Raw genomic sequence first — 56564 nt, forward strand, 5'->3', positions numbered from 1 at the left:
CGGTAGAGGTGGGTGGTCCTACCGAAAAATCCCTGCCGCGCATGTTCTTCCTCGAAGGTGCCCTCGGGCAGGTCCACGTGGGCCTGGCGCGTGTGGCGGCCCTTGCGGAGGGGGAACAGCGGCGTGGTTCTCTTGTCGGACATGGGGCACCTCGGGTTCGCGCTTTCGAATCATAGAGTGTCTCATTTCGGCCGTTCACTTTGCTTCGGCTATTCGCCTTGCATGAAGGGATACCGGTAGTCGGTGGCGGGGACAAAAGATTGGCGAGTCGAGCGCAGCGAGAGGACAGGACTAGATGTCCTGTCCGTGCGAGCCGATCGAGACCGGCCCTTGGTCACACTGCAAATCATGTCATTCGCCCTGCATGAAGGGATAGCGATAGTCAGTCGCCGGAACGAAGGATTGGCGAGTCGAGCGCAGCGAGAGGACAGGACTAGATGTCCTGTCCGTGCGAGCCGATCGAGACCGGCCCTTGGTCACACTGCAAATCATGTCATTCGCCCTGCATGAAGGGATAGCGATAGTCAGTCGCCGGAACGAAGGTCTCCTTAATTGTCCGCGGGCTGATCCAGCGCACGAGATTCAGGATGGACCCGGCCTTGTCGTTGGTGCCGGAGGCGCGGGCGCCGCCGAAGGGCTGCTGGCCCACCACCGCGCCGGTGGGCTTGTCGTTGATATAGAAATTCCCGGCGGCGTTGCGGAGCAGGTCCATGGCCTGCTGCACGGCTTTGCGGTCCTGGCTGAAGACCGCGCCGGTGAGGGCGTAGGCGCTGGTCTGATCCACGGTGTGCAGGATCTCCGTCCAGTGGTGCTCGTCGTAGACATGCACCGTGAGCACGGGGCCGAACAGCTCATCGCGCATGGTTGCGTACTTCGGATCCTTGGCCACGATCACCGTGGGCCGCACGAAGTAGCCGATCGAGTCATCGCACTGGCCACCCACCAGGATGCTGGCGTCGCTGGAGGCTTTCGCTGCTTCGATGGCGTCCTTTTGCGTCTGGAAAGAGCCCGCGTCGATGACCGCGCCCATGAAATTGGAGAAGTCGCCCACGTCGCCCATCTTGATGCTTTCCACCTGGGCCGCGAGCTGGTCCTTCACCTTGGGCCAGAGGTTGGAGGGAATGTACACGCGGCTGGCGGCGCTGCACTTCTGCCCCTGGTATTCGAAAGCCCCGCGCACGATGGCGGTCACCAGCGCCTGGGGATCGGCGCTGGGATGGGCCAGGATGAAATCCTTGCCGCCGGTCTCGCCCACCAGCCGGGGATAGGCGCGGTACTTGGCGATGTTGGCGCCGATGGACTTCCACATCCCGTGGAACACGGAGGTGGAGCCCGTGAAGTGGATGCCCGCCAGGTGGCTGTCCGCGAGGACAGGATCGCCGATCGACCGGCCCGATCCGTAGACCAGGTTGATGACGCCGTCCGGCAGGCCCGCGGCCTTCAGCAGTTCCATGAGGAAGTGAGCGCTGTAGACGGCCGTGGAGGCGGGCTTCCAGATGACCGTGTTGCCGCAGAGCGCCGGCGCCGTGGGGAGATTGCCCGCGATGGAGGTGAAGTTGAAGGGCGTGACTGCGAACACGAAGCCTTCGAGGGGCCGGTGCTCCAGGCGGTTCCACATGCCCGCTTGAGAATCTGGCTGTTCCTTCAGGAGCTGCTGGTAGAAGGCCACGTTGAAGCGGAAGAAATCGACCAGCTCGCAGGCCGAATCGATCTCGGCCTGATGGCAGGTCTTGCTCTGGCCCAGCATGGTGGCGGCGTTGATGGTGTCGCGCCAGGGCCCCGCCAGCAGGTCCGCGGCCTTGAGGAAGACCGCCGCGCGGGCGTCCCAGGGCATCGCCGCCCATTCCTTGTGGGCGTGCATGGCCCCGTGGATGGCGAGTTTCACTTCCTCGGCCCCGCCCATGTGGTAGTCGCCGAGCACGTGCTGATGGTCGTGCGGCACCACTGCCTTCCCCTTTTTTTCCGAATGGATGTGGTGGCCGTTGATGACCATCGGGATATCCAGTTTCCCGGAGCCCATCTCCTTCAGTTTGGCCTTCAGGCCCGCCCGCTCTGGTGTTCCCGGCGCGTAGGTCTTCACGGGCTCATTGATGGGAGTGGGGACTTTGAAGATGCCGAGGGACATGGGGGCTCCAGAAAACGATCATTGTAGGGCGGGCGGAGTGTGATCTAAGCCATGAGCTATGAGCGATCAGCTATGAGCCATGAGCCATGAGCTATGAGCTATGAGGGTCGAGCCGACAGCCACCGGGCCGGTTCAATGGTGGCATCGGGGCGCGGGAAAAACAAAATCGGCGCCCCCGGGGGCGCCGATTCTCAAAGTTCGTGGCTCGAAGCCGAATTACATCTGATCCTTCAGGCCTTTGGCGACCTTGAAGACGACCTTGCGGCCGGCGGGAATGCTGATCTTTTCGCCGGTCTTGGGGTTGCGGCCCATCTTGGGCTTGGTGTCGCGCACTTCGAAGGTGCCCAGGCCGAAAAGGTTCACGCGGTTGCCGGAGAGCAGCACCGCCACGACATCGTCGCGCAGGCTGTCGATGACGGCTTTGGCCTTGGCTTTGGTGAGGTCGTGGCTCTCGGCCAGCTTGGCGGCGAGCTCGGCGATGCCTGCGGTATCCGGCTTGGTGGTGGTTTTGGTCATGGATGCTCCTTGAAAAAGGTCCGAGAAAGCCTGGGGAATTCCACCCCCTGGGCTCCAGGAATGGGTCAGGAATCGGCCACGCTGATCCGTTCGCGGATCGGCGGCCGGGTGATGGATGGATCTACTCGGCCTGGGCGGCCACTTCCAGGTTCAGCTTGGCGATGACGCCCTGGTAGAGACGGATCTCGACCACGTAGGCGCCCACTTCCTTGATCTGCGGCACCACGATGGTGTGGCGGTCCACGATGAAGCCCTTGGTCTTGAGCTGGTCGGCCACTTCGGCGTTGGTGACGCTGCCGAAGAGGTGGCCGGTGGCGCCGGCCTTCTTGGCGAAGGAGAGGCTGATGGCGCTGAGCTTCTCGGCCAGAGTCTGGGCATCGGCCAGTTCCTTGGCGCGGAGCTTCTGGGCGCGCTCTTTTTCAAGCTCGATCTGGCGCTTGTTGCCCGCGGTCACGGGCAGGGCCAGCTTGCGGGGGAGGAGGAAGTTGCGGGCGTAGCCGTCCTTCACGGTCACCACGTCGCCGCGCTGGCCGAGCTTCGCCACGTTGTCGATCAAGAGGATTTCCATTGCTGCTCCAGGATGGATGGCCAGCGCGTTGTGCGTTGTTCCCGCTTGGTTAGGTAGGAGACCAGGCTCCGACCAGGATGGCTGCCCCGGGTAGGCCCGTTCCAGGTGGAAACCCGGTCCGGGTGGGGAGCCTCCGTTCCCGCGATGGGTTGAGGCCGTTCAAACGAAGCGCTTAGTCTATCCTGATCCTGTCCGATGCCCAAGCAGGAATCCTGGGGAGTCCAATGGCCGAGTTCACCGAACGCCGCGACAACCGCCGCATCGCGCTGGGACCGGGGCATACGATCCGGTTCCGGGTCGGCGGGCGCATCTTCAAGGACATCCGCATCACGAACATCAGCGGGAGCGGCCTTTTCGCCACCGTGGACCGGGGCGAGGCCGGACTCTTCGAGAAGGGCGTGCTGCTCGAGGACCTGGTGCTGGACCATCCCCTCCTCCCCAAGGGCCACATCCGCGCCCAGGTGGTCTATACGCTGGGGCAGGCTCCCGAGACTCCCGCCATGGCCTTTGTGGGCATGGGCATGCATTTTCTCGAGATGCCCAAGAAAACCCAGGAAGACCTGAACAATTTCGTCGCGGCGGCCATGGGCGAGGCGTAGGCGGCCGCACGTCTCAAGTCTCAAGTCTCAAGTCTCAAGTCCCAAGTCGGAAGCGAGCTATTTTCTTCCGAAGAATCCGAGGATGGCGGTGGCCACGTCTTCGAGCATGGCTTCGTTCATCTCGGGGTAGACCGGGATGCTGAGCACTTCCGCGGCGGCCGCTTCGCTTTCGGGGAATTGACTCTTCTTGTAGCCCAGATCCTCGAAGCAGGGCTGTTCGTGCAAGCAGATGGGATAGTAGATGGCGCTGCCGATGCCAAGCGCTTTCAGGTGGGCTTGCAGGGCATCGCGCCTGCCGCCGGGCACGCGGAGCGTGAACTGGTTGTAGATGTGGCGGCCGTCGGGCACCACTTCCTGGGGCATCCGGGCCTCATCGGGCGCCAGGTCCTTCATCCGGCGGTGGTACCAGGCGGCATGCTTGCGGCGGCCCTCGTGCCAGCCCTCGAGCATCTCCAGCTTGGCCCGGAGGACCAGCGCCTGCACCTCGTCCAGGCGGCCGTTCATGCCCACTTCGTGATGGACGTAGACGGGCTCCATGCCGTGGACCCGGAGGCGGCGGACGCGGGCATGCAGGGCTTCATCGTCGCGGATGACCGTCAGGCCCGCATCGCCGAAGGCGCCGAGGTTCTTGGTCGGGTAGAAGCTGAAGGCGGTCATCTCGCCGAATTGTCCGGCGTTCAGGCCCCAGCCTTTGGCGCCCATGCTCTGGCAGGCATCCTCGATGACGGGGATGCCGAACTGGGCCGCGGCTTCGCAGATGGCGGGCATATCCGCCAACTGGCCGAAGAGGTGCACCGGGAGGATGGCCTTGGTACGGGGCGTGATGGCCGCTTCCACGAGCGCGCCCGTGGTGTTGAAGCTCTGGGGATCCAGGTCCACGAACACCGGCTTGGCGCCCAGCCTCGACACCACGCCCGCCGTGGCGAAAAAGGTGAAGGTGGGCATGATGACCTCGTCGCCGGCCTTCACGCCCAGGGCCATGAGCGCCACCAGCAGGGCGTCCGTGCCGCTGCTCATGCCCACGCCGAACTTGGCCCCCGCGTAGGCCGCGATCTCGGCTTCCAGGCCCTTCACGTTATCGCCCAGGATGAAGCTGGAGCGGTCGATGAGCCCGCCGATGCCGTCAAGGATCTTCTGCTTCACGGCCTGGTTCTGGATGGAGAGATCAAGCATCGGGACGGACATGGGAGCCTCCAAAATCTGGAACCGCGAATGGCGCGAATGATCGCTAATTAATAAAACAAATGAAGTTTTTATTCGTGTTCATTCGCGTCATTCGCGGTTCCAAGCTGTTCAGTCTGGGGCCGCATCAATGGGAAAAGGATCACATCCCGGATGCTCGCGGCGTTGGTCATGAGCATGGCCATGCGGTCGATGCCGACGCCCAGGCCGCCGGTGGGCGGGAAGCCGTGCTCCAGGGCGTTGACGAAGTCCAGGTCCAGCATCATGGCTTCGTCGTTGCCGCTTTCGCGCTCGCCCATCTGGGACATGAACCGGCCCAACTGGTCCACGGGATCGTTCAATTCTGAATAGGCGTTCGCCAGCTCCATGCCGCCGATGAACAGCTCGAAGCGGTCCACGAACATGTCGTTGCCTGCGAGCGTCTTGGTGAGCGGGCTCAGTTCGATGGGGTAGTCGATGATGAAGGTGGGCTGGATGAGCTGTTTCTCGGCGTGGTGCTCGAAGAGTTCGCCCAGGAGGAGGCCGGGGCTTTTCTTGTCGACGTCGTCGAAATGGGCCTCCTTGGCGAGGTACACGATGTCCTCGGCGCGCTCCAGGCGCTCCCGGTCGATGGCTCCGTATTCGGCGATGGCGTCCTTGAGGCTGAGGCGGCGGAACGGCGTCGCATAGCTGATGGTGGCGTCGCCGAAGGGACGGTCCAGGCCGCCGCAAAGGGCCGCCATTTCCGCGAAGAGGTTCTCCGTGAGCACCATCACGTCGCGCAGGTCCTCGCCCGCCGCGTAGGATTCCATCATCGTGAATTCCGGATTGTGCCGGGCGCTCAGGCCTTCATTGCGGAAGTTGCGGTTGATCTCGTAGACCTTGCGGAAGCCGCCGACGATGAGGCGCTTCAGGTAGAGCTCCGGCGCGATGCGCAGGTAGAGCGGCATGTCCAGGGCGTTGTGGTGGGTGATGAAGGGCCGGGCCGTGGCGCCGCCGGGGATGGGCTGCATCATGGGGGTTTCCACTTCCAGGAAGCCCTGCTGCTCCATGTAGCGGCGGACTCCCGCGAGGATCTTCGAGCGGAGCACGAAGGTCTGGATCACCTCGGGATTGCTGACCAGGTCGAGGTAGCGCTGGCGGTAGCGGAGCTCCTTGTCCTGCAACCCGTGCCACTTCTCCGGCAGCGGGAGCAGCGCCTTGGAAAGGAATTGCACGCGCGAGGCCCGCACCGTGAGTTCGCCGGTCTTGGTGCGCATGAGCGTGCCGGTGACGCTGATGAAGTCGCCCATGTCCAGCAGGCGCACCACCTCCCAGTCGGTTTCGCTGAGGGCGTCCTTCCGCATGTAGATCTGGAGTTTCTGGCCGCCCTCGCTGATGTTCAGGAAGGCGGTCTTGCCGCTGTCGCGGTAGGCCATGATGCGGCCCATCACCGACACCGTGCGCGGCTGTTCCTCCAGGGCGGGGCCGTCGTGGTTCCCGTAGGCCTCGATGACCTCGCCGATGCCATGGCTCCGCTCCGCCTTCCGCGGCCACACGTCCAGGCCCAGGGCCTTGAGCTTCCCGAGCTTTTCGAGGCGGACCTCGCGGTATTGATTGGGGTTCATTGGATCTCCAGACCTGGATCTGCCAGTTTAGCGCGATGGAACGATGGGTCTGAGGGGGGATTCTGGGTTGAGAGTTGAGAGTTGAGAGTCGAGGAGTCGAGGAGTTAAAAAGTTAAAAAGTTAAATAAAGTTAAAAGGCCGAGGGGCTTCTTGACTTTTCGACTTTTCAACTTTTTAACATTCGACTGATTAAAACCGGTAGCCCGCGAACAGCGTGAGATCCGGAGCGAAATAGCTGCCGGCCTCCTCGCTCAGGCCGAACCGCCAGTGCGGAAGCCGCTTGTGGCTCACGGTCCAGTGCTGCTGCATGCCGTCCTTGTCCACCCGGACCAGGTCCAGGTGATAGGGGTTCTCGATGTAGCCGACGCTCAGTTCCACGCCCAGGCCGCCGAAGAAACCCTCGCCCTCGCCCTGGTACCCGCCGCCCAGCCAGGCCCGGGTGAAAGAGCGCTGCGTGAGCACCGCCTTGAAGGGGCTGTCCTTGGGGAGGCCGAAGAACACGCGCTCGGCCTGGGTGAAGGCGTGCCAGCGCCCGGAGCGCTTCCAGAGCGCGCCGCCCACGAGTCCATCCGCGCTGCCGGTGCCGGTCAGGTTCTCGCGCTTGCCCGTGGGCAATTGCACCGAGAAGCCGAAGCGTCCGCCGGCGTCCCTGGTCCCGAAGGGCCTCACCCAGGCGAGGTCAGGTTCCATGAACACTGTGCCGGGATCCTCCAGGTCCACGACCACCACGCCATCCCGCTCCATCCGGTAGTGGAACTGGTATTTCGGGGCGAGGTTGCGGCCGCCCTGGGGGATGCTGAGCGCGTCGTGATAGCTGGTGAAGGCCTGGTCCGCGATGCCGCCGGAGCGGGCCACGGCGCGCAGGCGCAGGTTGATGAACCCGCCCCAGAGCGGCGCCGCCAGATCCGCCGTGAGCTGCCACTCCTCGCCATCCAGGATCGCGTGGGTCCGGGAATCGCCGCTGACGGCGCGGTCCGGGCGGAGGAACTGAGATGTGGCTTCCAGGGATAGATGGTTCCGCCCCTCCGGCAGCGGGTCCGGAAAGATCTCCATCCAGGCCACGCGGTTGGGCCTCGGCGTCGGCGCCCCGCCTGGGTCCTGGGCGGCGAGCGTTCCGCACAGAATCGCTGCCGCCGCCAGGCGGCCCGCAGGCTTCACCGGATCTCCTGGACCAGCACGATGCCCAGGTTTTCACCTGCCAATGGTTCCGCCAACAAGGAGCGGCCTGCCACGACGAGGCGGACCGGCTCCGCCGCACGGTTTTCGGCATCCGGCGGGGCGATGGATTTCCACGCGGTTTCGGCGTCGGCGTCCCCGCCCCAGATCTTGCGGCCGCCCTCGGCGAGGCCCGCCTCCAGCCAGCCCGGCGTGGGTTCCACCACCAGGCCCGTGGCCCGGTCGGCAAAGGCCGCGATGGATTTCAGTTTCCGGAAGCCCGCGCGGTAGCGGCCCATGCTGAAGGCCGCATCCTTCTGGAAAGCCGCCAGTTCATCCTCCGCCCTGATCTTGCCGCGCCACAGGCGGTGCGCCAGGATCGCCGTGAAGAAAAGGGCCGCCAGGATCGCCAGCAAACCCGCATCGGGAGTCCGGGAAAGCGCGGGTACTTGAGCCAGTGTGATGGTGGTCACGTTTGGGTGCTCCCATGGAAGGCTTAAAGTGTAGCAAAACCGCGGGCTGGAACGCCCCATGCCGCCCCCGGGGAACAGCCGAACCTTGGCCCCCGCATGGGCCGCGCGATAGACTTACAGGCTTCAAAAAAACGGGAGGGACCATGACCAAATTGATTGAAAAACTTCGAGAGAAGATCGAAGCCCAACGACCTCATACGGCGGCCCTCGTCAAGGAGCATGGCGATGTGGTCATCGACCACGTGACCATCAGCCAGGTCGTGGGCGGCGCGCGCGACGTGAAATGCCTGGTGTCGGACATCTCCTACCTGGATCCTCTGGAAGGGATCCGGCTGCGCGGCAAGAACATTCCGGAGACTTTCGCGGCTCTGCCCAAGGCGCCGGGCGACGAATATCCGTCGGTGGAATCCTTCTGGTATTTCCTGCTGACCGGCGAGGCTCCGGACGCCGAGGCCGTCGCGGAAATCAAGGCGGACTTCAAGTACCGCGCCAAGGTCCCGGCCTATGTCTTCGACGTGCTGCGGGCCCTGCCCAAGGACACGCATCCCATGGTGATGCTCTCCACGGCCGTGCTTTCCATGCAGCGCGAGAGCAAGTTCACGCACTTCTACCACCATGGCTTCAAGAAGGACCGCGCCTGGGAGTACATGTACGAAGACGCCACGGACATCATCGCCAAGCTGCCTGAAATCGCGGCCTTCATCTACCGCCACAAGTACAAGGGCGGCGACATCATCGGCCCCGACACCAAGCTGGATTTCGGCGGGAATTTCGCGCACATGATGGGCTTCCCCAAGCCCTACGACGACGTGGCGCGCATGTACTTCATCATCCACTCGGACCACGAAGTCGGAAACGTCAGCGCCCACACCACGCACCTGGTGGGCAGCGCCTTGAGCGACGCCTACTACGCATTCTCCGCCGGGCTCAACGGCCTGGCGGGACCGCTCCACGGCCTGGCCAACCAGGAGGTCCTGGAATGGGTCCTGAAGTTCCAGGAAAAGCTCCATGGCGCCGAACCCACGGAGGAAAACGTCCGCGTGGCGCTTTGGGACACGCTCAACGAAGGCCATGTCATTCCGGGCTACGGGCACGCGGTGCTGCGCCGCACGGATCCGCGCTACGAGGCCCAGCTGCAGTTCGCGCAGAAGCACATGCCGGACGATGCGGTGTTCAAGCTGGTGCAGATGATCTACATCGTGGCGCCGAAGGTCCTCACCGAGCAGGGCAAGACCAAGAACCCATGGCCGAACGTGGACGCTGCCAGCGGCATGATCCAGTACCACTACGGCCTGCGCGAGTATGACTTCTACACCGTGCTCTTCGGCGTGGGCCGCGCCCTCGGCGTGCTGGCGAACCTGACCTGGGACCGGGCCCTCGGCTACGCCCTGGAACGCCCGAAGTCGGTCACCACCGCGATGCTCGAGAAGTGGGCCGTGGATGCGACCGTAAAGGCATAGCGCCAACGAAGCAGTTCCGGGACCGGGCCATGGCGGGAAAAGCCTTCCGCCATGGCCCGGACTTTCTCAGGCCGGATAGCGGGCGGCCAATGTTTTTTTCACACAAGAACTTGATCCATTCCCGGTCTGGCGGATACTCGGGTGAAACCTCGAGGTCCCCATGTCCAAGATCTTCCGGCCCGGATGGGCCCTGCCCTTCCTGTTGGCGGCCTCGACCGCTGCCGCCCAGTCCGTCACCTCGCCCTTCGCGATCATCGCGGAACAGTCCCGGACCGCCATCTCCATCCAGGGAACCGGGGCCCGGGCCGTGGGGCTGGGGGGAGCTTTCATCGCCCTGGCGGACGATGCCAGCGCGGTGTCCTTCAATCCCGCGGGCCTGGCCCAGCTGCTCTCTCCGGAATTCAGCCTGGTGGCGGAATCCCTTCAACGGGAGCAGAGCTTTTCCCGCTTCAAGTCCGGGGAGCAGGATTTCGACGATTCCTCCTTGAAAGACTCGGCTTTCCACCCGCTTTTCTTTTCGGCGACCATGCCCTTCAAGCGAAGCGGGCGGAACGTGGCGGTGACCTTTTCCTTCCAGCGCCTGGTGGATTTCGACTTCAACTCGGACCGCAACCTGACCTTCCGCAGCGCGGTTCCGGGCAGCACGGTGCGGCGCCTCACGAATAGCGTGGATCAGAAGGGCTCCATCGACGTCTACAGCCTCGCGGTGGGCGCCGAACTGACGCCCAGGCTCCTGGCGGGGGCCTCCATCAACCTGCTGCGGGGGCAATGGTCCTTCGACAGCCGCCAATCCCTTGGGGATTCCGAGTCGGTCTTCGACATCATCCAGGACAATAAATTCCGTGGCGTGAACCTGAACGCCGGCCTGTTGTGGCGCTCGAAGCATGTGAACCTGGGCCTCACCTACCGGTCGGGGTTCCGCGCCGAATACATCTTCAGCGGCCGGTACACGGCCCTGGACGACCAGGGCGGAACCCTGGTCCAGCCAGCCCAGGATGGCCTGCTGGACCTGAACTGGCCCGAGACCATCGGCTTCGGCCTGGCGTACAAACCCTCGGACCGCCTGACGTTCACTTACGACTCCGTGAAGACCCGCTGGTCTGGCGCGACCTTCCGGGGCAGTTTCACCACCCACCACCCCACGGATGGAGATGTGAAGGATTTGTCCCTGGACGGAGCCAATTTCTTCGATTTCCTGACGACCTCCCGGACCGCGGACACCACGGATCGCAGGGGCGGCCTGGAATGGATCGCCTTCCTGGGCGATTCGGTGGTCATCCCCGTGCGCATCGGCCTTTTCCAGGAGCCCCAGCCTTCGGTGGACCGCGGGACCGGCCAGCAGCGGGTGCTGAAGGGGCTCACCTTCGGATTCGGACTGAAGTACCGGTCCGTGACCCTGGACCTCGCCTTCAAGGATGCCAAAGCGGAGAATGACGCCTCCAAGGTGGTGCTCCTCGGCGGCGGCACGCCGATCCTTGCCTCGGGGCACGAAGTCCTGCGCGAGCGGCGCCTGTACCTGACCGCCATCTTCCAACTCAGCTCCGCGCGGGCCCAGAAGGCCGTGCAACGGTTCTTCGTGGGAAACTGAACCGATCATGCCCTTGCGAACCCACAGACTCCGCAGCCTCGCCCTGACCCTCTGCCTTCCGGCCCTGGCCCAGGACGGAGGAACCTTCCACGAGGCCTATGCGGATGGCGCGGCGGCCCTGGCCCGTGGGGACTCTGGCGCAGCCGTGCGCCTCTTCCAGCGGGCAATCGCGCTGGAACCGAGGCCCGGGAACAAGGTGAAAACCTACGGCTTGAATTTCATCACCTACCATCCTTACCTGCGCCTGGCCGAAAGCGCCCTGGCTGCCGGGAACCTCGAGCTTGCGGCGAAGGCCCTGGCAGACTCCTCCCGCTTCGGCGTGGAACCCGGCGCGGCGCGGGCCGCCCTGCAGCATCGCCTGGACCAGCTCCGGGCCGCGGCAAAACCGCCGGAACCCCGGCTGGACGCGAAACCGGAACCCAAGCCCGACACCACCAAATCCGGACCGCTAAAAATTGTGGAAGCGCAGAAGCCCGAGCCGCTCCATCCGCCTTCCCTCCGCGAGGCTGGCACCGAGGCGGCGCGGGTGGCCAAGGCGGAACCCAGGAAGGACCTGGAGTCGAAGAAGGCCGCCACCAGCCCCCCGGAGCCGGGCGGGCTGAAACCTGCGGCCGTGACCCCGCCGCCTCCTGCGACTGCGCAGCCCTCCGTGTCCCAGGGCGTTTCCACGCCGGCGGAGGCCGCACCCGCTCCTGCGCCTGGACCGATCCGGACCCCATTCCCCTGGTCCATCGCCCTTGGCCTCGCGGGCCTGGGAGCCTTGGGCCTGGGGGCGGCCGCCTGGAGCCGGCGCAGACCCAAGCCCGGAGCCCGCGCCAACCAGGTGACCAAAGGCAGCAATCCCTACCGTGTGGACCTGGAAGCCAATACTTCAGGCCAGGACGATGCCACGCTCCGCAGCAATCGTCCCGTCGGGACGCCCGAGCCCACGAACCGGCACGTGGGACCCTACGTGATCCTCAAGACCCTCGGCCGCGGCGGCTGCGCGACCACCTTTCTCGCGGTGCACGAGCGGGACGGCACGGAAGTGGCCGTCAAGATCCCCCACCCTCACATCATTCTCGACCATGATTTCCTCGCGCGGTTCCGCCGCGAAGCCGAACTGGGCACGGTGCTGGAGCATCCCCGCATCGTGCGCATCCTCGATCCGGGGCCCAAGGACGGAGACCCCTGGATCGCCATGAGCCTGGTGCGCGGGACCACGCTGGAAGGCTATCTGGCGCAGCACAAGGGACCGATGCCCATCGCCGAGACCGCGCATATCGCCGCGGACGTGGCAGAGGCCATCGCGTTCGCCCATAGCAAGGGCGTGGTCCACCGGGACCTCAAACCCGCCAACATCATGCTTGGCGAAAATGGCGCCATCGTCATGGATTTCGGCATCGCGCGCTTGACGGATTCCTCCATGACGGCCACGGCGGTCTTCATCGGCACGCCCAACTACGCCGCGCCCGAGGCCATCGTGAATCCGCGGGTGGGCCCGCCGGCGGACCGCTACGCCCTCGGGATCATCCTGTTCGAACTCCTGACGGGCTCGGTGCCCTTCACGGGCGAGACGGGCTTCCAGGTGCTGGACCTCCATCGCTCCGCGCCCCTGCCGGACATCCGGGCGTTGCGGCCCGAGGCCCCGCCCAGCCTACTGAGGCTCGTGGAGCGGCTCTGCGCCAAAAGGCCCGAAGACCGCCCGGAAGATGGCGAAGTGCTCCACATCCTCACGGAGCTGAAAGCGCGGTTCCCTCTGGAAACGGGGCCGGGCTGAGCTGCCGGAGAATGACCCAGCCCTATAGGATCCGCTTAGCGGCCTCCACCACATGCTCGGCGGTGATTCCGAATTTCTCGAAAAGCGTCTCCGCCGGGGCCGAGGCGCCGAAGCGGTCCAGGCCGATGCAGGCGCCGCCATCGCCGGTGAAGCGGTGCCAGCCGAAGGTGACCCCGGCCTCGATGGAGACGCGCGCCTTGATGGCCGGGGGGATCACAGCATCGCGGTAGGCGGTGTCCTGGGCGTTGAAGACCTCCCAGCAGGGCAGGCTCACCACGCGGGCCGGAATGCCGGTGGATTCAAGGATGGCGCGGGCTTCGAGGGCCACAGGAACTTCGGAACCCGTGGCCAGCAGGAGCACTTTCGGCGTCGCGCTGGCCTCTTCCAGGATGTAGCCGCCCTTTGAAGCTCCGGCGGTTTTCGCCGCATCCAGCACGGGGAGGTTCTGGCGGGTGAGGGCGAAGGCGCTGGGGCCGTCGGTGCGCCGCATGGCGTGCTTCCATGCTTCGGCCGTTTCATTGGCGTCGGCGGGACGCCACATGTGGAGGCCCGGGATCATGCGCAGGCTCATGGTCTGTTCGATGGGCTGATGGGTGGGGCCGTCCTCGCCCACGCCGATGCTGTCGTGGGTCCAGACGTAGGCCACGGGCTGCTTCATCAGGGCGGCCAGGCGCACGGAGGGACGCATGTAGTCGCTGAAGATCAGGAAAGTCGCACCGAAGGGCCTCAAGCCCCCGTGCAGGCTCAGGCCGTTCAAGGCCGCGCCCATGGCGTGTTCGCGCACCCCGAAATGGAGGTTTCGTCCCGCGACTTTCCGGGAGTAGCTGGCGGCGCCCTTGATGACCGTCTTGTTGGAAGAGCCCAGATCCGCGGATCCGCCCAGGAAGTTTGGAACCCCCTGCGCCAGGGCGTTGATGATCTTGCCCGAGGCATCCCGGGTGGCCATTTTTTCACCCGCCGTGAAGACCGGCAGCTGGGCCTCCCAGCCGCTGTCCAACTCCCCCTTCATCCAGCGTTCGTAGTCGTCGGCCAATTTCGGGTGGGCCTCGCGGTAGGCCTTGAAGCGGGCATTCCACTCGAACTCGAACAGCGCGCCCCGTTCCAGGCACACTTCCCATCTTTCGCGGGCCTCGTCCGGGACCACGAAGGAGGCGCCGGGATCAAAGCCCATGATCGTTTTCGTGGCGGCGATTTCGTCTTTGCCGAGCGGCGCGCCGTGGGCGTCGTGGTGGTTCTGCTTGTTGGGGGCGGGGTAGCCGATGATGGTGCGCGTGATGATGAGGGTGGGCTTGCCGCAGGGTTCGTGGGTGGCTTCGTGGAGCGTGGATTCCAGGCCGTTGAGGTCCTCGCCGGTGAGCACGTTCAACACGCGCCAGCCGTAGGCCTCGAAACGCTTGCCCACATCCTCGGAGAAAGCCAGATCCGTATCGCCCTCGATGGTGATGTGGTTGTCGTCGTAGAGGCAGACGAGCTTTTCGAGCCCCAGGTGTCCGGCGAGGCTGGCCGCTTCCTGGCCCACCCCTTCCATCACGTCGCCGTCGCTCACGATGGCGTAGGTGCGGTGGTTCACCACCTCGTGGCCCGGCCGGTTGAAGTGGTCCGCCAGCCAGCGCTCCGCCATGGCCATGCCCAGCGCGTTGCCGATGCCTTGGCCCAGGGGGCCGGTGGTGGTCTCCACGCCGACCGTGTGGCCGAATTCCGGGTGGCCGGGCGTCTTCGAATCCCATTGCCGGAAATTCTTCAATTCATCCAGGGACAGATCGTAGCCCGTGAGGTGCAGCAGACCGTAGAGCAGCATCGACGCATGGCCGCAGGACAGCACGAAACGGTCGCGGTCGAGCCAGGCGGGATTCTTGGGGTTGTGCCGCAGGAACTTGGTCCACAGCACGTAGCCCATGGGCGCGAGTGCCATCGGCGTGCCCGGATGCCCCGAATTGGCGGCCTGCACCGCGTCCATGGCGAGGCCCCGGAGGGTGTTGATGGCGAGTCTGTCGGCGGTGGCGGGCATGGAGGCGTCCTCAGATTAGAAAAGGAAATGGGATCCACAGATTTCACAGATTCCACAGATTAATAACAAATTGGGTCACATCCGAATTTGAGCCGGGGGCGGTTTTCCGCTTGCTGAAGGTTTTTTAAAATCTGTGGAATCTGTGGAATCTGTGGAATCTGCGGATAAAAAGCATCATTTTCTGTGGATCATGCTGGCCTTCACGAAGGCCGTGAACAGCGGATGCGGCGCCAGGGGCTTGCTCTTGAATTCGGGATGGAACTGGCAGGCCAGGAAGTAGGGATGATCGGGGATTTCAACGATCTCCACGAAGGTCCCATCCGGGCTCAGGCCCGTGAAGGCCATGCCTTTGTCTTCGAGCGGCTTGCGGAATTCGGCCTGGTTGAATTCATAGCGGTGGCGGTGGCGCTCGCTGATCTCCGCAGCGCCATAGGCGCGCTCCGCGAAGCTGCCCGGCTCCAGGTTGCAGGCGTAGGCGCCCAGCCGCATGGTGCCGCCCAGTTCCTCCACATCGATCAACTCGCGGAGCTTGAAGATGATCTTGTGCCGCGGCTTGTCGTCGAACTCGGTGCTGTCGGCGCCTTCCAGGCCCACGACGTCGCGCGCGAACTCGATGGAAGCCATCTGCATCCCGAGGCAGATCCCGAAGAAGGGGACTTTCCGCTCCCGGGCGTAGCGGATGGCCTCGATCATGCCGCGGGTGCCGCGGATGCCGAAGCCGCCGGGCACGAGCACGCCGTTGCAGTCCTTGAGGACCGAATCGGGATCCCCGGCCTCCAGCTCCTCGGCCTCCACCCACTGCAGATCCACCTGGGTCTCCAGTCCGTAGCCCGCGTGGTGGAGGGCTTCCGTCAGGCTCTTGTAGCTCTCCTTGAATTCCACGTACTTGCCCACCACCGCGATGCGCACGCTGCCCTTCGGATTGCGGATGCGGTGCAGCAGGTTGTTCCAGGCGGCCAGGTCCGGCGCCTCGTCCGGCAGGCCGAGCAGATACGCGACCTTGGCATCGAGGCCTTCCTCGTGGAGGTTCAAGGGCACTTCGTAGATGCTGGTGGCGTCCTTCCCGCTGAACACCGCGTCCGGCGTCACGGAGCAGAAGAGGGCGATCTTGTCCTTCAGCTCCCGGGGAATCTCCTGCTCCGCGCGGCAGAGCAGCACGTCTGGCTGGATGCCAAGCGCCCGCAGCTCCTTCACGCTGTGCTGGGTGGGTTTCGACTTCAATTCGCCCGCGGCCCTGATGAAAGGCACGTAGGTCAGGTGCATGTTGATGGCGTTGGCCTTCATGTTGGCGTCGAGGCCCGCCTCGAGCTTCCATTGGCGGATGGCTTCCAGGAAGGGCTGGCTCTCGATGTCGCCCACGGTGCCGCCGATCTCCACCAGCACCACATCCACGTCCTTGGCGACCTTCCTCATGGTGGCCTTGATCTCGTCCGTGATGTGCGGGATCACCTGCACGGTCTTGCCCAGGTAGTCGCCGCGGCGCTCCTTCTGGATCACGGTGTTGTAGATCCGGCCGGTGGTGATGGTGTGGTTCCGCGTGGCGGGGACCGATGTGAAGCGTTCGTAGTGGCCCAGATCCAGATCGGTCTCCGCGCCGTCATCGGTGACGAAGACTTCGCCATGCTGGAAGGGCGACATGGTGCCCGGGTCCACGTTCAGGTAGGGATCCATCTTCATGAGCGTGACTTTCAGGCCCCTTGCCTCCAGCAGCGCTCCGAGGGAAGCCGCGGCGATGCCCTTGCCCAGGGACGACAGCACGCCGCCCGTGACAAAAATGAATTTCGCCGGAACCGGCCCGAGGTCCTTGGTTGTGAATGCGTTCACATTTCCTCCGGAGCTTCGATGCCGATCAGGAACAGTCCCTGGCGCAGCGCCCTCGCGGTGGCCACACACAGTGCCAGCCTCGCCTCGCGGACCTCGGGCGCATTGTCAGCGGCGAGGATGGGGCAGTTGGTGTAGAAGCCGGAGAAGGACCGGGCGATGGCGAGCAATTGCCGTGCGATGGACGTGGCCATGAGCTGTTCGCGGGCCACCCGGATGGCGGAGGGCAGGCCCGCCAGTTCGAAGAGCAGGTTCTGGGCTTCGGGCGTTTCCAGGCCCTGCAGACCGCTTGGAACCTCGCAAGGTGGGAACGGGACCATCGCGGTTTCGCGGCTGTCGTGGGGACCCGGCGAAGCCAAGGCGGACCAGCCGCCTCCCGCCTTCCGCAGCACCGACATGATGCGGGCGTGGGCGTACTGGACGTAGGGCCCGGTGTCGCCGTCCAGCGCGATCACGCGGTTCCATTCGAAGGTGACGGGCTTGATGCGGTCGTTCATGGCATCGAAAAAGATCACCGCGCCCATGCCCAGCATTTCAGCCACGGCGGCCTTGCCGGGCAGGTCCGGATTCTTTTCATCGATGATGGCGGCCACGCGCTCAGCGGCTTCGTTCAGGACGTCCTCCAGGAAGATGACGTTGCCCTTCCGCGTGCTCATCTTGCCTTCGGGCAGCCGGACCAGGCCGAAGGGCGTGTGGGTGAGGCGGCCCTTGAACCACGGATCCAGTTTTTCCATGCAGGCGAAGATCTGCTTCATGTGCAGGATCTGCTCGCCGCCGATGACGTAGATGCAGCGGTCGAAGGCGTAGGCCTCTTTGCGGTAGGTGACCTGCGCGAGGTCGCGGGACGCATAGATGCTCGCGCCATCGCCTTTCTGGACGACCATGGGGGTTTCGATGCCCACGTCCGAAAGGTCCACGATCTTCGCGCCACCCTCGCCTTCTTTCAGCAGGCCCCGGTCCGTGAGCCGCTGCAGCACAGCGCCCAGCATGGGTTCGTAGAAGGCTTCGCCCTGTTCCAGCGTGTCGAAGCCCACGCCCAGGCGGTCGTAGATGCGCTGGAATTCGGCCAGGGAGATGTCCCGGAACCACTTCCACAACCGGCGGGCTTCCTGGCTCCCTTCTTCCAGTTCGCGGAACCATCGCCGCGCCTCATCCCGCATCTCTGGATTTTCTTTTTCTTCATCGTGGAACCGCACGTAGAGCTGGAACAGCCGGAACAAAGGCGTGCGGCGCTTCTCGGGAATTTCGGCCGCCCAGCCGAAGTCCTGCGTAAGGTCTGGATTATCCTTTTCCGCCCAGGCCTTGTAGGCCGCCAGCAGCGTTCCGAACTGCGTGCCCCAGTCCCCCAGGTGGTTGAGCCTCACCACGTCATAGCCCAGGAAGCGGTGCACCTGGGCCAATCCATGGCCGATCATGGTGGACCGCAGGTGGCCGATGGTGAACAGCTTGGCGATGTTCGGGGAGCTGTACTCCACGATGATCTTCTGGCCATTCTTCTCGCCGGCGCCGTAGGGCGTGCCGCTGAGCAGGCCGCCGAGGACTTCCTTGGCCCTGGCCTGGGGGTGGAGCGACAGGTTCAGGTAGGGCCCGGCGGCGACCAGCCTGGCGCCCTCGATGCCGAGGTCGATCTGGCCCGCCAACTCCGCAGCGATCTGGTTCGGGCTCTTGCCGGAGGCCTTCGCGGCGCGGAAGCACGGAAAGGCGATATCGCCCAGCTCCCCGCTCTTCGGGCGTTCGAGGGCGATGTCCTGGCCGGGCAAGCGCTCCGCCAGGGCATGCTCAAAGACTTTCCGGATTCGATCCATTGCCGCCCACCCTCAATTCCTGAGTCTGGAGCCTATGGGCCTCCTCCAGTTTCTCGAAGCGGGGGCATCTTGGGAAGGGGATTTTCGGCCATGAGCCTGGAGTCATGAGCTTTGAGCTTTTTTATGCGCGACTTTGGCGCGATCCGCTTTTCGCTCGCGGTTCATGGCTTTTTTCCCTTGATCCAAACCCCCTCTGCGATAAGATAGTCATTCGCGCTTCCGGAGTTTTCGCTCCCTGGAGCAGGAGATTGAGCATGTCCGACCACAAATCCGCCGCCAAAAAAGCCCGCCGCGACGTGGAGGCCCGCCTCCGCAACCGTGGCAACCGCTCGCTCATGAAGACCGAGGTCAAGAAATTCCTCAGCGTGCTGGCCACCGGCAAGAAGGCCGATGCCGCCGCCGCGCTGCCGGTCATGCTGGGCATCGTGGACCGCGCCGCCAAGAAGGGCGTCATCCACAAGAACGCCGCCGACCGGACCAAGAGCCGCCTCACCCTTAAAGTGAACGCCCTGGCGTAACGGCTAAATCAATTCACCCTCAAGGACCCGCAGCGCTGGGTCCTTTTTTTTATGTTCTTTCGGCCTGACTCCGCATCTTGGGATCAAGCCCAGGCCTCGGGGATTCGGATGGGGCCTTGGGGCACACGGCTCCAATGGAATTCCGCCAACAATTCCGCGGCGCTGCGGGGCTCCGGTTCTTCCAGGCACCCTAGGCTCCAGCCCAGCCAGCCGATGATTTCACCGGCGCCGATGCCGCGTTGCCGAAGGGCCTCCACCCCCAGCGCCCCGGCGCGTTTGCCCAGGCGGGACCCGTCGGGCGCCATCACCAGGCCCAGATGGGCGTAGGCCGGACGGGGAAGCGAGAGAGCCTCCTGCAACCGGATCTGCGTGGCCGTGACCGGGCGCAGATCAAGTCCCCGCACAATCTCCGTGACCCCTTGGGCGCCGTCGTCCACCACCACCGCCAGGTGATACGCGAACCGGCCATCGCGGCGGAAGAGCAGGGGATCGCCCGTGAGGGCCGAGGGATCATCGCGCTGGGGTCCCAGGGCCGAGTCCAGCCATTCCAGATCTCCATCCGGCAGACGCAAACGCAGGGCGGCTTCAATGCCCTCCCATGGGCGATGGCGGCAGCGGTTCGGGTAGGGCCGCAACCCGTCCTCGCCATGGGGCGCCGAGGCCAGCATCTGGAGGTCCTTGCGGGTGCAGCGGCACGGATAAAGGCGACCCAGTCCATGCAAGTCGTCGAGGGCCGCGCGATAGGCAGCGCTGCGATCCGATTGCCAGGCCACGGGCTCATCGCTTTCCATTCCCATCGCTGCGAGATCACGCAGCTGCTGCTGTCCAAATTCGCGGCGGCACCGCGGCCCGTCCACGTCCTCCATGCGGACGATCCAGCGCCCGCCCTGGGATTTGGCCGAGAGCCAGGAGGCCAGCGCCGTGCGCAGGTTCCCCAGGTGGAGGACTCCAGTGGGCGAAGGCGCGAAGCGGCCGGTGGTCATAACCTCCAGGATACGGGAGCCTCAGGGAACGGTCCGCACCACCGGCGGATGCTGGGTCACCGCGGCCTGGATGAGCGGGGCGAGCTGCAGCTTCAGGTTCTCGCTGGGCAGGAAGGAGAGCGCCGCATCGGGCTGCTGGCACATGATGATGGCCGCCCAGTTCTGGCCATTGCCGACTTCGATCCACGGCGCCCAGCCGAACTTGCCGGTGCTGCTCACGCGCTGGATGGGATTGGCGGTGGAAGGCGCGGCGCCATTCTGCGTCTCCACCCAGTTTCCAAACCCGTAGTGATTGGTGCGCTGGAGCAGCGCGTAGGGCGTGTAGGCGATGGTGGTTGCGGGGCCGAAAGCATCCAGGCGCCGCTGGTTCGCCAGGTCTTCGCTCATCAGGCGCGCGCTGCCGTCCAGGCCCTTCCGCAACTGCATCATGAGGAAGCGCGTGTACTCCAAGCCCGTGCAGGCCAGGCTTCCCGCAGGGTTGGGATTGGCGCCGCCGCCATAGGTGCTCAACGAAGACCAGCCCAAGGGCACGCGCAGATTCTCATCGAAAAGTTGGCGCCAGCTCTTGCCCGTGGCCACTTCCGCCATGCGCGCCGCGATGCGCAGGTGGGTGCTGCCGTAATAAAACGTGGAACCCGGGGCGGTGGCCACGGAGCGCTGATCCTCGTAGATGCGCGTCACCGCTTCATCCAGCGTGATGGTGGCGGATTCCGAAGACAGCACCTCGCTGTTGATGCCGCTGGTGAAGCTCAGCAAATGGCGGAGCCTGATCTCCCCCATGTTGCCGCTCCAGGGCTGGCCATCGCGGTCTTTCAAAATGTCCTTGGCCTTGGTATCCAGGCTCAGGACGCCCTTGTCCACGAGCTGCAGCAGCACCGTGCCCGACACCATCTTGGAGGCCGATGCCACGGCGGTGTAGGTCTGGTTTCCAAATGCGCCGAAGGTTTTCGAATAGACCACGCCATCGGTCGTCAGCACTTCCACCGTGAGCCCCGCCGGGGCAGCAGGGAGATTGGCCATGGCCGGAGCGCCGGGGAATTGGGATTGCGCTCCCTGGATGGCAGCGGTTACGGAGGACCAGGGGTCTGCTGCAGGTCCGCCGCCGCTGGGGCCGCCACCTGTGGAGCCGCCCCCACAGGCGAGGCCAAGGGCGACGAGCAGTGGGAGTAGGCTGCGGGGCATGAGGACTCCGGGGGATTCTACCTCGGACCCAGGAATCGCATTGAGGTTGAATCAACGCCTGCAAGTTCGCAGATGCCAGGAATCGCTCATTTTCGCTCAACGATTCGACGGTTTTCGCTGCGAGGCGGTCCCCATGAAGCATGCCTGCATTTCAACCAGGCCACTGGTGGTTCGTGATCTGCGCTCGCCGATATCCCCCAGCTCCAGCAAAGCATCCACATCAGCCCAGTTGTAGGCCATCCCCCGCAGAGCGTCCATCCGAATCCGCTCGAGTTCTCTTCCAGTCTCGCCCCATCGGCGGACTAGATCCCGCTGCTCCTCGCGCGTCGGGCCCGTCATGGATGCTCCTCAAGAAGGCGCTTCGCCCGATCCAGGATATCAGGCGCTTCTTTCAGTTCGCACAGGTCTGCAAGATGCTGGAGGATGTATTCCGCATCAAGGCCGGCATTGCGGACCAGTATGCTTTCGGCATCCACCCAGTCGCGCGGCCGCGAGGCGAAGGCCTTCATGATGAAGAGATCCTCTGCCGTGCAGCAAGGCAGGAAGAGCCCTGGCGCGAATTCCACCACCTTCGCGCGCCGGATCATGTCGGCCTCGAAGGGCAATGCGCCCAAGGAAATATCCACATCCTTCCCATTCGACGCGCGGACCAGCAACACGCGGCGGGCCATGGCGAATGCGTGTCCGTCTGGAATCCGAGATTCGAAACGGTCCAGAATCGCAGCCACATAGCTTTCTTCTTCCCCCCACCTGGCCAACACGGTCATGTCCGCGTCCAGTGTCGTGCGGGGCTCGCCCCAGCGCTGCACAGCCAGTCCGCCGATGATGCAGAACTCCCAACAGCGGGAGGCCATGAACTCCGAAATTTCTTTCGCCGCTTCAAACAGGCCGTTCATCGTTCCTCGCTCTTTGCTTTGCGGCCCGATTGGACCTTGCTGGCGCCGTTGATCACGAGTTGAATTCTCTTCGATCAGAGGTCTTTGTAAGCATCAGCCGCCCCGGTATTGATCTTCACCGGGGTTGGCATTCTGAGCAGTGATAAATAATCCAACCTGATTATCCCCCAACCTCAGCCAGTCGTTTTTCAAGATCAAAAGTTCATCCACAGATTCCACAGATGACACAGATTTACAAGTGCCGTCGGCCCGGAAGGAGTCATCATCCCCCTTCTGCTCCGCATGGGCCAACCGGTTTTCAGGGCGGCGGCGGACTCGCGCCTTTGGTGCGGAAGCGCCGCCGCCCTGAAAACCCGCCCGACGAAGTCGCGCGGCCCCGGCCAAGCCGGGGCGGCCCATGCTACTTGCCGGGAGCGGGCTTCATTTCTCCACGATCCGCGTTATTCAATCTGTGTAATCGGTGGAATCTGTGGATTCAAAGTCCTTTTCTCGCATTGTCGTCAAACCATTCCAAGCTGAGGTTCGGGGATAGCCAGGGAATCCAAATTAGACGCCCTACTTCTTCGGCGTACCGCAAGGATAGGTCCCCTTATCATCCCGCTCCGGCATCCCCACCGTGGTCCCGCGCTTGGCGACATCCCTCGCGGTGGTGGGCGTGCCGCTGAGGCGGCCGCGGGTGGCATACTGGTCCCGGAGGCTCTGCATCAGCTCTTCGCGGCGCTCGGCCAGGCGTTTGAGCGGGCGCGGCTCCGTGCGGGTCAGGATGTAGGCGGTGAGCAGGGGCAGGGCGATGGTGGAATCGGTGTAGCAAACCACGGCGTCGGGCAATTGGTCAGGATCGATCTTGCCCCAGGAGACGGCTTCGGCGGGCGTGGCGCCGCTGAGGCCGCCGGTGTCGGGGCGCGCGTCGGTGATCTGCAGGAAGTAGTCGTGGCCGCGCTCGTCGATGCCCAGGACTTCCTGGATCTGGGGCTCGGTCTGGAGGATGAAATTCTTGGGGCTGCCGCCGCCGAGGATCCACACGGCGCTCTTGCCGCCGTTGAGCTTGGCATCCAATACGATGGAGGCCGTCTCGTTCACGTCGGCGTTCACGTCGAACATGAGCTGATTGCCCTCCAGCGCCACCGCCGCCACGTTCATGCCGATGCTCGAGTCGCCGGGGCTGGACGTGTAGATGGGCACGCCGCACTGGTAGGCCGCGGACAGCACCGACAGGGTGCCGAGCCCCAGGGCCCGTTCGCGCTCATGCAGCGCCTTGCCGACATGGTAGTGGAATTCCGCGGTGCTCATGGCCTTCTGGAAATGCGGCGCGCGGATCAGTTCGCGGTAGAACGCATCGGTGTCCAGCAGCACCGTGTAGTCGAACAGGATGTCGTAGATGCGCACCACGCCTTCATCCCGCAGCACGATGTCGCTGGTGAAGGGATCGCCGCGATGCAAAGCGAGGTCCAGCGCGAAATGCGTGTCGTGGTAGAGATTCGCGCCGGTGGAGATCATCCAGTCGATGACGCCGGCCTGGATGAGTGGAATGAGACAGGAACCGCCGAGGCCCGCGGGTGTCAGGGCCCCCGTGAGCGTCACGCCCAGCGTCACATTCGGTTGCAGGATCTTCCGGGTCAGCAGGCGGGCGGCCTCGCCCATGCGCCCGCCGTTGTAGGCGAGAAATGTTTCGTCGATGAGATCCGCCGCGCTGATGCCCTTGCGGATGCCGACCGGCGCGATGCGTTGGCCATTCAAGTACTGGCTGGGTCCTTCGTGCTCGTGCGCGTCTTCAGGCATGGGATTCTCCGGGTTTTCATTCTGACAGCGGAGGCGTTCTCTAAAATATGGATCAGCTCAGAAAATCAGGAATGCGGGTTGGATCAACATTCAAGAACCACGCGGAGGATAGCGGAGGGAAGCGGAGGAACTAATGCCAATACCGAGTCTGGAGGTTTGCGGCCCTTCACTTGAAGCACGGGTCACCCTCAAAACCATTCAGTCCATGAGGGAATTTGTTTTCCTCCGCTACCCTCCGCCCCTCCGCTACCCTCCGCGTGGTATGCATTTTTCTTTTTTTCAAAAAGGAAACGCCCCGAGGTAGGGGCGCTTCGTGAGGGGACGTTGGAAGGATACGTTGGAGGGGATTCAAAAGCGGGAGTCCCCACTCGGGGGGCTGGTTTCTTTAGGTGGGGTGAGAAGTGGCGGGAAGCCCCGAAGGGCACCTCAACACCAAGGATACGCCGAGCGGCGTGGAAGTTCCAGGCAACTCACTTCGCGATGGGCAATTCGAACAGCTTGGGATCCATCACCGCCGGGGCCCAGTGGTCGAAGTGCAGTTCGGCTTTTGCGCCTCTGGGCTCCACCAGATCCATCCGCACGAGCACCGAAGCGCCCCGCTGCGCCTGAGGCGCGGCGAACAGCGCGGTCTTGGCGAGTTTTCCGCTGGGAAGGAAGAACTCGGCCTTGAGCGGCCGCGCCCCGCTCCTGGCCACCCAGAGGCTCGCGGTGCGGAAACTGGTGGAAGGCCGTTTGGCCGCCAGCGACAAGCGCCAGCAGGGCGTCCCATCGAGCGCATCCTCCGCTTTCTCCTTCACCGAATAGTCCTCGGCGAAGCGCGTCCGGGCGATGTCTCCGCCGGCCGCTGGACCCAGCAGCCGTTGTTGCGGCGTGACCTTGATGGGCCGTTTGGTGCCCGGAAGCAGCAGCCACATGGCATCGCCCAGGACCAGCACCGCGCGGCCCTTTTCTTTTTCGGAAAGCCCCTCCACCCGGGCGTCGCCGTTCTCCCGGGCGCTGACCTTCCAGCGCTGGGAGGCCTTGGCGCTCTTCAGTTCGATCTCGACGGTGAAGGAGGGCCAGGGATGGCGCAGCCGGTCCACCTGGGCGAGCAGTTCATCGTTGCTTTGGGCCATCAGCGGCGCGCAGCACAACAGGAGGGGAAGCATCCGCATCAGGCGCGGCCGTAGTTGTCTTGCAGGCGCTCGATGTCGGCTTCGTCGAAGGTGCCCAGGCTGATCTCCAGCACACGGACGGCATGCGCCGTAGACGCGTCGCAGCTCAGGCGATGGGTGCTGCCGGTGGGCAGCCAGAGCTCCTGGCCGACGGCCGGCCGCAGCGTTTCGCCATCCAGTTCCACCACCACGCCGTCGTCCAGGGCCACCCACAGCTCCCCGCGATGGGCGTGCCGCTGCAGGCTCAGGCGCTGCCCTGGAGAGCAGGTGAGGATCTTCACCGTGCAGGGCGTGTTCAACACGAACTGGTCGAAGGAGCCCCAGGGCTTGTCAACGTGGAGTGAGGTCGGCTTATCCATGGTCCTACACCTTACCTTCATGACGGCCAGTTCGGGCTCCCGCGGCTCCGCCGACCACCCCCCGATCGCACTGTCCACTGGACAGTGCTCCCGTTCGCGCTTTGCGCTCACGGAGGGGGCCCCGTCCCCAAGGTTTGTCAACGTGGAGTGAGGTCGGCTTATCCATAGCCATCAAGCCTAACCCAGGTTCAGCGTCACGTCCTGCCAGGGCACTTCATAGGGGACCACGTTGTGCTCGATGCCCTTGAGGGCGACCGGAGCCATTTTGATGAGCGACCCGGTGCCGATGATCTCCGCGGTGCGGGGCCCCACCACGATCTGTCCGGCCTTGGCGACGCTGCTTTCCAGGCGCGAGGCCAGGTTCACCGTGGAGCCCATCACCGTGTAGTCCATGCGCTTTTCGCAGCCGATGTCCCCCGCGAAGGCCTCGCCGCTGTTGATGCCGATGCGCATCATGAGCTCGGGATAGCCGTCGGGCCGGTTGTCATTCAGGAATTTCAGTGCTTCCTGCATGGCGACGGCCGCCTCCAGGGCCAGCCGCGCATGGTTGGGTTCGGGCTGGGGAGCGCCGAAGAAGGCCATGATGGCGTCGCCGATGTACTTGTCCAGGGTCCCCCCGCGGGCGAATATCTGCTCGGTCATGGCTTCGAAGGTGCGGTTCAGGATGTTGGCGAGCTTGAGCGGCTCCATGCCTTCGCTCATGCGGGTGAAGCCGCTGATGTCGGCGAAGAGCACCGTGATCTCGCTGCGCTGGGCTTGGAGGGCCGGAGATTCGAGGTTCTGGCTCGACTTGAGGATCTGGCCCACCACCGCCGGGGAGTGGTAGCGCTCCAGGCGTTGGCGGAACCGCGTTTCGCGCTCGCGCTGGATGCCCACGGCGGCGAAGTTGGCCATGGCCGAGAGCAGGTGCTCGTCCTCTCGCCGGAAGCCGCCCTTGCTGAGCGACGATTCCAGGTACACCACGCCCAGCGACTGGTCGTCCACGATGAGCGGCGCGCACAGGGCCGACGTGATGCCGTGGATCTTGATGCTGTCGCCGGCGGCGAAGCGGGGATCGATGCGCGCGTCCGTGGTGAGGATCGTCACCCGGTCCTTCATGGCCGTTCGGGCGATGGTCCGGCTGATGGGGGAGCTGTTGGCGCCGGGCTTCTCTTCCCAGACGTATTCGGGCAGCAATTCGCCGTCCTGTCCGCCCAGGAGGATGAATCCCCGCTGGCAGGGGATCTGGGCCGTCACGAGGCTCATCACGGATTCCAGCAATTCTGCGAGATCCGAGGCCCGGAGCAGAGTCCCGGCCATGGAGGCCAGGCGCTGGAACAGGGAGGCCGCGCTGGTGGTGTTCTGGTCCGCCTGGTGCTGGGCCAGCATTTTTTCCAGGGACGCGTGGGGCACCATGATGGAGCCCGAAGCATCAAAGGCCCGGTCCTCCAGGGAGATGCCGGAACGGACGCTTTTGGGGGCGGTGAGGGCGTTGAGCGCATTCACCGCGTAGGAGCCGGTTCCGGTGGGACCAAACTTGGCGCTGGTGATGGGCGCGGGATCCCCATCCCCCACCCACTGGACGGGCACTTCGCCCATCAGGATGAGGTCCCCCTGCTTGAAGGGCGTGGGACTGTTCACCTGGACGCCATTCACGGTGGTTCCGTTCAAGGAACGCAGATCCATCACGTGGGGCTTGCCGTCCAGCAGGAAAAACCTGGAATGCACGCGGCTCACGGCGGTGGCCATGATGCGGATGGTGGCCGCGTCGCCACGGCCGATGGTGACCCCCTCCTCGGTCAGATTGACCGGGTGCCGGACACCCTCCACCATCAGCGTGAGTTTCATGAACCTGCCCAGAAAACTGGTCCAAAGAGTAGCACAGCGGGGCCAAGAGCCTGCTGAATGCGGCGAATTTCCAAAAGGAGAATAGGCATTTCCACGATAAGCTGGATGGTTCGGCCGGAGCCATGCATGCGCACCTTGTCCACCACAGTGGGATTCATGTCCCTGGGCTGTCCCAAGAACCTCGTGGATAGCGAGGTCATGCTGGGGCATCTGCGGCTCAAGGGTTATAGGATCACCAGCGAGATGGAGAAAGCCGACGTCCTGGTGGTGAACACCTGCGGATTCATCGACACCGCGAAGAAGGAAAGCGTGGACGCCATTCTGGAAGCCGCGGGGATGAAGAAGACCGGGGCCTGCAAAAAGCTCATCGTGGCGGGCTGCCTGGTGGAACGCTACCGAGATGAACTACTGGCCGACATCCCCGAAATCGACGCCTGCCTGGGCACTCGCGACATCGAGCAGATCGCCGAGATCATCGGCGCCGGGGACCAGGTTTTCGAACCCGAGCAGAATCCCAACTACTTGTACGACGAGCACAGCCCCCGGCTGCTCACCACGCCCAAAGCCACGGCCTATCTGAAGATCAGCGAAGGCTGCGACCACACCTGCGCTTTTTGCATCATCCCGAAATTACGGGGCGGCCAGCGCAGCCGCAGCATCGAAAGCGTGGTGGCCGAGGCCCGGAATCTCGTGGCCCAGGGCATCCTGGAAATCAGCCTCGTGGCCCAGGACACTACGGATTACGGGCGGGATTTCGGCGATCCCGACGGCCTTGAAAAACTCATCCGGGCCCTGGGTGGAGTCGAGGGCCTGCGCTGGTTCCGCATCCACTACGCCTACCCGAACCGCCTCACCGAAGGCGTCATGCGCGCCATCGCAGAAACCAGAAATTGCGCCAAGTACCTGGACATGCCTTTGCAGCATGCGGATCCCAAAGTGTTGAAGGAAATGGCCCGGGGCGGGAGCCGCACGAGCTTCCTGAAACTGCTTGCGAAGTTCCGTTCCATCTGCCCGGAGATTTCCATCCGGTCCAATTTCATCGTGGGCTTCCCCAGCGAAACCGAAGCGGCCTTCGAGGAATTGCGGGCCTTCATTCAGGAAGCGCAGTTCGACCATGTGGGGGTCTTCACCTACTCGCCTGAGGAAGGCACGCCCGCCTTCGCCCTCGGCGATCCGATCCCCAAGCGGACCAAGGCCAGCCGCAAGCGAAAACTCATGGAATTGCAGCAGAAGATCGCCCGGGCCAAGAACCAGGCCCGGGAAGGCCAGGTCATTGAAGTGATCGTCGAGGGTCTCCACGAAGAGACCGAATTGATCCTCAAAGGCCGCCACCAGGGCCAGGCCCCCGAAGTGGACGGCAACGTCCTCATCGTCGGCGGGGAACCCGTCATTGGAAGCATCCAGAAAGTCCGCATCACAAAAGGCCATGCTTATGACTTGATCGGCGAAGTGGTGGAGGGCGGCATCGAAGAGGCCGTAAAAGCGTTCGAATCCGGCGTGTTGGCTTCCCGCTGAATCGGTGCCGAGTCCCGTTACACTTCACAGATGCTGGAACTGAGGGACATTACCCGCGCCTATGAACTGGGCGGAGAAAAGGCCGGCGCCTTCGGCGTCAGTTTCAGCGTTCCGGCGGGATGCCTCGCGGTGTTGGCGGGGCCTTCGGGCAGCGGCAAGACCACGCTCCTGCAACTGGCCGGATTGCTGGACGAGCCCGATGCAGGCGAGGTTTTCCTGGAAGGCCAGCCCGTCTCAAGGCTTCCCGAAAAAGCCCGCTGCGAACTGCGCCTCCGGCGCTTGGGTTTCGTGTTTCAGGCATTCAACCTGGTGCCCGTGCTTTCGGCCCTGGAGAACGTGATGCTGCCGCTCCAATTGCAGGGCAGGAAGCCTGAAGACGCCCATCATCTTGCGGCCGAAGCCCTTGACCGTGTGGGCCTTTCCGATCGCCTGGGGCATCGCCCGGGCCAGCTCAGCGGGGGCCAGCAGCAGCGGGTGGCCATCGCCCGGGCCCTGGCGCCGGGCCCGGTCCTGGTCCTTGCGGACGAGCCCACGGCCAGCCTGGATCACGCCCACGGCGGGCCGCTCATGGACCTCATGGCGCAGCAGTGCCGCGAGTCCGGGGTGAGTTTTCTCGTGGCCAGCCATGATCCCTCGGTGATCAGCCGCGCCGATCTAGTATTCCGGCTGGCCGACGGCCAACTTGTGGCCACGGAGCAGGCGCCGGTGATCGCATGATATTGGCCCGCCTGGCTCTTCGCAATGTGCTGCGGAACCGCCGCCGCACGGTGCTGACGCTGCTGGTGGTCATCGCCGGGTTTATGGCTTTGAGCCTTGCGGGTGGCTTCATGGCGCAGACCTTCGACGGTCTCAGCCAGGCCGCCATCCGGGGCGGCATCGGGCACATCCAGTTATTGCATCCCCAGGCATTGGAGAGTGATGAGGGCCAGAGCCTCGAATTCGCCATCCCCGATGGCGAAGCGCTGGCATCGCGGCTTCGCAAGGATCCAGCCATCGCCGAAGTGCTGCCGCGCATCCAGTTCATGGGGCTGCTCAGCAATGGTCCCAAGAGCGTCGCCTTCCTGGGCGCCGGCGTGGATCCGGTCCGCGAGCCGCAGTTCATGGCGGTGCTGGAAAGCTTGAAAGATGGGGCCAAAGCCAATGGTGGAGCCGGTTCACGCTGGCTTTCCGGCGCGCCGGGCAGTCGCGACGTGATCCTGGGCGTAGGCCTAGCGAAGAGCCTCGGCGCGACCGTGGGAAGTTCGCTCACCCTCATGTCCACCAACAAGGATGGCGGGCTCAACGCGCTGGATGTGGAGGTCGTGGGGCTCCAGGACCTGGGCTTGCGGGAACTGAACGAGCGGGTGCTGACCGTGAGCCTGGATACGGCGTCCTCCCTGGTGGATGCGGGCCCGGCGCGGTCGCGGCTCTCCATCCTGTTGAAGCGTCCCGAAAACACATCCAAGGAATTGCCGCGCATCCAGAGCCTCGCGGGCCAGGATGCGCGAGCGCTCCCCTGGTTCGAGCTGGCCAGCTTCTACAAGCAGGTGAAGCTGCTCTACATCGCCATCTTCGGATTCATGGGCCTGGTGCTGTTCCTGGTCGTGCTGCTGGCCACCGCCAATACGCTGCTGATGTCCGTGATGGAGCGCGTCCGGGAATTCGGGACCCTGAGGGCCATGGGCCTGCAGGCGCCGCAGCTCACCGCGCTGCTGCAATGGGAGGGCGCCCTGCTGGGCCTTTGTGGCAGCGGCCTGGGTCTGCTGCTGACCTTGATCTTCCGCCTCGCGGTCAATGCGCTGCACTTGCAGATGCCGGCTCCGCCGGGCACCAGCCACGGCTATGAACTGAACATCCATCTCGTGCCGATGGTCTACCTGTGCGTGTTCATCGGCCTGCAACTGACCCTGCAGTTCAGCGCGCTGTTTCCGGGGCTCAAGGCCGCGAAACTGCGGATCGTGGAGGCGCTGCGGCATGTCTGAGTCTCAAGTCCCAAGTCCCAAGCCCCAAGGTGCGGGTTCCAGCGCGGCATCCTACCTAGCGCCCCGCTGGGCCTGGTGGGTGGCCACGGGATTCGGGAGCGGATATCTGAAGCCCGCGCCCGGGACCTGGGGCAGCCTGGCGGCTCTGGCGGCCTGGTGGCTCCTTCTCCAGCTTGTGGGTTTCAGGATGATCGAGCAATGGGCCTCGCTGCACGGACGCCTCACGATTCCGATGGCCCTTGCGCTTGGGATGGCGCTCCTGGGCATCACGGCCTCGGACCGGGTGGTGCGGGAAACGGGGTTGAAGGACCCGGGCTTCATCGTCGCGGATGAATGGGCGGGGATGTGGATCGCGCTGATGCCGATCCTATGGCATGCCGGTTCCCTGCATCCCGGGTGGGGGCTGCTTCGCGTCGTGGCGCCCTTCGCGCTCTTCCGGCTTTTCGATATCTGGAAACCCTGGCCCTGCCATCAACTTCAGGTGTTGCCTGGGGGCACCGGCGTGGTGATCGATGACGTGGCCGCAGGCATCTACGCCGCCGCAGGAACCTACCTGTTGGATGGCTGGCTCGTCCTGCATCTGCCGGTTCTGCGGATCGCCCCATAGGACCTTTCTTGCATGATCGAGGGCCGTTCGCGGAAACTGCAGGGGTCCATGATCGGCGAGTGAACGCGGAGTCCCATGAAAGTCAGCATCATCACGCCCACGTTCGAACGGGAGCATTTCGCTGAAAAGCTTTACGGCTGCTTCGCGGCCCAGTCTTTCCCCGACAAGGAGCTGCTGGTGCTGGACGACAGCCCGGAGCCCTCGCCTTTCTTCACGAACTGCGGCGATCCCCGGGTCCGCTACTGGCATCAACAGACGCGCATGGCCAACGGGCAGAAACGGAACATCCTCGCGGGCCGGGCCACCGGCGAGGTGATCGCCCACTTCGATGACGACGACTACTACGCCCCCCCATACATCGAGACGATGGTCCAGCTTTTGGCGGGGCACGACCTCATCAGCCTCAGCGGGTGGTACCTCTACAGCCTGAAGCACCGGTTCTTCGGCTACTGGGACAAGGCCAATCCACAGCAGGAGCACTACGAATTGAGCCCCGAGGGGCTGCGCCATTTGATGTTCAAGGGAGTCACGCCCGAAACGGTGTTCGCCCACGTGCTCGGCTACGGGTTCACCTATGTCTACCGGAAGCAGGCCTGGGAGGGCGTTTCCTTCGACGACGCCCACCACGGTTCGGACTTCCGCTTCGCGCAGGCGCTGTTGGCGCAGGGGCGGGACATCGCCACCTTCCAGGACCAGCAGGCCCTGGTGCTGCACACGATCAGCACCAACAACGTGTCCGCTGTGTTTCCGCAATACCAGTTGCCGGATTTCCTGCTGCCGATGATCTTCGGCGAGGGCATCCGGCGCTACCTGGACGTGAAGCTGCCGGGCGAGCAGGATCAGCCTTGATCTTCTTCGCGTTGGAAAGTCAAAGAAGCCACGAAAGGGACAGGAACAGGACAGGAAATTCTTTCCTGGTTATCCCCCAATCTCGGCGGAGGAAGCGTGCCCGCGAAGGGCCGCGAAGCCGCTGCGCTCTGGCGAAGGGCCGCGAAAAGTTAATTCAACCCGGGATCGCTTCGCGGGGGCGCGCAGCGCCCGCGGGCCCCTGGGCCCGCGAATTCAGGCGGCCCGGCGCGGATCACACCTTGGTGCGAGCCCGTCGCCGGGCCGCCTGAATTCCATCCGCGAGGCTGGCCCATGATGAGTCTCCTGGTCGCCAAAGCGCTGGTGTGGCAAAAGAGATTTCGCGGCCCTTCCTTCACCCCTTCTCGGTATCGGCCTAGCTAGTACCCGTGGCCGGCAGCTATTCGCGGCCCTTCGTGGGATGCCTTTTCAGCCTGAGGCTCGTGGGTAATCAGGATGCTTTATTCGTGCCCTTCGCGGCTGCATTTACTGACTGTATCGCCTAGCCCGCGGTTTGCTCCAGCAGCTCGCGCCAGACGCGGGGTTCGCTCAGGTGCCCGTTGGCGTCGAAGGTGCGGCTTTCGATCATGTATCTATACCCCTGCTCGGTGAGGAAGAGCTGGCGGTTCCGGGCGAATTCCTGCTCGGTGGTGTCCTTGGAAATCAGGGAGTAGAAGTAGCTGAGGTTGCGGTCCCCCTTGGGCCGGAGGATGCGGCCCAGGCGCTGCGCTTCTTCCTGCCGTGAGCCGAAGGTCCCGCTGATCTGGATGGCCACGGAGGCGTCGGGCAGATCGATGGCGAAATTGGCCACCTTGCTGACGATGAGCACCCGCAGCTCGCCATTCCGGAATTTGCGGAACAGTTCTTCCCGTTCCTTTTCGGGCGTCGCGCCGGTGAGCACGGGGCCATTGAGACGCTTGCCGAGGACGCGGAGCTGATCCAGGTACTGCCCGATGATGAGCACAGACTCCGTGGGATGGCCCTTCAGCAATTCATCCACCACCATGAACTTCAAGCTGCTTTCCGAGGCGATGCGGAACCGCTGCCGTTGGTCCGCCACGGCGTATTCCATGCGCTCGTCCGTGAGCAGCGGAATGCGGATCTCCAGGCAGTGGGCCGTGGCGATGAAGCCATCCTTTTCGAGCAGTTTCCAGGGCACGTCCACGCGCTTGGGGCCGATGAGGGAGAAGACGTCCTCTTCCTTCCCGTCCTCGCGCACCAGCGTGGCCGTGAGCCCCAGGCGCCGCTTGGCCTGCAATTCCGCCACGGCGCGGAACACCGGAGCCGGGAGCATGTGCACTTCGTCGTAGATCACCAGGCCCCAGTTGGCGGCCTCGAAGAGCTTGAAATGCTCGAAGGGAGCCTCCTTGCTGCGCCGGTAGGTGAGGATCTGATAGGTGGCGATGGTGACGGGCTTGATCTCCTTCGTATCGCCGGTGTAGAGCCCCACCTGGTCCTCGGTGAGCGTGGTCTTGTCCAGCAGCTCCTGTTTCCACTGCTTCACGGCCGTGACGTTGGTGGTCAACACCAGCGTGTGGGTCTGCAATTTGGACATGCAGCCGATGCCGATGACGGTCTTGCCCGCGCCGCAGGGCAGCACCAGCACTCCCGCGCCGCCTTCGGGCCCGCCGCCCGCGTGGAAGACGTCCATGGCGGCCTTCTGGTAGGCCCGCAAGCCGAAGGGCTTGCCATTCTGCCGAAGCGTTTCCGCAAGCTGGAAGGGCAGGGGATCGCCGGGCTTGTAGCCCGCCATGTCCTGCACCGGATGGCCCAGGCGGATGAGTTGCAGCTTGACCTCGCCGCGCATGCCCTCGTGCAGGAAGACGCCGGTTTCATCGGGATAGGGTTCCGCCAGCATCCCTTGCAGCGATTTCTGGTTTTCGAGCTCCCAGAACAGGCTGCGGTCCTCCATTTCCAGGGCCAGGCGATCACCTTTTTTCACCAGCTTCAGCTTGCCGTAGCGCGTGCCGTGGTCCTCGATTTCCTGCAGCAGGTTCTGCGGCACCGGATACTTGGACCAGATGTTCAGCGTCGTGAGCATCTCCTCGCACGTCACGCCCGAAGCTGAGGCATTCCAGAGAGAAAGCGGCGTGATGCGGTAGGTGTGGATGTGTTCGGGGCTCTTCACCAGTTCCGCGAAGCGCGCCAGCTCATCGCGCACCTGCTCGAAGGCAGGGTGGGCGACCTCCAGGAGCAGGGTCCGGTCGCTTTGGACGATCAATGGATTGTCTGGGCGGTGCGCGATCACGGAGCCTCGGATGCTCAGGTTGGCTAAACCTTTGACAATAGACGCCATGGAAGGCCCGGTCAATGTTGGATTCCGGGTGTGGACCGGTATCTTCCCGCTCTGGGGAGAAAGTCGCCCCCGGCAGGCAAAAAGGATCCCCAGTTAAGAAACTGTCAGGCCAATTGATTTCCAGGAACGATCTATACTTAGGTCACCGGCGAGGCGTTGGCGCCTTGCGGTGCACACCTCGATCATGGAGTCCCAGATGTCCTTCCTCGCCCCCAAGAGGCTTTCTGTCGCCACTTTGTCATGGGTCCTCATCGGATCCCTGATGGCGGCCGGCCCTGCTTCGCTCCTGTCCAACGCGCAAGCGGAAGAGCAGGTCTCGGCAGCGCCCCAGAAGGAAAAAGCCCCTCCCCCGAAAGCCCTGCGGAAGATGGTGCGCGAGGAGCAGGAAAGGGAAGGCCTCGACCGCCCCGATCTCCGCCGCGATGCCAATCTGATGTGGTTCGGCGGCGCGCCGAGCCCCGCTGAGCTGGACGCGCGGAACGCCTTGGCCGCGCAGGAAGTCGCGCGCTGGGCCCACCAGATTCCCGGCGCGCCGCTGGGGCCCCACGCCCTGCCGCTGCCCCCGAATTCGGTCTCCTGGACCAACATCGGGCCCTTCACCCAGAACAGCAACGGCGGCTACGGCACCGACAACGTGGACGTGGACAGCGGCCGGCCCATGGCCGTCCTGACCCACCCCACCAACGCCCAGATCATCTACCTCGCCACCAGCGGCGGCGGCATCTTCAAATGCACCAATGCAGATCACACCCTGGGAGCCACCGCCTGGGTCTGGACCGCCGTGACCGATGGCCTGCCCGCCACGAGCACCACCGGCAACGTGTCCGCCGGGGCCCTGGGCATGGGCATCGCGGACGGCACCGGCAACACCATCTACGCGGGCATGGGCGATTCCTTCGATGCGGAAGGCCGGGGCTTCTACAAGAGCACCAACGGCGGCGGCAGTTGGACCGCCGCTACGGGCATCGGCAGCCAGACCCGCTCCCACGCGATCCTGGTCCTCCCCCAGGCGGCCTATCCCGGCGCCACGGGCGATGTCATCTATTGGGCCACCAATAATGGCTTGAAGCGTTCCGTCGATGGCGGCGCCACCTTCACCAACGCGGCCACCGTCGGTAGCGGGGATGCCTGGTCCGTCGCAGCCTTCGGCAGCTCCACCCAGAACCTGGTCTGCTCCATCCAAGGCGGTCCCGGCACGGGCATCTATTATTCCTCCAATGCGGGCCAGACCTGGACGCTGGCCGGTATCACCGGCGCCAGCCCCGCGGCGCGCATCACCTTGGCGACGACCGCCGCGAGCGCCACCAAGGGCTATGGCATCTACGAGGACGGCAGCGGCAACATCGCCAAGGGCGTCCTTCATTCTGAGGACAGCGGCCACAATTGGGCGTGGCAGGCCGGCACCAACCTATTCACCGTGAGCGGCGACGGTGGCCAGGGCTTCTACAACCACATGGTGACCGTCGATCCGGCCAATGCCAACACAGTCTTTATGGCGGCCAACCTGGCGATGTATCGCTCCACGGACAGCGGGGCGAATTGGACCCAACTGACCCATTGGTACGGTGGAAATGCTGGGAGTGAACGGCCCTTCGCCCACGCGGATTTCCACGGCGCCTTCTGGTCCAAGACCGGGACACCCACGCTCTTCGTCGTCAACGACGGCGGCCTGACGATCCTGCGGGATCCCTTCAGGGCATCCGTACCCACTGTAAGCCTGGACACGACCTTTGTGGACACCCGCCGCAACTACGGCCTGTCCACCCACCTGATCTACAACATCGGCTCCACCATCTCCACCGCCCATGCGGACGACAAGTACCGCGTCATCGCCGGTTTGCAAGACAATGGGACCCGCGTCCGCGTCGGCTCCGGCCCAGGCCTGAACACCAGCGGGATTTTCGATGAACCCATCGGCGGCGACGGTTTCGGCTGCAACGTCAATGCCACGGACGGCAACCTGATGATGGGCACCCTGTACTATGCCCACGTGCAAAGAAGCACCAACGGTGGCCTGAGCTTTACGACCACTGACAACCAGAACGACACGGGCGTGTTCTACAGCAAGGTGGCCCCAGGCCGGGCGGATGCCACGGGCAACACCATGTACACCTTCACCAGCTCCACCGTGAGGAGGACCACCAATTACGGCGCGACCGCCTGGAGCGCGCTGTCCACGAGCCCCGGCACTGGCATCCGGAACATCAACACCGCCACCACGGATCCCCTGGTCCTCGGCGTCACCCGGAATGCCGGCGCCGTCGACATCACGACCGATGGCGGTTCCACCTGGACGCACTACACCTCGGGCAACTTCCCTAACAACCTGGTCAACACCTTCAACTACATCTGGTTCGACACCACCAACGCTTCCACGGTCTACGTGGCGAGCGCGGGCGCGGGCATCACCAGCAACCACCTGTGGAAGAAGGTCGGCGCGGGCGCCTGGACCGCCATCGATGCGGGCGGCTTCCCGACGGGAATCCCGATCCATGTCATCCAGAACGATCCCTTGAACGGGAACACCCTGCTGGCTGGCACGGATTTCGGCGTCTACCGCTCCACCGACGGCGGCGCCACCTGGTCCCGCTACGGCCAAGGCATGCCCCTGATGGCGGTGCGCGATCTCTATATCGCTCCGGACAGCTCCTTCGTCCGCGCGGGCACGTTTGGCCGCGGCATCTGGGAACTGGTGTCCGGCGCGGCCTTGAATGTGGCGATCACCGCTCCCGCCTCCTCGGTGACGCTCGTGAAGAGCGCCACCCAGAACTACACCGCCAATGTGACGAATTTCGTCAGCAACACGGGCGTGAACTGGACTGTCGCGGCCGGCGGCGGCGCTTTCCTCCCCACCAGCACCACCAATGCCTCGCCGACGACGGTCTTCACCGCCGGCACCACGGCCAACACCTTCCTGATCACCGCCACCGCCGCGGAGGATGGCACCAATGCCACCTTCGCCACGCAGAACGTCACCGTGGTGGATCCCACCTCTGTGAACGTGGTGGTCAGCCCGTCGGCTCCAACCGTCGTTTCCGGCGCCACCCAGGTCTTCACGGCCGCGGTCACGCCCATCACCAATACGGCGGTGACCTGGAGCATCAGCGGTGTGGGCAGCATCAATCCCGCGACCGGCCTCTACACGGCTCCCGCCGCGCCGCCCGCCACCGCCCAGTCGGTGACCGTCACCGCCACCAGCACGGCCGCGCCCACGCGCACCGGCACGGCCACCGTGACCGTTCCTGTGCTCACCATCGGTGTGACCCCCACGCCGGTGAACGTGCCCATGAGCACCCAGCAGCAATTCACCGCCACCGTGACGGGTTCCACCAACACCTCGGTCACCTGGTCCGTGTTCAGCGGCGGCGGCAGCGTGAACGCCTCAGGCCTCTATACGGCTCCGGGCGCCACCGGCAGCGCCGTGGTCCGCGCCACCAGCGTTGCGGATCCCACCAAGTTCGCCGATGCGGCCGTGACCATCGTGACCCTTCCCATCGTCGTGGGCATCGCCCCCGCCTCAGTATCGGTCACCACCAGCGAAACCCAACAGTTCACGGCTACCGTGACGAATTTCCTCAGCACCTCGGCGGTCACTTGGTCCGTGGTTGAAGGCGCGGGCGGCTCCGTGAGCGGCACCGGCCTGTACACCGCCCCCAGCGGCACCGGGACCTTCCATGTCAAGGCCACCAGCGTGGAGGACACTTCCAAGTCCGCCACCGCCACCGTGACCGTGCAGAACCCGGTCACCATGACCATCACGCCCACCGTGGCCTATATCCAGCCTGGCGGCAGCGCCACCTTCACGGGACATCCTTCCGTCGGCGGCACCAACTACAGCGTGGTGGGCGGCGCCGCGAACGGAACCATCACCTCCGGCGGCGTCTATACGGCACCGGCCACCCAGGGCGATTACCAGGTCAAGGCCCAGGCCCAGGCCGATAACAGCAAGTTCGCCCTCGCCAATGTGTTTGTGCGTCCCCTCGTGGTCACCATCGATCCCACCGCGGCCACGGTCCAGATCAATACCACCCAGCAGTTCACCGCGAACGTGACCGGCAACCCGAACACCGCGGTCAATTGGGTCGTGTTCGAGGGCGCTGCCGGCGGCTCCGTGGATGGCACGGGCCTCTACACCGCCCCGGCCACTCCGGGCACCTACCATGTCCAGGCCATCAGCGTTGTAGACAGCTCCAAGGTCGGTCTCGCGACCGTGACGGTGACCACCGGCGCCGCGATCACGGTGAGCGTGGCTCCTGCAGCCGTGACCGTTTCACCTCTCGGGAACCAGACCTTCACGGCCACCGTCACCGGCGGGCCGAGCGGCGTCACCTGGAGCGTTGAAGAGGCCGGCGGCGGCAGCATCAACGCCGGCGGAGCCTATACGGCTCCCGCGGCCCTGGGCGTGTACCACGTCCGCGCCACCAGCAATACCGATCCCAGCAAATTCGGACGCGCCACGGTGACCGTGGTATCGCCTGTCACCTCCTTCAGCGTATCGCCCACCACCGCCACGATCCTCACCGGCGGCACGGTGGTCCTCACCGGCACCGTCAACACCGGCGCCATCAACTGGGGCACCACCGGCGGTTCCCTGAGCGCCAGCACGGGAACTTCCGTGACCTTCACCGCCCCCGCCTCCATCGGCACCTTCACGGTCACGGCCACCGCCGCTGCGGACACCTCGCAGACCCGGACGGCCACGATCAATGTGAAGACCAAGGATCAGGATGCCAGCGGCAGTGTCGATGTCTTGGATCTGGCCTACTTCGCCCGCTATTTCGGCACAAGCAACTACGCGGCCGACCTGAACGGCGACGGCACCGTGGACGATCTTGATATCGCCATCTTCTTGTCCGGTTTTTGAGGGGGACGCCATGACCACGAGGAATTCCATGACCACGACCACACGAACCAAATGGGCGCTCTCCGGACTCGCGCTGGCCAGCCTGCTGGCCTGCAGCGGCGGTGGTGGAGACAATCCGCCGCCTCCCCCTCCGCCCAAGACCGTCGCGGATCGCCTGGACTACGCCAATCCCACCAGCGGCACCTTTACGCTGGTCAAGGACGCCAGCCTGTCCACCTCGACCCACCTGGTGCTCAACCTGCTGGGCCCCGCGGGAACCCAGGCTACCGGCGTGGGGTTCTACCTCAGCGCCGATGCCAGCAAGGTCACCTGGGCCAAAGTAGGCGGCAGCGATGCTGAATTCGTCAGGAACGGCGCCTTCGCGCTCGGGTCGGGCGTCCAGCTTCTGAAGTCCAAGGTCACGGGCGATCAGCTCCAGGGGGCCGTCTACCAGAAGGGCACCACCTCGCCCGCAGTCACCTTCACCGCCACCACCGTCCTGGCTTCCGTGGCCTTGGACTTGAAGTCCAATGTGCCTGTGGGCGCCAGCGGGAATCTCTCGGCAGTATCCGGGAAGGCAGTCTTGAGCCAGGGCAGCGGCGCACCCGTGAACATCACCATCACGCCCGGGAGCGTCACCGCCAATTGATCCACCGGATCCGGAACTAAAAAACAACCCGCCGAAAGGCGGGTTGTTTGGTATTGGCCGGAATCTTTCGCAGGCGGCTATTTCACCTCCACGGCCTTGCCCAGCCGATCCAAGCTGGCGGCCTTGGGATCGGCGAGGATGAAGATCCGCAGCTCCTCGGACTTGAGGTGGCGCTTCACCGCGCCATGGACCTCCGCCAGGGTGAGCGCCTGCAGTTTCTCCATGCGCTTGGCATAGGTGTCCGCGGGCCGGCCGAAGATCGCCAGTTCCGCGGCCCGGTCCAGGATCTCGGCGGTGGTGACCTGATCGAACAGGTCGCTTTGCACGAGGGCGCGCTTGGTCGCATCCAGTTCCTGCTGGGTCAGGCCATCCTTGATCAATCGCTCGATCTCGGCTTTGAGCAGTTGCACGCTGCGTTCCGCATTCTCTGCCTTGGTGAGCGCGTAGGCCATGTTGGCGCCATCGGTGCTGACGGCCGGCAGGTGGAAACTCCCGGCCGCATAGGCGAGTCCCTCCCGCGTGCGGACGGAATTGAAGATGCGGCTGTTCAATCCGCTCTCGCCCAGCGCATGCATGGCGGCGGAGAGCGCCACGGAATCCGCATCGTCTTCTTTGACCCAGGGCAGGCCGACCAGCACCGTGGCTTGGGTGAGGCCGGCCTTGGCCCGAAGGTAGACGCCCGGCTTGGCCCAGTCCTTATGCCCGCTGCGGGCGGGGGCCGGACTGGAACCCTTGCCCCAGCCCCCCAGCGTCCGGGCCAACAACTTCTGCGCTTCCTCGGCGCTCAGCGGGCTGGAAACCGCCAGCACGGCTTGTTCGGGCCGGAACCAGGCCTTGGCGAAGGCCTTGAGATCCTCGTCCCCCAGGCTTTTTAGGCTGGTTTCCGAGGGGAAACGCCCGAAGGAGCCGCCTGCGAAGAGCGTTGTCTGGAAGGAACGGAGCGCCAACTGGATGGGCTGGTCCTCGATCTGCTTGAGATCGGCGAGCATCTGGCTCCGGACAAATTCCACCCGGGGCGCGAAGAACGAGGGGGTCTGCAGCATTCCGGCGAGCTGGTCCAGCACTTCGGCGGCGTCCCGGTCGAAGCAGTGGATCCTGGCCCTGCTGGATTCCTTGTCGGCCCGGAACTCCACCGATGCGCCCTTGGATTCGAGCAGGGTATCCAGTTGGGACCAGAAGGCGCGGTCCGTCCCGCCATTGCGCAGCAGGCTGGCGGTCATGGATGCAAGGCCTTCCTTGCCCTTGGGATCCTCCAGGCTTCCGGCCCTGAAGGCCAGCGTCGCGCGTAAAACCGGCAGGGCCGTGTCCTGCAGGTAGAGGACGCGGAGCCCATTGGGCAACTCGAAGCGCCTGGGCTGGGGCACTTTCATCTCCGGTTTCCCGGTGATGAGGCTCCTGGGTTCGGGCAGATGCGCGAGGCTGCCCTTGGGGCGCGGACCGGCCTGCGCCTTGTGGGCGGCTTCCCGGTCCTGGGCGGAGGCGCCGGAGACGAGGAGCAGCGCCGCGAGCGGCCACATGCGCAGCGCTCCGGCAGTCCATGAACGGTTGGGGGTTGGCGCAGTCATCATCGTCATCTCATGGCTTTCCATCAGGCTTGGATTCGGCGGGGGCCGCGGGTTTCGGCGCGGTCTTTTGAGCCTCGGCGAGTTGTTTCTTCAGCGCTTCGAGCACCTCCAGGCGCTGGTCCCGCGGCTTGGCCCGGATCATCCCCATCTGGCTGTCCACCACGTCCGAGGGCTTCATCGCAGGGTTGGTCAGTTCCACGAGCTTCGTGAGGGTGGCCTCGATCTCGCCGTCCAGGGCGCGGTCCCCTTCGGCGGCTTTCGGGCGCAACAGCACCGCGGTGGTGCGGTTGGGGTCCACCAGATAGGCTTTGGCGACCCTTTGGACATCGGCGGCCGTGACGCTGCGATAGCGGTCCAGATCGGCCAAAAAAGCCTGCTCGTCACCGGCGACGGCCCACGTCACCGCCAGATCCGTAGCGAGACGGCCGGGATCCTCCATGCGGCGGACCTGGTCCATCTCCCGCAGGACCGCTAGGCGCTCTAGGTCTGCCTTGGCGGGGCCCTGCTGCTTGATGGCTTCGATCTCCTCCATGAGGACGGCGCCCAGCAGGCCGGGCGAAGCATCGCCTTTGACGGTGCCCGTCGCCACCAGCAGGTTTGGATACCTGGAGCCGGGTTCGCCGATGCTCACCTGGAAGTCGGAGGCGATGGAGAGCTCCACCACCGCCCGTTTGTAGAGACGGCTGCTGCGGCCTTTGGAGAGCAGGTCCGCGAGGACGGCCAGGGCCGGGGAATCCGGATGGCTCATGGCGGGGATGTGCCACCCGGCCATGAAGACGGGCGTGGCCTCGGCATCCATGGAGGTCCGGCGGTCGCCGGACTGGGCAGGTTCCACGGTCCGCACGGGAGCCGGGTCCGGCTGGCGCTTGAGCTGGCCGAAATAGGCGTCCACCGTTGGATTGATCTCATCCCAGGTCAGATCCCCGACCAGCACGATGGCGGCCCGGTTGGGCGCATAGTAGCGGCGGTAGAAGTCCTGGACCTCGGTCCGCTTCAGCGCATAGAGATCCGATGGCCAGCCGACCACGGGGCGCCCGTAGGGATGGGCCAGGAAGGCCTGGCCCAGGAACAGCTCCCTCAAGCGGCCCTCCGGGCTGTCCTCGGTGCGCATCCGGCGCTCCTCCTTCACGACCTCCCGTTCGGTGTAGAACTCGCGGAGCACCGGCGCGTTCATGCGCTCGGATTCCATGCGGGCCCAGAACTCGAAGCGGTTCCTGGGAAGGTCCACCTGGTAAAAGGTGAAATCATTGCTCGTGCCGGCGTTGAGGCCGTTCGCCCCGGCCTCCTGGAAGAGGGCGCTGAAGGCGTTGGGCTGCAGCATGGCCGCGTGCTTCGCCTGGACCTTGGCGAATTCCTCCCGAAGGGACTTGAGTTTGCCGCTGTCCGCGGGGAGCGGCTTGCCCGTGGCATAGACCGAGGCGGCGGAGGCCGCTTCCAGGCGGTCCTGCTCGGCGGTGATGGAGGCACAGAGGCTGTCTTCCGCCTCGAGCAGGAGGCTCTCGCTCTGGGCCTCTGCGGGATTTTTCAACCCGACAGTGCGGGTCCCCTTGAACAGCATGTGTTCAAGCAGATGGGCCGTCCCCGTCTGTCCCGCGGCTTCATCGACGCCGCCCACGCGAAAGGCGATGCGGGCCGAAAACACCGGAGCCTGGTGCCGTTCCACCAGAAAGACCGTGAGCCCGTTCTGCAGCACCCGCTTCTGGAGCGGCAGCCTGAGATCCCCTCCGGCGGCGGCGAAGCAGGCCATGGCCGGAAGCAGGGCCGGGACAAGATTCCTGAAGTGCATTTTCAAAGCGCCTCCCCGATCTTCGATTCGAGAAACTTTCACTATCTCACGGGCCCTGGACTCCCCAAAGATGAAGCCTCCGCGGGGTCCGCATCTCCTTCCTGCGGCGAAGAATGAAGGGGTTCCCGGGGGTGATCCGGCGATTGCCACGCTACACTGACCCAATCACTCTAGGCGCCGGGGGATTCATGATCGGGGAGATGAAGGTCTTTTCGGGGACAAGCCACCAGGCTTTGGCCAGCGGAATCGCCGCGCACATCGGCATGCCGCTGGGGAAGGTCAAGTTCACGCGCTTCTCCAACGAAAACATCAAAGTGAAGATCGACGAAAACGTCCGGGAAGCCGACGTCTTCGTAATCCAGACGAGCTGCCCGCCGGTCAGCGACAACTTGCTGGAGATGCTCATCCTGCTGGACGCCTTGAAGTTCGCTTCGGCGGCCCGGATCACGGCGGTGCTGCCGTACTATCCCTACGCCCGCTCGGACAAGAAGGATGAAGCCCGCATCTCCATCACAGCCCGGCTCATGGCGGATCTGCTGAAGATGGCCGGGGCGGACCGGGTGCTCACCATGACCCTCCATGCCCCGCAGATCCTTGGCTTCTTCCATATCCCCGCGGACCAGATTTTCGCCACCCCGATCCAGGCGCAGCATTTCCGCCGCACGGACATTTCGAACAGCGTCGTGGTCGCCACGGATGCGGGCGCGGCCAAATTCGCGGGCCATTTCGCCAAACGGCTCGGCCTTCCCCTGGCCCTGATCGACAAGCGCCGTTCCGACGACAGCGAGAAGGCGCAGAGCGTGGCCCTCATCGGCGATGTGAACGGCAAGGACGCGATCATCTACGACGATGAGATCGCCACCGGCGGCTCCATTTTCGAGGCCGCCAAGATGCTCCGCCAGTTCGGCGTGCGGAAGGTCAGCGTGGGCGTGACCCACGCGGTCTTCAGCGGCGCCGCCATCGACCGGCTGAACGACGCGGACCTCGACGCGCTGGTGGTGACGGACACCATCCCCATTCCCGAGGCCAAGGCCGCCGCCCTCAAGAATCTGAAGGTCCTCTCCACCGCAGCCATGTTCGGCGATGCCATCCTCCGCATCCACGGCGGCCGCAGCATCAGCGAGATGATGGACTGATGCAGCTGATCCAGGAGCGACTGCGCCGCCTCGACAGCCCGCCGGACATGGGTCTGGGGGAACGGGCCAAGGCCCAGGCCTCGGTCTTTTTCACCCGGCCCTTCCTGGCGCTGCATCTCGCGACAGAGCTGTACACGTCCCGGCTGGTGCTGGCCCTGGCCTTGTCGTTGGGCTGGGAATCGAGGCTCCGCCAAGGCGCCACCCTCGACGAACTGATCGAAGGGTTCGCGCCCCAGTCGAGGAACGCGGCGGAATGGATGCTGCCGTTCCTGGCCGAAGAAGGCCTGCTGCGCCAGGACGGCGGCCGGTACTTCCTGGAGGGCGAACCCGAGCTGGATCTCGCCGGAATCCGGGCCTTCACGGAAACCGAGGCGCCGGGCCACGGCGCCAACTTCGAACTGCTGGACGCGGTGCTGCGGCAGGTGAAGCCCTACTTCACCGAAGGGAAATCCGGCGAGCAATTGCTGTTCGACCTGACCGTCTTTCCGCTTTGGCTCTCCTTCTTCCGCAACGAGAACCTCAACTATTACCCCAACAACCTGTTCACGCTGATCGCGTTCCGGGAAGGCCTTCCGCCCGGCGCCCGGGTGCTGGAACTGGGCGGCGGCGTGGGCTCCTTCGCGCAATTGCTGGCGCGCGACGGCGCCGAGGCCGGGTATCTGGACCGGATCGCCGAATACCGGTTCACGGACATCGCGCCGGCTTTCCTGCGCAAGGCCCAGCGGGACCTGCGCGAGAAGGCCCCGGGCCTGCCGTTCACGTTCGGAGCCTTCGACATCAACAAGCCCTTCGAGGGCCAGAATTCCGGCGACGGCCTGTTCGACGTGATCGTCGGCGTCAATGTGCTGCATGTGGCGGTGGACCTCCAGGCGGTGCTGCGCCGGCTGCGGAGCATGCTGAAACCCGGTGGCCGCCTGGTCATCGGCGAATGCATGAAGCCGGACCTCGCGCGGCCCATCTACAACGAGTTCTTTTTCAAATTCATGAAGGGGTTCACGGAGGTGGAACTGGACCCGGAGCTGCGCCCCTGCAGCGGTTTCCTCACGCCCGAGGCCTGGGAGAAAGCCCTGTTGGCGGCGGGATTCAGCCGGATCCGCAAGGTGCCGGACATCCGCGCCGTGATGAAGGTCTGCCCGACCTTCTACGTGGGCGCGCTGGCCGCCGAGGCCTGACAACGTGGTTCAAAATGGGGCGGTGCCGCGCTCGGAGGGGAGATGGCCGACAACCTGCGGAGACTCCTGATCCAGCGCGCCGCGAGGCTGCAGGAGCGGCCGGCCTTCACCTCGCCTTCCTGGGGCCGCTTGAGCTACAGCCAGTTCCGCAACCGGGTGGAAGGTGTGGCCATGGGTCTGCTGACGGACATGCGTCCGGCTGGAACGGCCATTTTCTGCGCGACCGGAACAGCCTGGGATTGGGTTTCCGAGGTGGCCGCCGCCTGTTGCGGTTTGCGGTGGGACGCCGCTGGGGCGATCGTGGACCCGGACATCCTGGGAGGTCCTAGGTTCAATGATGAAGGCGGGCGGGGCCCCTACCACCAGCGGGAACATGACATGGACGGAAGCACCCTGGTTTCCGGAAAGCTGGATCACGCCGCGATGATGCTAGGGCTTCAACGGATGAACCGGAACCTGGGCTGGGACCACGAAACCGAGGTCCGGTTGCCTCTCGCGCAGCTCGGGGCCCCGGAGGTCCGCGCAGCGCTCTGGTGCGCGCTCTACGCGGGGGCCCACGCGATCCTGGAGGAGGCAGCCCGGACCCCAGGGGGCCTGTCCGCACGGCGCGCGGCCCGGCCTGCGCCCTTCGATCCAGGGCCCTTTTCTGGATTCTGGAGCTAGACCAGAAGCCATCCCCAGGGCACCTGATTATCCTGAAGTCTGGAGGATGCGATGTTCAGTTTCCTGGATCCGGAAGAGGCCCGCCGCATGATCGCCGCGGGGGCTGTGGTGGTGGATGTGCGGACCCAGGAGGAATGGGACCAGGGCCACGCTGCCAATTCGATCCTGGTCCCGCTTCATGAACTGGCGGACCACTTCGGGGAACTGCCCCAGGATGTGCCGGTGCTGCTGGTCTGTCGCAGTGGCGCTCGCAGCGGACAGGCGACGGCCTACCTGCGGGGCAAAGGCATGGATGCGCACAATCTGGGGCCCTGGCAGCGGAACCCGGATCATCAGGGCTGATCATGGCCCGCGGGCAGGCATTTTCTAGGGGAGGTCGGGAATGGGCGATCCACAGTTTTGGCACCGGCTCCAATTCGCATTCACCATCATTTTCCACTATCTGTTTCCTCAGCTCACCATGGGACTGGCCCTGCTCATCGTGTGGCTCAAGTGGCGGGGGCTGAAAACCGGGGAAGCGAGATACAACGACGCCGCGAGATTCTGGATCCGCGTCTTCGGGATCAATTTCGCGGTGGGCGTGGTGACGGGCATCCCCATGGAATTCCAGTTCGGCACGAACTGGGCGCGCTTTTCCCAGTTCGCGGGGGGAGTGATCGGCCAGACGCTGGGCATGGAGGGCCTCTTCGCCTTCTTCCTGGAGAGCAGTTTCCTCGGCCTGCTCATCTGGGGGGAGAAAAGGCTGGGCCCCAAGCGGCATTTCGGGGCGGCCCTCGCGCTGTGGGCCGGCAGTTGGCTCAGCGGATATTTCATCACCGCCACCAACGCCTTCATGCAGCATCCCGCGGGCTACTCTGTGGGCAGCGACGGCGCCCTGCAACTGGCGAGTTTTTGGGCCTTCGTGTTGAACCCATGGGCTGTGGCTCAATACCTTCACGTGATGTCTGCGGCGGTGGTGACCGCGGCTTTCGCCATGGCTGCGGTGGGTGCCTACTGGGCCCTGAAGGGATCGCATGGCGAGGTGGCACGCCTCAACCTCCGCACAGGCATCGTGGCGGGGCTCGTCTTCAGCGTGCTGGTGGCCTTTCCCACGGGCGACCACCAGGGCAAGCAGGTCGCGAAATACCAGCCCGTGGCCCTTGCCGCCATGGAAGGGCGCTTCGAGTCCGGCCCTTTCGCGGAGATCAATCTCATCGGCCAACCCAATGTGGCCGCGCGGAAGCTCGACAACCCCATCCGCATTCCCGGCGTGTTGAGCTTCATCGCCTACGGATCGTTTTCCAGGGATGTGAAGGGGCTCAATGATTTTCCCGAGGACCAGTGGCCCACCGCCATCGTGCTGCTCTACTACGCCTTTCACATCATGGTGGGGCTGGGAACGCTCTTCATCGCGCTCATGGGGCTTTCCGCCTTGATGCTCTGGAAGGGCAGGCTCTTTGCCGCCCGGCCCCTGCTCTGGGTGCTGCTGCTGGCCTTTCCTTTCCCGTACATCGCCACCACGGCGGGTTGGATGACGGCCGAACTGGGACGCCAGCCTTGGATCATCCACGGACTCATGCGCACGGTGGAGGGCACCTCCGCCACCGTGCACGGGGGATCGGCGGCCTTCACCTTGATCGGCTTCACCGGGCTCTATTTCGTGCTGGGCCTGCTGTTCATCTTCCTGATCGGAAGGGAAATCGCCCACGGACCTGCACCGCTCCACACCGGGGAGGTGGCCCATGGCTGAGTTGAATTCGCTAAATTCCTTGTGGTTCTGGATCGTATCGGTAATGGTCGCAATCTACGTGGTGATGGACGGCTTCGATTTCGGCGCCGGCGTCCTGCATCTGCGCGTGGCAAAAACCAATGAGGAACGGCGCCAGGTGCTCGCGGCCATCGGCCCGCTCTGGGATGGCAACGAAGTATGGCTGCTCGCCAGCGGAGGCGCGCTGTTTCTGGCCTTCCCCAAGGTATTGGCCTCCGGTTTCTCGGGCTTCTATCTGGCCATGTGGCTGGTGGTCTGGAGCCTGATGCTGCGGGGCATCTCCATCGAATTCCGTTCCCACGTCCAGGACATCCTGTGGCGGTCCTTCTGGGATGTGGCCTTCGCCGCGGCCAGCGCCGCGCTGCCCATCCTGCTGGGCGTGGCGCTGGGGAATGTGGTGCGCGGCGTGCCGCTGGACGCGGGCGGCTATTTCGAGCTGCCCCTGTTCACATCCTTCAGGACCGCGAATCCCGTGGGCATCCTGGACTGGTACACGGTGCTGGTGGGCGTCTTCGCGCTGGTGACGGTCACCGCCCACGGCGCGCTCTTCCTGGCCTGGAAAACCGAGGGCCCCGTGCATGACCGCAGCGTGGACCTCTCGACCAAACTATGGAGCGCCGTGGCGGTGCTGTGGGTGGTCGTCGGCATCGCGACCGATACCGTGAATCCCCGTGTTTGGGCAATGCTGCCCTTTCGCCCCTTGGGACTGGCCTTCACCGCCGTGGCCTTGGGCGGCCTGGCCCTGGCGTTCTACGGCCAGCAGCAACAGCGGCACCTGCGGGCCTTCCTGGGATCCGGCGCCTTCATCCTGGGCCTGCTGGCGGCGACCGCCGCTTGCGTCTATCCGGTGATGCTCCATTCCAGCCTGGACCAGGCGCAGGATCTGACCGTCCTCAATTCGAGCGTCGCCGCGCACGGCCTCGCCACGGGCCTCAAGTGGTGGATCCTCGGCTTCCCCGCCGCCCTCGGCTATATCGTCCTGCTGTTCCGCATCCATCGCGGGAAAGTGTCGGCGGCGCCCGAAGGAGAAGGTTACTAGCGTTAAGCTCTTCACATGACCATCCGCATCGGCATCGTCACCATCTCGGACCGCGCCAGCTCCGGCATCTATGAAGACCTGTCCGGCCCCGCCATCCGGGCCGCCATGACGGCCTACCTGAGGCCGCCCTGGGAGGAGGCCTGCCGGTTGATCCCCGACGAGCGGCCCATCATCGAGGCCACCTTGAAGTCGCTTTGCGACGAGGAAGGCTGCTGCCTGGTGCTCACCACCGGCGGCACGGGTCCGGCCGCGCGCGATGTCACCCCCGAGGCCACCGCCGCGGTCTGCGACAGGATCCTGGACGGCTTCGGCGAGCAGATGCGGGCCGTGTCGCTGAAATATGTGCCCACGGCCATCCTTTCCCGCCAGCTCGCGGGCATCCGCGGGCGAAGCCTCATCATCAACCTTCCGGGCAAGCCCAAGTCCATCCGGGAATGCCTGGATGCCGTCTTTCCCGCGGTGCCCTACTGCGTGGACCTCATCGGCGGGCCCTTCCTGGAAACCGACGATGATGTGGTGAAGGCCTTCAGGCCCAAAGCGTAGATAGTCCCAACCCAAGGCCCCAGGCCGACTTCCACCGGAGATCCGATGTCAGAGAACCCCACCCAGTCGTTTGCGAACCATCGCCGCTTCGACCCCTCCTTCCATTTCCTGCTCTTCGGCCTCTTCGCGGCCAACGCCGTGATTTCAGTGTGGGCGCTGATCCGCATGTTCCGGAGCCAGCACTTCGATTTCGCCACGCTCTGGAGCGTGGTGATGGCGGTGACCTTCCTGCTCTTCTTCCTCAAGCTGCGCGTCTACGCCCTCCACAACCAGGACCGCCTGATCCGGCTCGAAGAGCGGCTCCGGATGAAGGCTCTGCTTCCGGCCACCCTCGCGACCCGCGCCCTGGAATTGCGGCCGAGCCAATATGTTGCCCTGCGTTTCGCGAGCGATGAGGAACTGCCAGGCCTTGTGCAGCAGACCCTCGACGAGAACCTGGCGAGCGGCCAGATCAAGAAGCGCATCAGGACCTGGAGGCCCGATACCTTCCGCATCTGAAGATTTTTCAGCGGGAGTCCCTGGGGTGGCTCAGGACTTGGGACTTGGGGCCTGGGACTTCATGGCCCCGCCCCACATCTCCACAATTTTCGCCACCACCTCTTCCAGCGTCAGGCCGCTGGAATCCAGTTCCACGGCGTCCTCCGCCCTGCGGAGTGGCGCCACGGCGCGGGTCGAATCCGCGTGGTCGCGGCGTTGGATATCGGCCGCGACAGCTTCCAGCGCCATGGCGATGCCCTTGGCCTGCTGCTCCAGGAAACGGCGCTGGGCCCGGGCCTCCACCGAGGCGGTCAGATAGATCTTGAGGGCCGCGTTGGGGAACACGACCGTCCCGATATCCCGGCCGTCCACCACGAAACCGCCGCGCTGGCCGATATGGCGTTGCTGTTCAACGAGCACTTCGCGCACGCGCCCATCGGCGCTCACGGGGGTCACGAACTGGGTGATTTCATGGCTGCGGATGGCCTCGCTGACATCCTCATCGTTAAGGAAAATGCGTGTGCCAAGCTGCTCCAGGTGCATGGACCGTAGCACCTGGAAGAGCGCCGCCTCATCGTCCAGGCCCGCGCCCGCCCGCTTCAGCGCCAGCGCGGTGGCCCGGTACATGGCGCCCGTGTCCAGGTAGTCCCAGGAAAGCGCTTCAGCGATCTTCTTGGCAGCCGAGGATTTTCCGGCGCCGGATGGACCATCGATGGCGATGATTTCAAGTTTCGTCATGCCTCTAGTCTGCCATCCGCCGGATCAATTCCAGGAATTCGTCCCCGTACTGGACAAGTTTCTTGGGGCCGACGCCGCTGATGGCCAAGAATTCCGGCGCCGTGGTGGGCTTGAGGGCCGCCATCTGCTTGAGTGCCGTATCGCCGAAGACCAGGTATGCAGGCAGGCCTTTTTCATCGGCGATGCGCTTGCGCAGGGATTTGAGCGCCAGGAAGAGGGCTTCGTCCCCGCCCACGGGCGCGGCCTCGTCAGGCAGCTCCATCGATTCGGGCCGGATCTTTTTCGACTTGGGGAGCTTGATGGTCTTCGGCGCCGCGGCCAGGACGTTCCATCCGCCGCAATTGTCGCAACTTGCCCCACAGGCTTCCATGCGCTCGCCGAAATGCGTCAGGATCTGCTGGTGGCGGCATGCGGATCCATCGGCCAGGCGGTACATGGCCCGCGTCTGCCGCTGCTGTTCCCGCGCCAGTTCGGCAGTGGCGTCGTCGGAAAAACGGTCCAGGCTCATCACATCCGCCCAGGAGTAGAACAGGATGCAGTCCGAAGGCTCGCCATCGCGGCCCGCGCGGCCGATCTCCTGGTAATAGCCTTCGACGCTCTTGGGCATGTCGCGGTGGATGACGAAGCGGATGTTGGGTTTGTCGATGCCCATGCCGAAGGCCACGGTGGCCACGATCACATCCGCGTCGTCCCGGCGGAAGGCTTCCTGGGCGGCGCTTCGCGCCTCGGCGCCCATGCCCGCGTGGTAGGCCATGGCCTTCACGCCCTGGCCGGCAAGGTACTCGGCGGTGGACTCGACGCCCTTCCGCGAAAGGCAGTACACAATGCCGCTCAGGCCCCGCCGCGCTTTCACCAGCCGCAGGATGGCCTCGCGCACAGAAGGGCCTTCCCCTTTTTTTATGGCTGAGAGCCGCAGATTGGACCGGAAGAAGGAGCCATGGAACCGCGCAGCGTTTTTCATGGCGAGCTGCTCGACGATATCTTCGCAGACCTCCTTGGTGGCGGTGGCGGTGAGCGCCAGCACCGGCACATTGCGGAACCTGTTCTTCAAACCCGCCAGGTTCCGGTAGGAGGGCCTGAAATCGTGTCCCCACTGGCTGATGCAATGGGCCTCATCCACGGCGATCAGTTTCAGGTCCAGGTCTTCCAGAAGGTTGGCGATATAGAGTTCCAGGCCCTCGGGGGCGGCGTACAGCAACTCGATGTGGCCGTCGCGGATGGCGCGGATGCGCCTGCTCCGCTCTTCCGCGTCCAGGCTCGAGTTCAGGAAGGTGGCCTTCAACCCCGCTTCGGCCATGGCGTCCACCTGGTCCTTCATCAGCGCGATGAGGGGCGAAACGACGAGCGTGACGCCGCCCAGCAAGCGGGCGGGAAGCTGGAAGGTCAGCGACTTCCCGGCGCCGGTGGGCATGATGGCCAGCACGTCCCGGCCCGCCATCACGGCGCGGATGATGTCCTCCTGGCCGGGGCGGAACGCATCGAAGCCGAAAATGGATTTGAGCTGCGCATTGAAATCCAGAGCCGGGCCGGAGTGGCCGCCAGCGCTGCCCAGGGCCTTCAATTCGCGCAGGATGCCGGGGGTGAACCGTTGGGGTTCCGCCCGGTAGAGCGCGCGCAATTCATCAAGGAGCGGACCGCGCTCGGAGAAAGGCAGCAGGCGCAGCGCCTCTAGTTCCTCGTGGAGATCCCGCATCAGCACCCTCAAGACCCGGAATTGGTCCGGGCCCACCAGCATTGCGACTACGAAAGGCCCGGACCGGCGTCCACCGGAGGGCCGGACAGGCTGCCGCCCTAGGCCGGCCGCTCGGTGAGCACCTTGTCGATGATGCCGTAGTTCAAAGCCTCCGCGGCGCTCATGAAGTAATCGCGGTCCATATCCTTCTGGACCTTCTTCACGGTCTGCCCGGTGTGCTTGGCGAAGGACTCGCTGAGCGTGTCCTTCAAGCGCTGGATCTCTTTGTAGCTGATCTCGATTTCCGTCGCTTGGCCCTGGGCCCCGCCTGAGGGCTGGTGGATCATGATGCGGGCGTTGGGCAGCGCGAACCGCTTGCCCTTGGTGCCGGCCGCCAGCAGGTGCGCGCCCATGGAGGCGCACTGGCCGATGCAGTAGGTGACGATGTCGTTCTTCACGAATTGCATGGTGTCATAGATGGCCAGGCCCGAGGTGACGCTGCCGCCGGGGCTGTTGATGTAGATCTGGATGTCCTTGTCCGGGTCCTCGCTCTCCAGGAAGAGCATCTGGGCGACGATGGCGTTGGCCACATTGTCGTCGATGGCGGTGCCGAGGAAGATGATGTTGTCCTTGAGCAGCCGCGAATAGATGTCGTAGCTGCGCTCGCCCCGCGGGGTCTGCTCGATGACGATGGGAGGGTAGTAGCTGCTGGGCATGGAAGCTCCTGGACGCATTCAAGCCAGGATACCGCAGGCACCCGGGGCAGCCCAGGGACTGGCGGCGCTGCTCCCGCGCGGGGAGGAATTTCCTGGCCCCGATCAGCGCATACTCCAGGTTGGCCATCAGGTTCCGCGAGCGCCCATGAAATCCAGGATCCTCATTCTCCTCCTCGCCGCGTTGCTGGGAACTGCCTGCAAGCAGCCAGCCGCCACACCCATCCTCGGAACAGGCCACAGCATCTGGATCATCCGCGAGGAGTTCGGGGACCAGGTGCGGACCAGGCTGCGCTATACGGACTCGGGAGGCTACACCTGGCGCAAGGATGAAACAGTGAAGTTCGCCCTGGAGTATTTCCTGAAGGATGGAAAAGTCATCCGCGTGCCGTGCAAGGCCACCAGCGAACAGTCGGAAATGCCCGGAGGCGGCGCGCCGGGCCTCACTTCGTCCCACACGATTTTCGAAGCCGTGGTGCCCACCCGCGAACGTGGCCAGGGCTACCGCATCCTCCAAGACGACGTGATCATCCGCGTCGAGGAATTTTAGGGGCAGTTTCGCCTTGGCCAACGTTCTTTTGGCCAAGGCGTTACTGCCCCTTATGTCGGCCGCAGGCCGACGCGATGGATGGTGCTCCGAGCAAAGTCGAAGAGCCAGCGTTCTTCTGGCCAAGGCGTTACTGCCCCTTATGTCGGCCGCAGGCCGACGCGATGGATGGTGCTCCGAGCAAAGTCGAAGAGCCAGCGTTCTTCTGGCCAAGGCGTTACTGCCCCTTATGTCGGCCGCAGGCCGACGCGATTGATGGTGCTCCGAGCAAAGTCGAAGAGCCAGCGTTCTTTTGGCCAAGGCGTTACTGCCCCTTATGTCGGCCGCAGGCCGACGCGATGGATGGTGCTCCGAGCAAAGTCGAAGGATTGCGGTCCCTCCGGCCATCGGCCGCAAGACCTGGATGAGCCGTCGTCCAATGCGCCGTATCAACTGGCCGCGTAAAAAGAAGGAGCGCCGATGGCGCTCCTTCTTGCGATGCCCGCAGGGTTCCTATTCGGACTTCTTCTTGGCCTTCTTGGGTTTTTCGTCTTCCTCTTCCTCTTTTTTGTGTTTTTTCGGCTTTTCCTCGGCGGCCGGCTCCGCTTTCTTGGCGGCTTTCTTCGGCTTTTCTTCTTCGGCTTTTTCTTCCTTGGCCGCCGCTTTCTTTTTGGGCTTGTCTTCGGCGTGGTCATGGTCGTGATCGCAGTCGGGGCCATGGACATGGGCCTCTTCGCCGTGCTTCACGGATTCCGGAGCGCCGCCTTCCTGCTCGGCTTCGCCGCTCTCCAACCCGCCTGCATCGAACCGGGCCGAGGCGAGGCCCGCATCCCGCTTGCGCTCCAATTCCACCAGTTCTTCAAAAGCCTTCTTGTCCAACAGCTCTTCGGTGACGGTGGCCGTGGCGATGAGGGCGTCGAAGATTTTATCCGTGCGGATGCGGCCCTTGATTTCCGTGGTGGCCCCGCGGCCTTCCAGCTCGGCCTTGAAGGCCGCGAAGGGCTGCTGCACCTTGTTTTCTTCCATGAAAGTCTTGATATCCGCGTCGATTTCTTCGTCTGAAACCTGGATGTCCTCGGCGTTGCCGATGGTCTGGAGGAGGTATCCGCTGCGCACCGCGCGCTCCGCGTCCCGCAGGCGGGTCTGGCGGTAGGCGTTCCAGTTGACGCGGCGGGGATCGATGCCCTGCCTGGAGATCATGTTGGCGAATTCCTGGCTGTAGTCGTCCAGTTGCAAGGACACCATGGAGACCGGCACTTCGAAGGGCGCTGCGTCCAGCAGGGTTTCCAGCACGGCGCTCTGCAGGCGGGCGTGGGCATCCCGCTCGGCGGCATCTTCCAGCTCTTTGCGGATGAAGGTCCGCAGGGCCTTCAGGTCCGCATAATCGCCCATGTCCTTCGCGAATTCATCGTTCAGCTCGGGGACGGTGTGCTTGCGCAGGTCTTTGAGGGTCACCTGGTAGTGCACCTGCTTGCCGGCCATGGTCTTGTTGGAATCTTCCACGGGCACCGCGATGTCGAAGGCGCGGGTTTCGTCCACCTTGAGGCCCAGGACCTCGGCGTCGAAGGGGCGCTTGGGATCGAGCTGGATGACCTGGTCGCGGAAGGTCTGGGGCTTCAGGCCCGCGGGCTTGGCCTTGATGTCGAAGGTGGCATAGAGGCCTTCAGCGCTGACGCCATCTTCGGACAGGAGCTTCGCGGCCTGCTGGCGCATGGATTCCAGGTGCTCTTCCACGGCGGCATCATCGATGGCGCGCTTCTTCTTCGTGAGGCTGAAGCCCTTGTACTCCGGAAGCTTCACATCGGGCGCCACATCGTAGAGGGTCTTGATGGAGCCATCTTTGCCATCCGACAGGTCGGCCTTTTCGAGGGCCGGCTGGGAGATGGGCTGGGTGCCGGCCGCCGCGGCCGCATCCCAGAAAAGGCGCTGCACAAGCAGATCGGCCACATCCTGGCGGATTTCCCGGGCGTAGCGGGACAACAGGACATTTTTCGGCACCTTGCCGGGGCGGAATCCCGGCAATTTCACCTTGGGCGCGATGCGCGCCAGGGCCTCTCCGAAGGTCGAGGTGACCTCCGCCGCCGGGACGTGGATTTCCAGGGATTTGCGGGTGTTGGTGTGGTGGGTGAGCGTGACCTGCATGGGTGCTCCTAAAACCGGTTGCGGGGCTGGAGATGGATTCGGTGGGTATTGCCGGGGGCCCCGAAGGGGTGTTTTTTCAATGGTGCGAATGGCGGGACTCGAACCCGCACGGTGTGAACCGCTGGAACCTAAATCCAGTGCGTCTACCAGTTCCGCCACATTCGCAAAGAGCTTTCAACGTGATTCATGGTGCGCCCGGAGAGACTCGAACTCCCGACCCTCAGGTTCGAAGCCTGATGCTCTATCCAGCTGAGCTACGAGCGCAGCACGAAATTACGATTTTGCCAGGAAAGTCCGGTTCTGCCGAGCCTTCGTTTTGGGCTGGATAGAGCGCCGCCTAAAGGCCTGATGCTCCTCCATCTATCGAACTGTCCCCCGGACAGTTCTCCCGCTCGGTGAAAACCTCGTGGAGATGGAGCCTCCCATCTATCGAACTGTCCCCCGGACAGTTCTCTCGCTCGTAAAAACTCGCGGAGATGGAGCCTCCCAGCTGAGCTACGAGCGCAGCACGAAATTACGATTTTGCCAGGAAAGTCCGGTTCTGCCGAGCCTTATTCAGCTGTGAGCCGTGAGCACAGGCCCGGT

The 56564-nt window shown here is 64.4% G+C and carries 47 protein-coding genes and 2 tRNA genes (1 of these 49 only partly in view); 21 read left to right on the forward strand and 28 right to left on the reverse strand.

Features of this window, described 5'->3' with window-relative positions; all coding sequences use genetic code 11:
* The 4 genes from IPQ13_11135 to IPQ13_11150 all read right to left on the reverse strand — a co-directional run.
* Window positions 1–143: the 5' portion of a homogentisate 1,2-dioxygenase gene (locus tag IPQ13_11135; GenBank protein ID MBL0211445.1), read on the reverse strand. The gene continues 1045 nt to the left of window position 1, outside the view; 143 of the gene's 1188 nt are visible here — the first part of the coding sequence; the start codon lies at window positions 141–143; its stop codon lies beyond the left edge, outside the window.
* A 350-nt stretch (window positions 144–493) separates the two neighbouring features.
* Window positions 494–2125, reverse strand: a complete 1632-nt coding sequence (pruA, locus tag IPQ13_11140; GenBank protein ID MBL0211446.1) for an L-glutamate gamma-semialdehyde dehydrogenase — start codon at window positions 2123–2125, stop codon at window positions 494–496.
* A gap of 216 nt (window positions 2126–2341) precedes the next feature.
* Window positions 2342–2641 carry an HU family DNA-binding protein gene (locus IPQ13_11145; GenBank protein MBL0211447.1) on the reverse strand — a complete coding sequence of 100 codons (300 nt, stop codon included), beginning with the start codon at window positions 2639–2641 and terminating at the stop codon, window positions 2342–2344.
* A gap of 121 nt (window positions 2642–2762) precedes the next feature.
* Window positions 2763–3209 (reverse strand): 50S ribosomal protein L9, encoded by a 447-nt coding sequence (locus IPQ13_11150; GenBank protein MBL0211448.1) that lies wholly within the window; start codon window positions 3207–3209, stop codon window positions 2763–2765.
* Window positions 3210–3433: 224 nt separating this feature from the next.
* On the opposite strand from IPQ13_11150, the gene IPQ13_11155 reads away from it, so the two are divergent.
* Window positions 3434–3808, forward strand: a complete 375-nt coding sequence (locus tag IPQ13_11155) for a PilZ domain-containing protein (GenBank protein MBL0211449.1) — start codon at window positions 3434–3436, stop codon at window positions 3806–3808.
* Window positions 3809–3865: 57 nt separating this feature from the next.
* Here the strand turns inward: IPQ13_11155 and IPQ13_11160 are convergent, their stop codons facing one another.
* The 4 genes from IPQ13_11160 to IPQ13_11175 all read right to left on the reverse strand — a co-directional run bounded on the left by IPQ13_11160 (window position 3866) and on the right by IPQ13_11175 (window position 8204).
* Window positions 3866–4993 carry a DegT/DnrJ/EryC1/StrS family aminotransferase gene (locus tag IPQ13_11160; GenBank protein MBL0211450.1) on the reverse strand — a complete coding sequence of 376 codons (1128 nt, stop codon included), beginning with the start codon at window positions 4991–4993 and terminating at the stop codon, window positions 3866–3868.
* A gap of 68 nt (window positions 4994–5061) precedes the next feature.
* The gene (gene lysS / locus IPQ13_11165; protein MBL0211451.1) at window positions 5062–6576 is read right to left on the reverse strand and encodes a lysine--tRNA ligase; all 1515 of its coding nucleotides are present in this window, start codon (window positions 6574–6576) and stop codon (window positions 5062–5064) included.
* Window positions 6577–6765: 189 nt separating this feature from the next.
* Complete coding sequence (locus IPQ13_11170; GenBank protein ID MBL0211452.1) at window positions 6766–7734, reverse strand: DUF3187 family protein; 969 nt, start codon at window positions 7732–7734, stop codon at window positions 6766–6768.
* Complete coding sequence (locus IPQ13_11175) at window positions 7731–8204, reverse strand: hypothetical protein (protein MBL0211453.1); 474 nt, start codon at window positions 8202–8204, stop codon at window positions 7731–7733. Before IPQ13_11175 ends, IPQ13_11170 begins: the two co-directional genes overlap by 4 nt.
* Window positions 8205–8347: 143 nt before the next feature.
* Here IPQ13_11175 and IPQ13_11180 point away from each other — a divergent pair, with 143 nt between their 5' ends.
* From IPQ13_11180 to IPQ13_11190, 3 genes are all read left to right on the forward strand, one after another.
* Complete coding sequence (locus IPQ13_11180) at window positions 8348–9664, forward strand: citrate (Si)-synthase (protein ID MBL0211454.1); 1317 nt, start codon at window positions 8348–8350, stop codon at window positions 9662–9664.
* Window positions 9665–9824: 160 nt separating this feature from the next.
* Window positions 9825–11252, forward strand: coding sequence for an outer membrane protein transport protein (locus IPQ13_11185; GenBank protein ID MBL0211455.1), 1428 nt, complete (start codon window positions 9825–9827; stop codon window positions 11250–11252).
* Between the two features lie 7 nt (window positions 11253–11259).
* Complete coding sequence (locus IPQ13_11190) at window positions 11260–13011, forward strand: serine/threonine protein kinase (protein ID MBL0211456.1); 1752 nt, start codon at window positions 11260–11262, stop codon at window positions 13009–13011.
* Between the two features lie 22 nt (window positions 13012–13033).
* On the opposite strand, the gene tkt is transcribed toward IPQ13_11190, so the two are convergent.
* The 3 genes from tkt to argS form a co-directional block, all read right to left on the reverse strand.
* Window positions 13034–15019 carry a transketolase gene (gene tkt / locus IPQ13_11195; GenBank protein MBL0211457.1) on the reverse strand — a complete coding sequence of 662 codons (1986 nt, stop codon included), beginning with the start codon at window positions 15017–15019 and terminating at the stop codon, window positions 13034–13036.
* Window positions 15020–15193: 174 nt separating this feature from the next.
* Window positions 15194–16843 carry a CTP synthase gene (locus tag IPQ13_11200; GenBank protein ID MBL0211458.1) on the reverse strand — a complete coding sequence of 550 codons (1650 nt, stop codon included), beginning with the start codon at window positions 16841–16843 and terminating at the stop codon, window positions 15194–15196.
* Complete coding sequence (gene argS, locus IPQ13_11205) at window positions 16840–18645, reverse strand: arginine--tRNA ligase (protein ID MBL0211459.1); 1806 nt, start codon at window positions 18643–18645, stop codon at window positions 16840–16842. The genes IPQ13_11200 and argS overlap by 4 nt, the downstream gene beginning before the upstream one ends.
* 254 nt (window positions 18646–18899) lie before the next feature.
* On the opposite strand from argS, the gene rpsT reads away from it, so the two are divergent.
* Window positions 18900–19163, forward strand: coding sequence for a 30S ribosomal protein S20 (gene rpsT, locus IPQ13_11210; protein ID MBL0211460.1), 264 nt, complete (start codon window positions 18900–18902; stop codon window positions 19161–19163).
* A gap of 83 nt (window positions 19164–19246) precedes the next feature.
* Here the strand turns inward: rpsT and gluQ are convergent, their stop codons facing one another.
* From gluQ to IPQ13_11250, 8 genes are all read right to left on the reverse strand, one after another.
* Complete coding sequence (gluQ, locus tag IPQ13_11215; protein MBL0211461.1) at window positions 19247–20146, reverse strand: tRNA glutamyl-Q(34) synthetase GluQRS; 900 nt, start codon at window positions 20144–20146, stop codon at window positions 19247–19249.
* A gap of 21 nt (window positions 20147–20167) precedes the next feature.
* Window positions 20168–21328 (reverse strand): serine hydrolase, encoded by a 1161-nt coding sequence (locus IPQ13_11220; protein MBL0211462.1) that lies wholly within the window; start codon window positions 21326–21328, stop codon window positions 20168–20170.
* Between the two features lie 96 nt (window positions 21329–21424).
* Entirely contained in the window at window positions 21425–21667 is a 243-nt protein-coding gene (locus IPQ13_11225) for a hypothetical protein (protein ID MBL0211463.1), read from the reverse strand.
* Window positions 21664–22224: a hypothetical protein gene (locus tag IPQ13_11230; GenBank protein ID MBL0211464.1), complete on the reverse strand. Its 561-nt coding sequence runs from the start codon at window positions 22222–22224 to the stop codon at window positions 21664–21666. The genes IPQ13_11225 and IPQ13_11230 overlap by 4 nt, the downstream gene beginning before the upstream one ends.
* Before the next feature lie 555 nt (window positions 22225–22779).
* Complete coding sequence (locus IPQ13_11235; GenBank protein ID MBL0211465.1) at window positions 22780–24003, reverse strand: deoxyhypusine synthase; 1224 nt, start codon at window positions 24001–24003, stop codon at window positions 22780–22782.
* Window positions 24004–24473: 470 nt separating this feature from the next.
* The gene (locus IPQ13_11240; protein MBL0211466.1) at window positions 24474–25157 is read right to left on the reverse strand and encodes an outer membrane lipoprotein-sorting protein; all 684 of its coding nucleotides are present in this window, start codon (window positions 25155–25157) and stop codon (window positions 24474–24476) included.
* A complete protein-coding gene (locus IPQ13_11245) occupies window positions 25157–25516 on the reverse strand; it encodes a phosphomannose isomerase type II C-terminal cupin domain (GenBank protein MBL0211467.1) in 360 nt (119 codons plus the stop codon). The genes IPQ13_11240 and IPQ13_11245 overlap by 1 nt, the downstream gene beginning before the upstream one ends.
* Window positions 25517–25693: 177 nt before the next feature.
* Window positions 25694–27343 (reverse strand): GAF domain-containing protein, encoded by a 1650-nt coding sequence (locus tag IPQ13_11250; GenBank protein ID MBL0211468.1) that lies wholly within the window; start codon window positions 27341–27343, stop codon window positions 25694–25696.
* A gap of 126 nt (window positions 27344–27469) precedes the next feature.
* Here IPQ13_11250 and rimO point away from each other — a divergent pair, with 126 nt between their 5' ends.
* The 5 genes from rimO to IPQ13_11275 all read left to right on the forward strand — a co-directional run bounded on the left by rimO (window position 27470) and on the right by IPQ13_11275 (window position 32275).
* The gene (gene rimO / locus IPQ13_11255) at window positions 27470–28858 is read left to right on the forward strand and encodes a 30S ribosomal protein S12 methylthiotransferase RimO (protein ID MBL0211469.1); all 1389 of its coding nucleotides are present in this window, start codon (window positions 27470–27472) and stop codon (window positions 28856–28858) included.
* Window positions 28859–28888: 30 nt separating this feature from the next.
* A complete protein-coding gene (locus IPQ13_11260) occupies window positions 28889–29575 on the forward strand; it encodes an ABC transporter ATP-binding protein (GenBank protein MBL0211470.1) in 687 nt (228 codons plus the stop codon).
* Window positions 29572–30819: an ABC transporter permease gene (locus IPQ13_11265; protein ID MBL0211471.1), complete on the forward strand. Its 1248-nt coding sequence runs from the start codon at window positions 29572–29574 to the stop codon at window positions 30817–30819. Before IPQ13_11260 ends, IPQ13_11265 begins: the two co-directional genes overlap by 4 nt.
* Window positions 30812–31426 carry a phosphatidylglycerophosphatase A gene (locus tag IPQ13_11270; GenBank protein ID MBL0211472.1) on the forward strand — a complete coding sequence of 205 codons (615 nt, stop codon included), beginning with the start codon at window positions 30812–30814 and terminating at the stop codon, window positions 31424–31426. Before IPQ13_11265 ends, IPQ13_11270 begins: the two co-directional genes overlap by 8 nt.
* A 75-nt stretch (window positions 31427–31501) precedes the next feature.
* On the forward strand, window positions 31502–32275 hold the full coding sequence (locus IPQ13_11275) for a glycosyltransferase family 2 protein (protein ID MBL0211473.1): 774 nt from the start codon (window positions 31502–31504) through the stop codon (window positions 32273–32275).
* Window positions 32276–32774: 499 nt separating this feature from the next.
* On the opposite strand, the gene IPQ13_11280 is transcribed toward IPQ13_11275, so the two are convergent.
* On the reverse strand, window positions 32775–34568 hold the full coding sequence (locus IPQ13_11280) for a DEAD/DEAH box helicase (GenBank protein ID MBL0211474.1): 1794 nt from the start codon (window positions 34566–34568) through the stop codon (window positions 32775–32777).
* Between the two features lie 196 nt (window positions 34569–34764).
* On the opposite strand from IPQ13_11280, the gene IPQ13_11285 reads away from it, so the two are divergent.
* Both IPQ13_11285 and IPQ13_11290 read left to right on the forward strand, forming a co-directional pair.
* Window positions 34765–39432, forward strand: a complete 4668-nt coding sequence (locus IPQ13_11285; GenBank protein ID MBL0211475.1) for a hypothetical protein — start codon at window positions 34765–34767, stop codon at window positions 39430–39432.
* 10 nt (window positions 39433–39442) lie between these two features.
* On the forward strand, window positions 39443–40060 hold the full coding sequence (locus IPQ13_11290; GenBank protein ID MBL0211476.1) for a hypothetical protein: 618 nt from the start codon (window positions 39443–39445) through the stop codon (window positions 40058–40060).
* Window positions 40061–40137: 77 nt separating this feature from the next.
* Here the strand turns inward: IPQ13_11290 and IPQ13_11295 are convergent, their stop codons facing one another.
* Together IPQ13_11295 and IPQ13_11300 are read right to left on the reverse strand one after the other, a co-directional pair.
* Window positions 40138–41628 (reverse strand): insulinase family protein, encoded by a 1491-nt coding sequence (locus IPQ13_11295; protein MBL0211477.1) that lies wholly within the window; start codon window positions 41626–41628, stop codon window positions 40138–40140.
* Window positions 41629–41635: 7 nt separating this feature from the next.
* Window positions 41636–43411, reverse strand: coding sequence for an insulinase family protein (locus IPQ13_11300; GenBank protein ID MBL0211478.1), 1776 nt, complete (start codon window positions 43409–43411; stop codon window positions 41636–41638).
* Window positions 43412–43599: 188 nt separating this feature from the next.
* Here IPQ13_11300 and IPQ13_11305 point away from each other — a divergent pair, with 188 nt between their 5' ends.
* From IPQ13_11305 to IPQ13_11340, 8 genes are read left to right on the forward strand one after another with little or no spacing between them, the layout of a single operon-like run.
* Window positions 43600–44547: a ribose-phosphate pyrophosphokinase gene (locus IPQ13_11305; GenBank protein MBL0211479.1), complete on the forward strand. Its 948-nt coding sequence runs from the start codon at window positions 43600–43602 to the stop codon at window positions 44545–44547.
* Window positions 44547–45719: a methyltransferase gene (locus IPQ13_11310; GenBank protein MBL0211480.1), complete on the forward strand. Its 1173-nt coding sequence runs from the start codon at window positions 44547–44549 to the stop codon at window positions 45717–45719. Before IPQ13_11305 ends, IPQ13_11310 begins: the two co-directional genes overlap by 1 nt.
* 42 nt (window positions 45720–45761) lie before the next feature.
* Window positions 45762–46382 carry a hypothetical protein gene (locus IPQ13_11315; protein ID MBL0211481.1) on the forward strand — a complete coding sequence of 207 codons (621 nt, stop codon included), beginning with the start codon at window positions 45762–45764 and terminating at the stop codon, window positions 46380–46382.
* A 51-nt stretch (window positions 46383–46433) separates the two neighbouring features.
* Complete coding sequence (locus IPQ13_11320; protein ID MBL0211482.1) at window positions 46434–46724, forward strand: rhodanese-like domain-containing protein; 291 nt, start codon at window positions 46434–46436, stop codon at window positions 46722–46724.
* A gap of 40 nt (window positions 46725–46764) precedes the next feature.
* Window positions 46765–48111 carry a cytochrome ubiquinol oxidase subunit I gene (locus tag IPQ13_11325; GenBank protein ID MBL0211483.1) on the forward strand — a complete coding sequence of 449 codons (1347 nt, stop codon included), beginning with the start codon at window positions 46765–46767 and terminating at the stop codon, window positions 48109–48111.
* The gene (gene cydB, locus IPQ13_11330) at window positions 48104–49168 is read left to right on the forward strand and encodes a cytochrome d ubiquinol oxidase subunit II (protein ID MBL0211484.1); all 1065 of its coding nucleotides are present in this window, start codon (window positions 48104–48106) and stop codon (window positions 49166–49168) included. Before IPQ13_11325 ends, cydB begins: the two co-directional genes overlap by 8 nt.
* 15 nt (window positions 49169–49183) lie before the next feature.
* On the forward strand, window positions 49184–49711 hold the full coding sequence (gene mog / locus IPQ13_11335) for a molybdopterin adenylyltransferase (GenBank protein MBL0211485.1): 528 nt from the start codon (window positions 49184–49186) through the stop codon (window positions 49709–49711).
* 45 nt (window positions 49712–49756) lie between these two features.
* Window positions 49757–50209, forward strand: coding sequence for a hypothetical protein (locus IPQ13_11340; protein ID MBL0211486.1), 453 nt, complete (start codon window positions 49757–49759; stop codon window positions 50207–50209).
* Between the two features lie 30 nt (window positions 50210–50239).
* Here the strand turns inward: IPQ13_11340 and IPQ13_11345 are convergent, their stop codons facing one another.
* The 3 genes from IPQ13_11345 to clpP are packed head-to-tail and all read right to left on the reverse strand — an operon-like array spanning window position 50240 to window position 53314.
* Window positions 50240–50926 (reverse strand): (d)CMP kinase, encoded by a 687-nt coding sequence (locus IPQ13_11345; GenBank protein ID MBL0211487.1) that lies wholly within the window; start codon window positions 50924–50926, stop codon window positions 50240–50242.
* Window positions 50927–50930: 4 nt separating this feature from the next.
* Complete coding sequence (locus tag IPQ13_11350) at window positions 50931–52661, reverse strand: ATP-dependent DNA helicase RecQ (protein ID MBL0211488.1); 1731 nt, start codon at window positions 52659–52661, stop codon at window positions 50931–50933.
* 56 nt (window positions 52662–52717) lie between these two features.
* The gene (gene clpP / locus IPQ13_11355; GenBank protein ID MBL0211489.1) at window positions 52718–53314 is read right to left on the reverse strand and encodes an ATP-dependent Clp endopeptidase proteolytic subunit ClpP; all 597 of its coding nucleotides are present in this window, start codon (window positions 53312–53314) and stop codon (window positions 52718–52720) included.
* Between the two features lie 145 nt (window positions 53315–53459).
* On the opposite strand from clpP, the gene IPQ13_11360 reads away from it, so the two are divergent.
* Window positions 53460–53861: a hypothetical protein gene (locus tag IPQ13_11360; protein ID MBL0211490.1), complete on the forward strand. Its 402-nt coding sequence runs from the start codon at window positions 53460–53462 to the stop codon at window positions 53859–53861.
* A 489-nt stretch (window positions 53862–54350) separates the two neighbouring features.
* Here IPQ13_11360 and tig read toward each other — a convergent pair whose 3' ends face one another.
* The 3 genes from tig to IPQ13_11375 all read right to left on the reverse strand — a co-directional run bounded on the left by tig (window position 54351) and on the right by IPQ13_11375 (window position 56243).
* Window positions 54351–55979 carry a trigger factor gene (gene tig / locus IPQ13_11365; GenBank protein MBL0211491.1) on the reverse strand — a complete coding sequence of 543 codons (1629 nt, stop codon included), beginning with the start codon at window positions 55977–55979 and terminating at the stop codon, window positions 54351–54353.
* An 80-nt stretch (window positions 55980–56059) separates the two neighbouring features.
* Window positions 56060–56144, reverse strand: a tRNA-Leu gene (locus IPQ13_11370).
* Window positions 56145–56166: 22 nt separating this feature from the next.
* A tRNA-Arg gene (locus IPQ13_11375) sits at window positions 56167–56243 on the reverse strand.
* Window positions 56244–56564: the final 321 nt, after the last annotated feature.

Source organism: Holophagaceae bacterium (assembly GCA_016720465.1).
Taxonomy (GTDB): Bacteria; Acidobacteriota; Holophagae; order Holophagales; family Holophagaceae; genus JANXPB01.

What these genes read in the sequence shown, in the direction of transcription:
- IPQ13_11290 (MBL0211476.1), top strand. Translation starts at nt 39,443, where the DNA reads ATGACCACGAGGAATTCCATGACCACGACCACACGAACCAAATGGGCG.
- IPQ13_11310 (MBL0211480.1), top strand. Translation starts at nt 44,547, where the DNA reads ATGCAGCTGATCCAGGAGCGACTGCGCCGCCTCGACAGCCCGCCGGAC.
- cydB (MBL0211484.1), top strand. Translation starts at nt 48,104, where the DNA reads ATGGCTGAGTTGAATTCGCTAAATTCCTTGTGGTTCTGGATCGTATCG.
- IPQ13_11280 (MBL0211474.1), bottom strand. Translation starts at nt 34,568, where the DNA reads ATGGCGTCTATTGTCAAAGGTTTAGCCAACCTGAGCATCCGAGGCTCC.
- IPQ13_11180 (MBL0211454.1), top strand. Translation starts at nt 8,348, where the DNA reads ATGACCAAATTGATTGAAAAACTTCGAGAGAAGATCGAAGCCCAACGA.
- IPQ13_11250 (MBL0211468.1), bottom strand. Translation starts at nt 27,343, where the DNA reads ATGAAACTCACGCTGATGGTGGAGGGTGTCCGGCACCCGGTCAATCTG.
- IPQ13_11305 (MBL0211479.1), top strand. Translation starts at nt 43,600, where the DNA reads ATGATCGGGGAGATGAAGGTCTTTTCGGGGACAAGCCACCAGGCTTTG.
- IPQ13_11265 (MBL0211471.1), top strand. Translation starts at nt 29,572, where the DNA reads ATGATATTGGCCCGCCTGGCTCTTCGCAATGTGCTGCGGAACCGCCGC.
- IPQ13_11360 (MBL0211490.1), top strand. Translation starts at nt 53,460, where the DNA reads ATGAAATCCAGGATCCTCATTCTCCTCCTCGCCGCGTTGCTGGGAACT.
- pruA (MBL0211446.1), bottom strand. Translation starts at nt 2,125, where the DNA reads ATGTCCCTCGGCATCTTCAAAGTCCCCACTCCCATCAATGAGCCCGTG.
- IPQ13_11345 (MBL0211487.1), bottom strand. Translation starts at nt 50,926, where the DNA reads ATGACGAAACTTGAAATCATCGCCATCGATGGTCCATCCGGCGCCGGA.
- IPQ13_11320 (MBL0211482.1), top strand. Translation starts at nt 46,434, where the DNA reads ATGTTCAGTTTCCTGGATCCGGAAGAGGCCCGCCGCATGATCGCCGCG.
- IPQ13_11300 (MBL0211478.1), bottom strand. Translation starts at nt 43,411, where the DNA reads ATGCACTTCAGGAATCTTGTCCCGGCCCTGCTTCCGGCCATGGCCTGC.
- IPQ13_11340 (MBL0211486.1), top strand. Translation starts at nt 49,757, where the DNA reads ATGTCAGAGAACCCCACCCAGTCGTTTGCGAACCATCGCCGCTTCGAC.
- clpP (MBL0211489.1), bottom strand. Translation starts at nt 53,314, where the DNA reads ATGCCCAGCAGCTACTACCCTCCCATCGTCATCGAGCAGACCCCGCGG.
- rpsT (MBL0211460.1), top strand. Translation starts at nt 18,900, where the DNA reads ATGTCCGACCACAAATCCGCCGCCAAAAAAGCCCGCCGCGACGTGGAG.
- gluQ (MBL0211461.1), bottom strand. Translation starts at nt 20,146, where the DNA reads ATGACCACCGGCCGCTTCGCGCCTTCGCCCACTGGAGTCCTCCACCTG.
- IPQ13_11190 (MBL0211456.1), top strand. Translation starts at nt 11,260, where the DNA reads ATGCCCTTGCGAACCCACAGACTCCGCAGCCTCGCCCTGACCCTCTGC.
- rimO (MBL0211469.1), top strand. Translation starts at nt 27,470, where the DNA reads ATGCGCACCTTGTCCACCACAGTGGGATTCATGTCCCTGGGCTGTCCC.
- IPQ13_11230 (MBL0211464.1), bottom strand. Translation starts at nt 22,224, where the DNA reads ATGAACGGCCTGTTTGAAGCGGCGAAAGAAATTTCGGAGTTCATGGCC.
- IPQ13_11160 (MBL0211450.1), bottom strand. Translation starts at nt 4,993, where the DNA reads ATGTCCGTCCCGATGCTTGATCTCTCCATCCAGAACCAGGCCGTGAAG.
- IPQ13_11225 (MBL0211463.1), bottom strand. Translation starts at nt 21,667, where the DNA reads ATGACGGGCCCGACGCGCGAGGAGCAGCGGGATCTAGTCCGCCGATGG.
- IPQ13_11285 (MBL0211475.1), top strand. Translation starts at nt 34,765, where the DNA reads ATGTCCTTCCTCGCCCCCAAGAGGCTTTCTGTCGCCACTTTGTCATGG.
- IPQ13_11245 (MBL0211467.1), bottom strand. Translation starts at nt 25,516, where the DNA reads ATGGATAAGCCGACCTCACTCCACGTTGACAAGCCCTGGGGCTCCTTC.
- IPQ13_11240 (MBL0211466.1), bottom strand. Translation starts at nt 25,157, where the DNA reads ATGCGGATGCTTCCCCTCCTGTTGTGCTGCGCGCCGCTGATGGCCCAA.
- lysS (MBL0211451.1), bottom strand. Translation starts at nt 6,576, where the DNA reads ATGAACCCCAATCAATACCGCGAGGTCCGCCTCGAAAAGCTCGGGAAG.
- mog (MBL0211485.1), top strand. Translation starts at nt 49,184, where the DNA reads ATGACCATCCGCATCGGCATCGTCACCATCTCGGACCGCGCCAGCTCC.
- IPQ13_11325 (MBL0211483.1), top strand. Translation starts at nt 46,765, where the DNA reads ATGGGCGATCCACAGTTTTGGCACCGGCTCCAATTCGCATTCACCATC.
- argS (MBL0211459.1), bottom strand. Translation starts at nt 18,645, where the DNA reads ATGGATCGAATCCGGAAAGTCTTTGAGCATGCCCTGGCGGAGCGCTTG.
- IPQ13_11315 (MBL0211481.1), top strand. Translation starts at nt 45,762, where the DNA reads ATGGCCGACAACCTGCGGAGACTCCTGATCCAGCGCGCCGCGAGGCTG.
- IPQ13_11145 (MBL0211447.1), bottom strand. Translation starts at nt 2,641, where the DNA reads ATGACCAAAACCACCACCAAGCCGGATACCGCAGGCATCGCCGAGCTC.
- tkt (MBL0211457.1), bottom strand. Translation starts at nt 15,019, where the DNA reads ATGCCCGCCACCGCCGACAGACTCGCCATCAACACCCTCCGGGGCCTC.
- IPQ13_11275 (MBL0211473.1), top strand. Translation starts at nt 31,502, where the DNA reads ATGAAAGTCAGCATCATCACGCCCACGTTCGAACGGGAGCATTTCGCT.
- IPQ13_11185 (MBL0211455.1), top strand. Translation starts at nt 9,825, where the DNA reads ATGTCCAAGATCTTCCGGCCCGGATGGGCCCTGCCCTTCCTGTTGGCG.
- IPQ13_11150 (MBL0211448.1), bottom strand. Translation starts at nt 3,209, where the DNA reads ATGGAAATCCTCTTGATCGACAACGTGGCGAAGCTCGGCCAGCGCGGC.
- IPQ13_11295 (MBL0211477.1), bottom strand. Translation starts at nt 41,628, where the DNA reads ATGATGACTGCGCCAACCCCCAACCGTTCATGGACTGCCGGAGCGCTG.
- tig (MBL0211491.1), bottom strand. Translation starts at nt 55,979, where the DNA reads ATGCAGGTCACGCTCACCCACCACACCAACACCCGCAAATCCCTGGAA.
- IPQ13_11220 (MBL0211462.1), bottom strand. Translation starts at nt 21,328, where the DNA reads ATGCCCCGCAGCCTACTCCCACTGCTCGTCGCCCTTGGCCTCGCCTGT.
- IPQ13_11155 (MBL0211449.1), top strand. Translation starts at nt 3,434, where the DNA reads ATGGCCGAGTTCACCGAACGCCGCGACAACCGCCGCATCGCGCTGGGA.
- IPQ13_11260 (MBL0211470.1), top strand. Translation starts at nt 28,889, where the DNA reads ATGCTGGAACTGAGGGACATTACCCGCGCCTATGAACTGGGCGGAGAA.
- IPQ13_11270 (MBL0211472.1), top strand. Translation starts at nt 30,812, where the DNA reads ATGTCTGAGTCTCAAGTCCCAAGTCCCAAGCCCCAAGGTGCGGGTTCC.
- IPQ13_11235 (MBL0211465.1), bottom strand. Translation starts at nt 24,003, where the DNA reads ATGCCTGAAGACGCGCACGAGCACGAAGGACCCAGCCAGTACTTGAAT.
- IPQ13_11350 (MBL0211488.1), bottom strand. Translation starts at nt 52,661, where the DNA reads ATGCTGGTGGGCCCGGACCAATTCCGGGTCTTGAGGGTGCTGATGCGG.